Consider the following 56,411-nt stretch of genomic DNA (forward strand, 5'->3'; position numbering starts at 1 on the left):
CTCCGGCCCTCCGGGCCACCTCCCCCAGAGGGGGAGGATCTTGGCCGACGCCTCGCCACGCAGATGCTCCCCCTCTGGGGGAGCTGTCGCGGAGCGACTGAGGGGGCCCTTACGCCCGAGGCCGCCACCCCTCCGGCGCCAGCTCGAACCCTTCGAACCGGAACCCCGGCGCCACGGTGCAGCCGACCAGCGTCCAGGCCCCCAGCGACACCGCCGTCTGCCACCAGCCCACCGGCACCACCACCTGCGGCCGGCAGCCGGCCCGCAGGTCCGGACCCAGCGTATGAGGCGTCATGCCGACGCCGTCGGGGGGCGACAGGGTCAGCGAGATCGGGGCGCCGGCGTACCAGTGCCAGACCTCGACTGCGTCGATGCGGTGCCAGGCCGACATCTGCTCGGCCTCCAGCAGGTAGTAGATCGCCGTCGAGGCCGGGCGGCCCTCGGCGTTGGGGGCGTCCTCGAACACCCGCACGTACCAGCCGCCCTCGGGATGCGGCGCCATGCCGAGCAGGCGCACGATCTCCTTGGCGCCCAGATCACCCGAAAGGGCCGCGCCCGAAATCCCGGCGGCAATCATCATCGAACTCATCCCTTGAAACTGTCCTTGGCCGCGCGGATCTCGGCGAAGGCCTGGGCCGGCGGCAGGCCGGGCCGCAGCACCGGGGCGCGCAGGAAGGGGTTAGTGGCCTTTTCCAGGCCGATGGTGGTGGGCACGGTGGCCTCGCCGCGCTCGCGGGCGGCGAACACCGCGTCCGCCCGCGCCTTCAAGGCCGGGTCGGCGTCGACCGACAGGGCGAAGCGGGCGTTGGAGGCGGTGTATTCGTGGGCGCAGTAGACGGCGGTGTCGTCGGGCAGGTCGGCCAGCCGCGACAGCGAGGCCCACATCTGCTCGGGATCGCCCTCGAACATCCGCCCGCAGCCCAGGGCGAACAGGGTGTCGCCGACGAAGGCGATCTGGTCTCCGGCGTCGTGATAGGCCACGTGGCCGAGGGTGTGGCCGCCGCTGTCGATGACCGCGAACCTGGTCTCGCCCAGCTCGACGACATCGCCGCCGGCCACCGCACGGTCGAGCGGGGCGATGCGGGTCACCTCCTGCGGGCCGGCGATGGTTGCGCCGGTGGCGGCCTTGATCTTCTCGTTGCCGCCGGCGTGGTCGGGATGCCAGTGGGTGTTGAGGATCATATCCAGGCCCCAGCCCAGCTTTTCCAGCTGCGCGAGGATGGCGTCGGCGTCCGGCGTGTCGATGCAGGCGGTCTTGCCGGTGGCGACATCGCGCACGAGAAAGCCGTAATTGTCGGACAGGCAGGGAAACTGGTGGATTTCGAGCGACATGCGAACGGCCTCGGTCACGGACGGGGGTCGGCGGGCGTGACGTGGAGGATTCGCCCGCCTAAATAAGTGACGCCTGGGCCACGGAGATTCAATGCGCCGCGACGTGCTCGACCTCAGGGCCTTCTACGCCGCCCCGCTCGGCCGGGTGGCGCGGGAGATGCTCGGCCGCAAGGTGGCCGAAGCCTGGGGCGACGCCAACGGGCTGGACGTGCTGGGCCTGGGCTACGCCACGCCCTTCCTCGACGAGGCCCGCGCCAAGGCCCGCCGCGTCGTGGCCGCCATGCCCGCCACCCAAGGCGTGGAAGTCTGGCCCGGCGGCGAGCGCAACCAGGCCGCCCTGGTCGAAGAAACCGCCCTGCCCTTTCCCAACGCCATGTTCGACCGGATTCTGGCCGTCCACGCCCTTGAGGAGGCCGACGACCCGGCCGCCGTGCTGCGCGAGATCTGGCGGGTCATGGCCCCGTCCGGCCGGCTGATCGTCGCCGTTGCCTCGCGCGACGGGGTCTGGGCCGGCGCCGAGAGCACGCCTTTCGGGCACGGCCGCCCGTTCAGCCGCAGCCAGCTGGAAAGCCTGCTGCGCGAGGCCGACCTGGAGCCCGCCGGCTGGACGCGGGCGCTCTACGCGCCGCCGATGGCCTTCACCGCCGGCTGGGCCGAGGGTTTCGAGCAGGTCGGCGCGCGCCTTTGGCCGCGCTTCGCCGGCCTGATCCTGATGGAGGCGGTCAAGCAGACCTTCGCGGTCAAGCCGCGCGGCACGCGGGCCCGGGCGCGGGTGTTCGCGCCGGTCATGCCGCCCGTCCCGGCGGGCGCGGCGCCTGTTCGGAAGGCGCCGGGAACCGTAAGGACCGGAATACTATTGGAAGCTGTGGCGGCAGGGCCTAGCCTGGAGTCGCCGACACAGCCGTAACCGGCCGCGTATCAAGGGGAAGCCGCGCCATGAAGATGATCGTCGCCGTGATCAAGCCCAGCCGTCTGGACGCCGTGCTCGAAGCGGTCACAGAAGCCGGCGCCTCGGGCCTGACGGTGACCGAAGTGCGCGGCTACGGCCGCCAGAAGGGCAAGACCGAGGTCTATCGCGGCGCCGAATACGAGGTGAAGCTGCTGCCGAAGGTCAAGCTCGAGATCGCCGTGCCCACCGACGTGGCCGACGCGGTGATCGAGGCCCTGCAGCGCACCGCCAACACCGGCAAGATCGGCGACGGCAAGGTCTTCGTCATGGACCTGGAGCAGGCCCTGCGCATCCGCACCGGCGAGCGCGACGCCGCCGCCATCGCCGGCTGATCTTTCCGGCAAGCGGAGCCATATTCGTCGCCGCACGTTTTCGAGCGGAGTAGCGGCGTAGGGGCGTCATGGCAGAATCCGAATCCGTCTTCTGTCCGGGCTCGACCTGTTGGCGGGTCGAGACCGCCGACCGGCTGGCGCTGTTCATCGACAACGACGAGGCCTTCGACGCGCTGAAGGCCCTGCTGCTGTCGGCCAGGCACTCGATCTGGATCCTGGCCTGGGTGTTCGATCCGCTCACCCGGCTCGATCCCGACCGGGTCAAGAAGAGCCGCGATCCCGAGCACGCCGACCGCATCGGCCTTCTGCTGCGCCGGCAGGCGGCGCTGAACCCGGCGCTGGACGTGCGGGTGCTGGCCTGGGACATGCCGTTCCCGATCGCCGCCTCGCAGCTGTTCGGACCGCAGCGCGGCGCGGCCTTCTTCGCCGGCTCCAGGGTGCAGTACAGGCTCGACAACACCCTGCCGGCCAGCGCCTGCCATCACCAGAAGGTGGTGGTGGTCGACGGGGTCACGGCCCTGGTCAGCGGCGGCGACATCGGCGTCGACCGCTGGGACACCACCGCCCACCTCGACAACGATCCGCGCCGGCGCCTGCCCACGGGACGTCACTATCCGGCCCGCCACGAGGTCGCCGCCCTGGTCGACGGCCGCACGGCCGAGGCCCTGGGCGAGCTTTTCGCCGAGCGCTGGCGCAAGGCGACGGGTGAAACCGTCGAGCCGCCGCAGCGTCCGGCGATCACGCCCTGGCCCGAGGGCCTGACGCCGCTGCTGCGCCGCGTGCCCGTGGCCATCGCCCGCACCCAGCCGCACTGGCGCCACGACCCCGAGATCAACGAGTGCCTGCTGCTGCACCTGGAGATGATCCGCACGGCCCAGTGGCTGATCTATGTGGAGAACCAGTACCTGACCTCGCCGATCGTGGTCGAAGCCCTGGCCGAGCGCCTGGCCGAGCCCGACGGCCCCGAGGTGGTGACCATCGGCCCGGCCCGCAGCCCCAGCTATTTCGACCAGGTCACCATGGACAGCGCCCGCACCGCGGCGATCAACCGCCTGCGCGAGGTCGACGTCCACGGCCGTTTCTTCGCCTTCAGCGCCCGCACGCCCAAGGGCGCGCCGATCATCGTCCATTCGAAGGTGGCGGTGGCCGACGACCGGGTGCTGCGCCTGGGCTCGGCCAATCTCAACAACCGCTCGATCGGGCTCGACACCGAGTGCGACATCGGCTTCGAGGCCCGCGACGAGGACGAGCGCCTGGCCATCGCCGCCTTCCTCGGCCGGCTGGTCGGCCACTTCCTGGGTGTCGAGACCGAGGTGCTGCTGGAGGCCTTCCTGGACCATGGCGGCCTGGGCCCGGCGATCGAGGCGCTGGACGGCCAGGCCGGTCCGCGGCGGCTGGAGCCGGTGGGCGTCGTGCCGCTGAAGGGCCTCAAGAAGTTCGTCGCCGACTGGAGCCTGGGCGACGCCATCGCCCCCGACGACGCCTGGCGCCCCTGGGGCCGCCGCAAGCGGCTGCGACACGACCTGGCGCGCCTGACGGATCCGCCGCCCGCGCCGCCGGAGCATCTGCAGCTGTAGGACGGGCCGCGACTTTTCCTATCCTCCCGTCATTCCCGCCCTTGTGGCGGGAACCCCTGGTTCCGCTCGCAAGGGAAGCGCAAGCGGCGTGCTCAGCACGCCGCCCCATCCGCCCTTGCGGCTGACAGAGGGGTTCCCGCCACAAGGGCGGGAATGACGGGAGAAGGGGAAGCGCCCTACTCCTCGATCTCCAGATCCACCACCAGCGGCAGGTGATCCGAGGCCACCCGCGCCAGCGCGTCATACGGCGAGAAGACGTTCACCGTGCGCAGGCCCTTGGTCAGGAAGACGTGGTCGATGCGCATGAACGGGAAGTTCGAGGGAAAGGTCGCGGTCGGGGCCTTGCCCCAGCCCGAGGCCAGGGTCTGGGCGTCGCGGGCGGCGGCCTTCAGCAGGCGGTAGGTGGCCGAATAAGGCGTGGCGTTGAAGTCGCCCAGCAGCACGCCCGGCGCGGTCCAGCGGTCGGACGCCATCCAGGCCTCGCCGACCAGGGCGGCGGCCTGGCGCTTCTGCTCCTGGGGCACCAGACCCAGGTGCGTGTTGATGATCTGCACCGGCTTGCCGCCGACCATCACCTCGACCCACAGCGCACCGCGCGGTTCCAGCCCCGGCACGGCGCGATAGAACGGCAGCGGGCCGGACTTGATCAGCTTCTCGGGCAGATGGGTGAGGATGGCGTCGCCGTAGAGCTCCTCCTCCACCGTCATGGCCGGGTGGAAGTGGAAGCCCATCTTCAGCAATTCGGCCAAGCGGTGGGCCTGATCGACGTTGCCGGTGCGCAGCCGGCCGACGTCGAGTTCCTGCAGGGCCACGACGTCGGGCTCATGCGCCGAGATCACCTCGGCCACGCGTTCCACGTCGAGCCTGCGGTCGCCGCCCACGCAACGGTGGACGTTGTAGGTCATCAGCCGCAGCTTCATGGGATCAGAAGATCGCCTGAAACGCCGCCAGGTTCCACACGCTGCGCGGGCGCACCGCGACTGAGCAGAAAGAGGCAGCTCTCCGAGCGCCAGTTTTCGAGCGCCCTGGTCGGGTCGATGGGCCGCGCGGGGCCGTTTCCGGCGAAGGCGGCGCTGGAATCCACGCGCACGCCCAGGTCCTCCGTCAGGGCCATGAAGTCGGCCAGGGTGCACAGGTGAATGTTCGGCGTCGCCCACCAGGGCGTCGGCAGGGCCTTGGTCTCGGGCATCCGCCCCCGGCTGAGCAGCGACCAGCGCACGCTCCAGTGGCCGAAATTGGGGAACGACACGATGGCCCGGTCGGCGATGCGCAGCAGCTCGTCCAGCACGTGGCGCGGATTGCGGGTGGCCTGCAGGGTCTGGGACAGCACCGCGTAGTCGAAGGTCTTGTCGGGAAAGTGGTCGAGGTCCTGGTCGGCGTCGCCCTGCACCACCGACAGCCCCCGCGCCATGCAGGCCGCCACGCCGTGGGCGCTGATCTCCAGCCCCCGGCCATCGACCTCCTTCTCCCGGGTCAGCAGCTCCAGCAGCGCGCCCTCGCCGCAGCCGACGTCGAGCACCCGCGCGCCGGGGCGCACGAGACGGAGGATTTCCCGGAAGTCTTGGCGGATCATCAGCAAGATCCTCCCCCTCTGGGGGAGGTGGCCCGGAGGGCCGGAGGGGGGGCGTTTTCAGCTTCCGAGGCGACGGATCGTCCTTGCAACTCTCCCCCCACCGATCGCTGCGCGATCGCCTCCCCCACAGGGGGAGGTTCCCGAAGTACAGCCCTCATCGCCCGATCCCCCGTTCCCGCTCCACCGACCCCATGAACCCGGTCAGCGCCGCATCCATCACCGGCTCGTCCAGCAGGAAGGCGTCGTGGCCCTTGTCGCTGTCGATCTCGGCGAAGGCGGCGCGGCAGCCGGCGGCGGTCAGGGCGCGGACGATGTGGCGGCTCTCCGAGGTCGGATAGAGCCAGTCGCTGGTGAAGCTGAGCACGCAGAACCGCACGTCGCGCGCGGCCTTGAAGGCGTTGGCCAGCACCCCGCCATGCGGCGCGGCCAGGTCGAAATAGTCCATGGCCCGGGTGATGTAGAGGTAGGAGTTGGCGTCGAAGCGGTCGACGAAACTGGCGCCCTGGTGGCGCAGGTAGCTCTCGACCTGGAAGTCGGCGTCGAAGCCCCAGGACAGGCCGTCGCGCTGCAGCTCGCGCCCGAACTTGCGCTGCAAGGCGGGCTCGGAAAGGTAGGTGATGTGGGCGGCCATCCGCGCCACGGCCAGGCCCTTCTCGGGCCGCGCGCCCTGGGCGGCATAGGCCCCGCCGCGCCATTCGGGGTCGGCCATGATCGCCTGGCGTCCCACCTCGTGGAAGGCGATGTTCTGGGCCGAGTGCCGCGAGGCCGAGGCCACGATCACGGCGCTGAACAGCTTCTTCGGATAGTCGGCCGCCCACTGCTGCACCTGCATGCCGCCCATCGAGCCGCCGACCACCGCCAGCAGTGTGTCGACCCCCAGGGCGTCGATCAGCATGGCCTGGGCCCGCACCATGTCGGCGATGGTCAGGATCGGGAACGACAGGCCCCACGGCTCGCCCGTGGCCGGATTGATCGAGGCAGGGCCGGTCGAGCCCATGCAGCCGCCGATGACGTTGGAGCAGATGACGAAGTGCCGGGCCGGGTCGATCGGCTTGCCGGGACCGACCAGCCGCGTCCACCAGCCGGGCTTTCCCGTCGTCGGATTGGCCCCGGCCACGTACTGGTCGCCGGTCAGGGCGTGGCAGATCAGGATGGCGTTGGAACCGTCCCCGTTCAGCGCGCCATAGGTCTGGTAGGCGATCTCCAGGCCGGCGATCTTCGCGCCGGAATCGAGCACCAGCGGACGGTCGGCGGGGAAGCGCCAGACACCGCCGCCGAGCGGCGCGGAAACGTCCAGGTCGAGATCGGCCATGTCGCCTTGGACCGCCTGTCGGCGAAGGTGTCAACCATGCGCTTTGCGCCTGGCCCCCGGCCCCGTATGAGGAGATCGTCGAGACGGCGTTTCTCGCCATTTGCCCCGCTTCGAAACCGCTCTATGGAGAGCCGCATGGACCGGTTGATCCTGATGCGCCACGGCAAGGCCGAGCGGCACGCCGCCAAGGGCGGAGACTTCGAGCGCGCGCTGGCCGAGCGCGGCCGCCAGGACGTGGCGCTGATCGCGTCCGCGCTCGCCTCGGAAGGCCTCGCCCCCGACTTGGTGCTGGTCTCGGCCGCCCGTCGCACCCGCGAGACCTGGGACGCCGCCGCCGGCGCCTTTCCGGGCGCGACCGCCGAGGTCCAGAAGAGCCTCTATCACGCCGAGGCCCAGGAAGTGCTGGCCGCCGTGCGCGAGGCCGACGCCCCGGCCGGCACGGTGATGGTGGTCGGCCACAATCCGGGCCTGCACGACCTTTCGCTGCGACTGGCCCTGGGCAATCAGGCAGTGGGCGGTCCGGCCGACGCGGGCGAGCTTTCCAAGCTGCGCGGCCGCTTCCCCACCGCCACCGCGGCTGTCTTCGACATCGACGCGTCCGGCGCCCCGCGGCTGGCGCGCGTCTTCTACGCATCCGAACACGGCGGGCACGGCGGCGAATGACCCTGGTCTACAAGATCCTGCCCAAGGCCCTCTGGGACGAGGCCAAGGCGGGCGGCCGCTTTACCGGCGCCCCCATCGACCACGCCGACGGCTTCATCCACCTGTCGGCCGCCGGCCAGGCCCAGGAGACCGCCGCCCTCTATTTCCGCGGCCAGGAAGATCTTCTGCTGGTCGGTTTCGACGCCGACGCCCTGGGTCCCGAGCTGAAGTGGGAGGCCTCGCGCGGCGGGGCCCTGTTCCCGCACCTCTTCCGCAGCCTCTCTCCGACCGAAGCCGTTTCGGAAAAGCCGCTGTCCCTCGACGCCGACGGCGTCCCGCAACTGGGCGACCTTTCCGCATGAGCCTGCACGACATCGCTTCCCGCGCCCTGCACGTCCTGGATCCCGAGGACGCCCACGGCTGGGCGATCCGCGGCCTGAAGTGGGGCCTGGGCCCGCGCGACGGCGGCGTCGACGATCCGATCCTGGCGACCAGCGTCGCGGGCCTTCAACTGTCCAACTGCGTGGGCCTAGCCGCCGGCTTCGACAAGAACGCCGAGGTTCCCGACGCCATGCTGGCCGCCGGCTTCGGCTTCGTGGAGGCCGGCACGGTCACGCCGCTGGCCCAGGCCGGCAATCCGCGCCCGCGCCTGTTCCGCCTGACCGACGACCAGGCGGTGATCAACCGCATGGGCTTCAACAACGAGGGGCTGGAGCCCTTCGCCGCGCGTCTTGCGGCCCGCAAGCACGCCCATGCCGACCGACTGGGCGTGTTCGGCGCCAATATCGGGGCCAACAAGGACGCCGACGACCGCATCGGCGACTACGTCACGGGTCTCACCCGCCTGTGGGGCCTGTCGGACTACTTCACGGTCAACATCTCCTCGCCCAACACGCCGGGCCTGCGCGCCTTGCAGACCAAGGCGGCGCTGGAGGAACTGCTGGGCCGGATCGCGCAGGCTCGCGCCGGTCTCGCCAAGGGCGGCGCCGACTATCCGATCTTCCTGAAGGTCGCGCCCGACCTGGAGGACGGCGAGGTCGAGGCCATCGTCGAGACCGTGCTGGCCCAGGGCCTGAACGGGATCATCGTCTCCAACACCACCATCGCCCGCCCCGACAGCCTCAAGTCCGCGCAGAAGGGCGAGGGCGGCGGCCTGTCCGGCGCGCCGCTGCTGGGCGCCTCGACCGCGGTGCTGGCCCAGTTCCACGCCGCCGCCAAGGGCCGCCTGGCGCTGATCGGGGCCGGCGGCATCGCCAGCGGGGCCGACGCCCTGGCCAAGATCAAGGCCGGCGCCTGCGCGGTGCAGCTCTATTCGGCCCTGGTCTATGGCGGGCCGGGCCTGGTGGTCCGCATCAAGAAGGACCTGGCCGCCCGCCTGCGCGCCGAAGGCTTCGCCAGCGTCTCCGAGGCGATCGGGACCGCATGAATCCCGACCAGAGCCTGGCCTGGCTGAGACGCTTCGGACCGCTCGCGGTCCTGGCGATCCTGCTCGCCGTGGCTCTGGGCTCGGGCCTGGCCGGCAAGCTATCCCTGGAGACGCTCCAGGCCCAGGGCCAGGCCTTGCAGGCCTTCGCCCACCGGCATCCGGCCCGCTGCGCCGTGATCTTCGTGCTGGTCTATGTGGCAACCGTCTCGGTCTCGCTGCCCGGGGCCCTGATCCTGTCGCTGAGCAGCGGCTTTCTGTTCGGCCCGCTGGGCGGCGCCCTGGCCCTGACCGGCGTGACCGGCGGCTCGACCGTGGTCTATGCGGCCTGCCGCACCGCCTTCGGCGACTTCCTGCGCCGCAAGCCGGGCGCGCTGCTGACCCGCATCGAGGAGGGGTTCAAGGCCGACGCCTTCTCCTACCTGCTGACCCTGCGGCTGATCCCGGCCTTCCCGCTGCTGCTGGTCAATGTCGCCTCGGGCCTGATGCGCATCCCGTTCCGCACCTATCTGCTGGCCTCGGTGCTGGGCATGGCCCCCAGCTCGTTCATCTATGCCGGGATCGGTTCGGGCCTGGGCCACCTGTTCGCCACGGGAGAGCCGGTGACCCTGTCCACCCTGGCCTCGCCGCGCATCTATCTGCCGATCGTCGGCCTGGGCGTGCTGGCGCTGATCCCGCCGCTCTGGAAGACCGCGCGCAGGCGCCGCGTTGCCCCGGCCCCCGACGTGAAGTAACCCAGACACATGGCCGAACCGGTCACGCCGCCCGCCGCACCCGACAAGCCGCCCGGAAGACGCCTTCCGTGGCCCGGCGGCCTGTCGGCGCGCCTGCTGCTCTTGACCGCCCTCTTCGTGTTCCTGGCCGGCGCCTGCATCCTGCCGCCGGCCCTGGCCGACCTGGAAAAGCAGTGGCTGCTCGACCGGGTGCGGGCCGCCGAACTGGCCTCGACCATCGCCGACGCCGATCCCGAGCGCCGGGTCACCGACCAGGTCTCGCAGCGCCTGCTCGACCAGGCCGGCGTGGTCATCGTGGCCCTGCAGGTCGATGGCGCCCGGCGTCTCGTCCTGCCGACCGAGCCGCGCAGCATCGAGCAGCCCTATCTCGTCGACCTGCGCCGCCAGAACTCCGGCTCGTGGCTGGCCGCCCCGTTCTTCACCCTGAAGAGCAAGCCCGGCAGCCTGGTGCGCGTCATGGCCGAGCCGCGCTTCCGCCAGGAGGCCGAGTTCGTCGAGATCGTGCTGCCCGACACCCCTCTGAAGGCCTATCTGATCGCCAACTTCTGGCGCCTGGCGGGCGTGACCCTGTTCGCCGCGGGCCTGGCCGGGGGCCTGATCTATCTGTCGCTGAACTTCCTGCTGGTGCGGCCCATGCAGCGCATCACCAAGGCCATGGAGCGGTTCCGCGCCGACCCTGAGGATCCCGAGGCCCGCGTCGTCGTCTCGCGCCGCCGCGACGAGATCGGCCGCGCCGAGGCCGAGCTCGACGCCATGCAGACCGACCTGCGCACCGCCCTCCAGGCCAAGGCCCGCCTCGCGGCCCTGGGCGAGGCGGTGGCCAAGATCAATCACGATCTGCGCAACATGCTGACCAGCGCCCAGATGGCGTCGGACCGCCTGGCCGCCCTGGGCGACCCCAAGGTGGCCCAGGCCCTGCCGCGACTTGAGAGGGCTTTGGACCGCGCCATCACCCTGGCCAGCGACGTCATGGCCTACGGCAAGTCCAAGGAGCCGGCCCCGGTGTCGCGCACCGTGGCCCTGCGCGCGGCGCTGGAGATGGCGGCCGAGGACTCGGGGCTGTCGCCCAAGGGCGTGGCCTTGGAGACGGTGATCGACCCGCGCGAGCTGGTGATCGCCGACCCCGACCAGCTGCACCGCATCCTCACCAACCTGCTGCGCAACGCCCGCGAAGCCATCGAGGGCGCGCCCGATCGCGGCGGCAAGGGCCGGGTGTTCGTGGAACTGCGCCGGGTGGACGGCATGAGCCACCTGCGGCTGTCGGACGATGGCCCAGGCGTGCCCGAGCGGGCGCGGGCCAACCTGTTCCAGCCGTTCGTGGGATCGGTGCGTCGCGGCGGCACGGGCCTGGGCCTGGCCATCGCCCGCGAACTGGCCCAGGGCCATGGCGGCGACCTGGCGCTGGTGGAGACCGGCCCGGGCGGCTCGGTGTTCGACCTGACCCTGGCGGGGGTTCCGGAGCCCGCGCCGGCCGAGGAAACGGAAGCGGCGAAGTCGAAGCCTTAAACTTCGCCCTCTTCTCCCGTCATTCCCGCCCTTGTGGCGGGAACCCCTCTGTCAGCCGCAAGGGCGGATGAGGCGACGTGCCGAGCACGTCGCTAGCCCCTCACGTGCAAGCGGAACCAGGGGTTCCCGCCACAAGGGCGGGAATGACGGGAGGTTGGGGAGCGGCTTAAACCACGTACTGCTTGGGCAGGGGCGCGCCCTGCTCGGCGGGCGCCAGGGGCGCGCGGAGCTCGACCGGTTCGCTGGTCGGATGGTCCGAAACCGGCGGCGGGCTGAACGTCCCGGTCGCCAGCACGGCGGCGACGACAAGGCTGCAGGTTCCCAGGCCAAGGCCCAGGGCGATGGTCTTCTTCAAGGTCATGGTCAAAAATGTATCCGCGTCGGGGAGGGCGCTTTTACGTACTGAAACCAAGTCGCAGACATGCCCGTCGGTTCCCGGGCGCGCCATGCGGCACGTGGTCCGCCTGTGAGGCGGACGCGCTTTTGCCTCTAAACCGTCCACAGGTCCAGCCTGGGGCACCTTAAGGGCGATCTCGCCTTATTTGGGCGAACGCTGGTTGCAAAGCGTTACCATGCGGTCCTCGCCAAGGCGGTTTCCGATGGGCTCCCGGCCCCTTATGTTCGGCGCCATGACCGACGTCGCCGCGCCCGATTCCGCCCAGACCCGCCCCCTCACCCAGGACGGTCCCGCCCTGCGCCTCTTCCTGGTGGACGGCTCGGCCTATCTGTTCCGCGCCTACCACGCGCTGCCGCCCCTGACCCGCAAGAGCGACGGCCTGCCCGTCGGCGCGGTGCAGGGCTTCTGCAACATGCTGTGGAAGCTGATGCGCGACATGCAGGGCGACGCCCCCACGCACCTGGCGGTGATCTGGGACCACTCGGAAAAGACGTTCCGCAACAAGCTGTACGACCAGTACAAGGCCCACCGCCCGCCGCCGCCGGAAGACCTGATCCCGCAGTTCCCGCTGGTGCGCGACGCCACCCGGGCCTTCGGCGTGCCGGCCATCGAGCTGCCCGGCTACGAGGCCGACGACCTGATCGCGGCCTATGCCTGCGCCGCGCGCGACGCCGGCGGCGAGGCCGTCATCGTCTCGTCCGACAAGGACCTGATGCAGCTGGTCGGCGACAGCGTCTCGATGTTCGACCCCATGAAGGGCGTGCGCATCGGCCGCAACGAGGTGTTCGAGAAGTTCGGCGTCTATCCCGAGCACGTCGTCGACGTGCAGTCGCTGTGCGGCGACAGCGTCGACAACGTTCCGGGCGCGCCGGGCATCGGCGTCAAGACCGCCGCCCAGCTGATCACCGAATACGGCGACCTCGACACGCTGCTGGCCCGGGCCGGCGAGATCAAGCAGCCCAAGCGCCGCGAGACCCTGATCAACTTCGCCGACCAGATCCGCCTGTCGCGGGCCCTGGTCACCCTGGACTGCAACACCCCCCTGCCCGAGCCTCTGGACGACCTGGTGGTGCGCGAGCCCGACAAGGCCGTGCTGGCCGACTTCCTCGAGCAGATGGAGTTCCGCACGCTGGCCAGACGCGTAGGCGACGGCAACGCCGCGGCCGCGCCTCGCACCCTTGAGGCCCGCCCGTCGGAGAAGGCCGTGACCGCGCCGGTCACCACCGTCTCCTACGCCTCGGCCGCCGCCCGCGCCGCGGCCAGCCCGGTCGCCGAACCCGTCGCCATCGACACCGCGGCCTACGTCTGCGTGCGCGACCTGGCGACGCTGCAGGTCTGGATCGACAAGGCCCGCGCCAAGGGCGTGGTCGCCTTCGACACCGAGACCGACGCCCTGTCGTCGGCCAACGCCGGCCTGTGCGGCGTGTCGCTGGCCATCGCCCCCGGCGAGGCCTGCTACATCCCCGTCAGCCACGAGGAGAAGGCCCAGGACGGCGGCCTGGTCTTCGAAGCTCCCGCCAAGCTGGAGCAGATCTCCGAGGAAGACGCCCTGGCCGCCCTCAAGCCGCTGCTGGAAGACCCGGCCGTGCTGAAGGTCGCCCAGAACGCCAAGTACGACATCGCCGTGATGCTGCGCCGGGGGATCAAGGTCGCCCCGATCGAAGACACCATGCTGATCAGCTACGTGCTGGAGGCGGGACTGCACGGCCACGGCATGGACGAGCTGTCGGAGCTGTGGCTGGGCCACAAGCCCATCCCCTTCAAGGAAGTGGCGGGCTCCGGAAAGAGCCAGATCAGCTTCAAGCACGTCGCCCTCGACAAGGCGACGGCCTACGCCGCCGAGGACGCCGACGTCACCCTGCGGCTCTACAACGTGCTGCGCCCGCGCCTGGCGGCCGAGGGCCTGCTGACCGTCTACGAGACCCTCGAGCGTCCCCTCCCCGCCGTGCTGGCGACCATGGAGAACGACGGCATCCGCGTCGATCCCGAGACCCTGCGCCGGCTCTCCAACGAGTTCTCGCTGCGCATGGCCGAGTTCGAGGAGCAGGCCCAGAAGCTGGCCGGCCGCCCGTTCAACCTGGGCAGCCCCAAGCAGATCGGCGACGTGCTGTTCGGCGAAATGTCGATGAAGGGCGGCAAGAAGACCGCCACCGGCCAGTGGTCGACCGACAGCGACGTGCTGGAAAGCCTGGCCAATGAGCACGAGCTGCCGCGCGTGCTGCTCGACTGGCGTCAGCTCTCCAAGCTGAAGGGCACCTATACCGAGAACCTGATCGCCGCGATGAGCGAGCGCACGGGCCGGGTGCACACCTCCTACGCCCTGGCGGCGACCACCACGGGCCGCCTGTCGTCGTCGGACCCCAACCTGCAGAACATCCCGGTGCGCACGGAAGAGGGCCGCAAGATCCGCAAGGCCTTCGTGGCCGCGCCGGGCAAGGTGCTGATCAGCGCCGACTACAGCCAGATCGAGCTGCGGCTACTCGCCCACATTGGCGACATCCCGCAGCTGCAGAAGGCCTTCCGCGACGGCCTCGACATCCACGCCATGACGGCGTCGGAAATGTTCGACACCCCGATCGAGGGCATGGACCCGCTGATCCGCCGCCGGGCCAAGGCCATCAACTTCGGCATCGTCTACGGCATCAGCGCCTTCGGCCTGGCCAACCAGCTGGGCATCGGCCAGGGCGAGGCCGGGGCCTATATCAAGACCTATTTCGAGCGCTTCCCCGGCATCCAGGCCTATATGGACGCCACCCGCGCCTTCGTGCGCGAGCACGGCTACGTCACAACGATCTTCGGCCGCAGGATCAACATCCCCGACATCCACGCCAAGTCGGTGGGCCAGCGGCAGTTCTCCGAGCGCGCCGCCATCAACGCCCCGATCCAGGGCGCGGCCGCCGACGTCATGCGCCGGGCCATGGTGCGCATGCCGGGCGCGCTGGAAGAGGCGGGGCTCGAGGCGCGCATGCTGCTGCAGGTGCACGACGAACTGGTGTTCGAGGCGCCGGAAGCCGAGGCCGAGGCCGTCTGCGCGCTCGCCCGCCGGGTGATGGAGGGCGCGGCCGAGCCGGCCGTCGCGCTTTCCATTCCCCTCACGGTGGAAGCCCGGGCCGCGAGCAACTGGGACGAAGCCCACTAAATCAACGTCGCAGGCAAAAAACTTCACTGCGCCTTTGTCGCACGCCCGCTCCGCTCCAGGTGGAGCGGGCGTCGCCTTATCAATGGTAACCCTTTACGCAGCGCAATCCTGAGTATCCGCAGGTCGAGCCAGCTGCGAATGGCTGACATTTTCAGTCACCAGGGTGCGACGTTCCGCCACAGTACGGTTAATGTCGTGGAAACCGCGAACTCGCCAGAGCTTCCGTCGTGACATGTGCTCGTGGGCACAGATGTCGGGAATAAACTTTGGAGGCGGGCTGTGCGGTTTGGCGACTTGAAGATTCCCCAGAAGCTGATGATCGTGTTCGGCGTGATGCTGGCCGCGATCCTGGCCATGGGCGTCACCCTCTACGTCAACCAGGAGGTCTATGAGGCCTCGGTGAAGCAGTCGACGCTGGCCCAGCAGAGCCTGCGCGCCGCCGATACGGCCGCCTTCCGCCTGACCCGCCAGGAAAACTCGCTGCGGGGCTTCCTGCTCTCGGGCGACGACTACTACGTCAAGCGCCTGGAAGAGGCCCACAAGCCGAAGTTCCTCGGCGCGCTGGAGGACCTGCGCAAGCTGGCCGGCGGCGACGAGGCCGACCTGAACCGCATCGCCGCCGTCGAGGCCGCCTACGCCAACTACCGCAAGATGGCCATCGAGCCGGCCGAGCAGCTGGGCGCCGATCCGGCGACCCGCGCCCAGGCCATCGATCTGGTCAAGCATGACGGCGTCGCCGACAAGGCCGTCGAGCCGGTGGAAGACGCCATCCAGGCCATCACCGACGACGCCGAAGCCGTGGTCACCGCCCAGACCGAAGCCCAGGCCGCCGCCTCGCTGCGCAACACCCTGGTGCTGGCTGTCGGCATCGCCATCGTCCTGGCCGTCGCCGTCGCCGGCGGACTGCTGCTGACGGGCGGCATCGCCGCTCCGGTCGCCGCCATGACCACCGCCATGCGCCGCCTGGCCTCCGGCGACAACACGGTCGCCGTGCCCGCCGCCGGCCGCAAGGACGAGATCGGCGAGATGGCCGGCGCCGTCGCCACCTTCAAGGACGCCGCCATCCACAAGCTGCGCCTGGAAGAGGAAGCCGCCGCCGCCGCCGCCCGCACCGAGCGCGAGCGCGCCGAACGCGAAGCCGAGAAGGCCGCCGAGGCCGAGACCGACCGCATCGCCATCCAGGCCCTGGGCTCGGCCCTGGGCGCCATGGCCGACGGCGACCTGACCTACCGCATCGACGCCCACTTCGCGCCCAAGGCCCAGCAGCTGAAGTCCGACTTCAACGCCGCCGCCGGCCGCCTGCAGGACGCCATGCGCGGCATCAACGGCGCCACCGGCGGCATCCGCGCCGGCTCCGAAGAGATCGCCCAGGCCTCCGACGACCTGTCGCGCCGCACCGAGCAGCAGGCCGCCAGCCTGGAAGAGACCGCCGCCGCCCTCGACGAGATCACCGCCACGGTCCGCAAGACCGCCGCCGGCGCCAAGGAAGCCTCCAGCGTGGTCGCCGCCGCCCGCGCCGACGCCGAACGCTCGGGCCAGATCGTCAGCCAGGCCGTCAGCGCCATGGCCGGCATCGAGCAGTCCTCGGGCCAGATCGGCAACATCATCGGCGTGATCGACGAGATCGCCTTCCAGACCAACCTGCTGGCCCTGAACGCAGGCGTCGAAGCCGCCCGCGCCGGCGACGCCGGCAAGGGTTTCGCGGTCGTCGCCCAGGAAGTCCGTGCGCTGGCTCAGCGCTCGGCCGAGGCCGCCAAGGAGATCAAGACCCTGATCTCGACCTCGACCCAGCAGGTCGGCTCGGGCGTGTCGCTGGTCGGCCAGACCGGCGAGGCCCTGCAGCGCATCGTCGACCAGGTCGCCACCATCGACAGCCTGGTCAACGAGATCGCCGCCTCGGCCACCGAGCAGTCGACCGGCCTGCACCAGGTCAACAGCGCCGTGAACCAGATGGACCAGGTCGTTCAGCAGAACGCCGCCATGGTCGAGGAAGCCACCGCCGCCACCCACTCGCTGAAGGGCGAGACCGGCGAGCTGGCCGCCCTGGTCGGCCGTTTCCGGGTCGGCGGCGAAAGCGCCATCCGCGCGCCAGCCGCCGCGCCCAGCCCGGTGCACGCCGCCCAGGCCCGCGCCCAGACCTTCGTCCGCCCGGGCCGCTCCGGCGGCGCGGCCACCGCCGCCGCGACCAAGGTCGACGAGTGGGAAGAGTTCTGAGCCGACGGGTTCAGCTGAAAACGGAAAGGGCGGCTCGCGAGGGCCGCCTTTTTTGTTTCTGGCCCCTCGCCTCCAGCCTTGGTGATCGTGCAGCGACGACTCCGCTCGTCGGCGCTCGCGACGCCCGGCGCCGCTCTACTGTCGCAGCTGAAGAATCGGACGGAGCGCCCCGTGATCCCCATCGTGTTCTGGTTGCTGGCCGCCGGCATGCTGGCCGCCGCCGCTTTCGCCGGTTCGCTGCGCATATGGCTGCTGGCCCTGATCGCCGCGACGCTGTGCTGGGACAACCTGATCATCGCCGCCGGATCCTCGATCGGCGCCGGCGACCTGCTGCGCAACCTGTCGATCCCGCGCTACGTCGCCCACGCGGTGCTGACGCCGATGCTGATCCTGGTGGTGTTCGGCGTCGCCGGCCTGCGCCGCCGGCTGTGGGTGTGGGTGCTGACCGCCGCGCTGATCGCCGTCGGCGTCTGGACCGACCTGATGCACATGAGCCTGGAGCTGCGCGAATACGCCGGCACCCTGCGCTACGCCTACGCCCACGCCAGCCCGCCCATCCCCTCGATCGTGACGGTGGTGGTGCTGATCGGGGTCGGGGCGATCCTCTGGCGGCGCGAGAAGCTGCCGTGGCTGTGCCTGGGCGCCCTGGCGATGTTCGGCGCCGCCGGCAGCGGGATCTTCTGGCTGGGCAACGCCGGCGAACTGGCGCTGATCTCCTCGATCGTCTTCACGGCCGCGCGGCTCAAGCAACGCTAGAACCAGCCGGCCTCGCGCAGGGCCTTGGCGTAGGCGCGGCTGACCGGGACCTCGGCGCCCGAGGCCAGGGTCAGGGTCGCGCGGCCGTCGCCGCGCCTGGCCTCGACCACCGCCTCGCGCGCCACCCACCACGAGCGGTGGGTCTGGGCGCCCTCGATGCCTTCCAGCTCGGCCACCGCGTCGGACAGGCGCATCAGGATCAGGTCCTCGCCCTTGGAGGTGTGCAGGCGCAGATAGTGGTCCTCGGCGGCGACGGCGTAGAGGGTCGCGCCGCGCAGCTTGGCGGGCAGGCGCTCCAGGAAGCGCGGCGGCGGGGCCTCGGGCGCGGCGGCGTGGGTCTCGAGCGGCCGGCGGGCGGTCAGGAAGTTCAGCGCCGTGATCGCCGCGGTGATGACCAGCACCGGCAGGAAGAAGCGCGGCAGGGTCGCCGCGTGCGGGACCTGGCCGAACAGCAGGCTCGACACCGCCCAGACATAGACCGTGCCCGGCAGGGCCACGCCCAGGGTGATGACCACCCCGCCGACGAACGGTCGCCGCTCGGTCAGGCCGCTGTTCTGGACCAGAGCGCTGACGCCCGCTCCCGCCGCCGCGCCCGACCAGCACAGCACCAGCCAGTAGGCGATGCGGACGCCCAGCGGCGCGTCGCCGGTGCCGAAGGCCCCGACCAGGGCCAGGAACACCCCCGCGATCCCCGCCACCACGAAGCCGCGCCCGTGCCGGGCGACCAGGGCCGCCGTTCGCGAAGCGTGAACGGCGCCCGGCGGCGATTGGCGAAGCGGGGCCGTCGGCTGGCGTAACGTCGATTGAGGCACGGGCCGGCTGGCTCCTAAAGCGGTCTTCGAAAGCGGCGACGCAAGCCCGCCGCCCACGGAGATCAAGATGTCCGAGACCGCCCTGTCAATGCATGACGCCGACGCCCGCCGCATCCGCCGCCGCGGTGTGGCCGGGGTGCTCGTCGCCACGGCGCTGGCCGCCGCGCCCGTGCTGCTGGCGAGCCGGAGCGGAGCGCACCTGCCCGACCTGTCGCTGGTGCTGGTCGCCCCGACCAGGATCCAGGTCCACCTGACCGCGGCCATCAGCGCCCTGGCCATCGGCGTGGTGCTGATGATCGGGGTCAAGGGCTCGGCCCTGCACCGCACGCTCGGCTGGGCCTGGGTGATCGCCATGGCGACCACCGCGATCAGCTCGCTGTTCATCCGCGAGATGAACCACGGCGCCATGAGCTGGATCCACCTGCTGTCGGGCTGGACGATCATCGCCCTGCCGATCGCCGTCTACGCCGCCCGCCGCCACAAGGTCAGCCTGCACCGCCGGTTCATGACCGGCCTGTTCGTCGGCGGACTGATCGTCGCCGGCGGCTTCGCCTTCCTGCCCGGCCGCCTGCTGTGGCGCATGTTCTTCGGCTGAGCGTTGTCGCTCTGACGCCCCCTTCATCACCCCTCCGACCAAGGATCCTTCCGATGCGCCTTCTCCCGCTGCTGGCCTGCGCCGCCCTGCTGACCGTTCCCGCCGCCGGCCTGTGCCAGACCGCTGTTCCGGACGCCGGCCTCGCCACCTCCGCTCCCGCCCCCGTCTCCGGCGACGCCAGCCTGGCCGTGACCTTCCCCGACCTGAAGTCGCACGAGGGCGTGCTGATGGTCGCCGTGTTCGACAGCCAGGAGGCCTGGGCCGGCGGCAAGCCGGTGCGGGTCGCCTTCACCCCGGCCGCGGGGACCGAACCCGTCGCCAAGCTGGAAGGCCTGACCGCCGGGACCTACGCCGTGCGGGTGTTCCAGGACCTCGACGGCGACCAGCGCCTGAGCATGAACCCCTTCGGCCTGCCGGTGGAGCCCTACGGCTTCTCGGGCGGCGCCAAGGCCAACATGGGTCCGCCGGCCTTCGCCGCGGCCGCCTTCACCGTCACGCCGGGCGACAACGCCCAGCCCGTCACCCTGCGCTGAGAGACGACAGACCCATGGATCGCCGCGCCTTCCTCCGCGCCGCCGGCCTGACCGGCGCCGCCGCCCTGCTGAGCCCCGAAGTCGTCTTCGCCGCCGGGGCCGCCGACTGGACCCTGGGCTTTCGCGACGTCGAGGCCGACATCGCCCCGACCCGCCTGGCCCGGGTGCGCGGCAAGGCGCCGGAGGGGCTTACCGGCGCCCTGATCCGCAACGGCCCGGCCCGCTTCCGCCGTCCCGGTCGCATGGCCGAGCACTGGTTTGACGGCGACGGCCTTGTGCGGCGCTTCTCGATCCAGGACGGCGAGGCCAGCCTGGCCGCCCGCTTCGTCGATACCCCCAAGCGCCGCGCCGACACCACCGCCAACGCGGTGATCACCCCGGGCTTCGGCACTACCCCAGGGCCTGGGGCGGCCCTGGGCGGTCCCGACGACGCCAACGCCGCCAACACCTCGGTGATGATGGCCGGCGGCGAGCTGTGGGCGCTGTGGGAGCCGGGCTCGCCCTGCGTGCTCGATCCGGTCACTCTGGAGACCAGGGGCTTCAAGACCCTGCGGCCCGACCTCAAGGCCATGCCGTTCCTGGCCCATCCGCGTCGCGAGCCGAACGGCCGGACCTGGAACCTGGGCGTGGCCGGCCGGCGCGCCATCGTCTGGCGCCTGGCGGCCGACGGAAGCCTGGAGGACGCCCAGCTGATCGCCCTGCCCCGCGCCAGCTACATCCACGACTTCACCGCCACCGAGCGCCACCTGGTGATCGTGCTGCAGCCGTGGGTGCAGGAACGGGCCGGCGTGCCCTACATCGCCGGCATGGCCTGGAAGCCCGAACTGGGGACCCAGGTGCTGGTGCTCGACAAGGCCGACCTCACGCAGCGCCGGGTTTTCGACCTGCCGCCGTTCTTCTTCTTCCACCTGGGCGACGCCTGGGAGGACAAGGACGGAACCATCCGCTTCGACGCCTGCATCGACGACGATCCGCGCGGCACGGCCGCGGCCGGCGAACAGCTGCTGCGCGGCGTGCCGTTCAAGGGCGTGGCCCCGCCGAAGCTGGGCTTCGTCACCCTGCACGCCGACGGCAAGGCCGACCTCCAGCGGTTCGAGACCGTGGCCGAGTTCCCGCGCTCGGACGAGCGCTTCGCCGGCCAGGGCCGCCGCTTCAGCGTCCACGCGGCGGTCGGCGAGGTCGGCAAGCCGGCCTTCCACGGCCTGGCCGTGCGCGACTGGAAGACCGGCCGCGAGACCGCCTTCGACTTCGGTCGCCGGCATCTGGTCGAGGAGATGGTGTTCGTCCCCCGCCCCGGATCGTCGGAAGAGTTCGACGGCTGGCTGGTCGGCACGAGCCTCGATCTCGACGCCCAGGCCACCGAGTTGCACGCCTTCGACGCCCGCCGCGTCGCCGACGGGCCGCTGGTCACCTGGCGGGCGAACACGGCCTTGCCGCTGGGATTCCACGGGATTTTCACGGCCTGACGTGACGTCCACGGAATGGCGGCGCTCTTGCCACGGCAGCGGAAGCAGGCCTATCCGGGGACAGCGAAGTTCTCGGAGAGGCCTCCCCGACATGACCGCCGCCAAGCCCCGCGCCCGTTCCGGCGGGCGGGGCCGTCCTTCCAAGGCCACGGGCCTGGACCTGAAGGAGACCATCCTCGACTCCGCCGAGGGGCTGTTCGCGCGCCACGGCTTCCACGGGGTGACCACCCGCCAGGTGGCCGCCGAGGCCGGCGTCGACACCGCCCTGATCCACTACTATTTCGGCGCCAAGCGCGAGCTGTTCGACGCGGTGTTCGTGCGCCGCGCCGAGATCCTCAACCAGGCCCGCAGCGTCTCGATGAACGCCTATGTCGAGACCCACGGCGACGCGATGACGGTGGAAGGCGTGATCGAGGCCTTCATCGACCCGCTGCTGCGCATCTCGCAGGACGGCGGCCAGGGCTGGAAGAGCTACTTCGCCCTGGTGGCCCAGGTGAACAACACCCCGGCCTGGGGCGGCGAGACCATGGCCCGGTTCTTCGACCCCGTCGTCCACCAGCTGGTCGACACGCTGAAGGTCGTCCGTCCCGACGCGGAATATCGCGACCTCTACTGGTGCTACCAGTTCCTGACCGGCTCGATGATGCTGGCCCTGTCGGAGACCGGCCGCATCGACTCCCTGTCGGAAGGCCTGTGCCACTCCAGCGACCTGGAGGCCGTCCGCGCGCGGCTGTTCGCCTATTGCGCGGCGGGCTTCGAAGCCGTGGTGGCCAAGGGCAAGGCCTAGGCGCTCTCCCCTCTCCAGCCCGACCATCCGCCCCCGGATTACACTTTTCATCACCTGATGAAAAAACGCTGGCGCATTCCCTCAACCTAGGTGACAGTGCCGTCGAATTCCTGCGGCGGTGAAATCGTGCGGGAAACGTCGGATACGAGGCTGCGTGAGATGGCTCGATCGGCGGAAGGGATGAAACGCATCTAGGGAAGAGGGGCTTGCCTATGAAAACGATGTGGAAGGCTGCGCTGCTGGCTGGCGCGGCGTGGGGTGCGACCTGCAACCTGGCGGCGGCCCAGGAAAAGCCGGCGACGGAACAGAGCCTGGGCGTCGAGGAGGTGGTGGTCACCGCCCGCCGGCGCGAGGAAACCCTGAAGGACGTGCCGGTGGCCGTCTCGGCCTTCAGCGCCGACAAGCTGGAAAAGCAGGGCGCGTCCGACATCACCACCCTGCAGCAGACGACCCCCAACATCACCGTCCAGGTGGCCCGGGGCTCGAACTCGACCCTGATCAGCTACATCCGCGGCGTCGGCCAGCAGGACCCGCTGTGGGGCTTCGAGCCGGGCGTCGGCCTCTATATCGACGACGTCTACGTGGCCCGCCCGCAGGGCGCGGTGCTCGACATCTTCGACATCGAGCGCATCGAGGTGCTGCGCGGCCCGCAGGGCACGCTGTACGGCCGCAACACCATCGGCGGCGCCATCAAGTACGTCACCAAGAAGCACGACGACGAGACGGCGCTGAAGCTCAAGGGCACGGTCGGCTCGTACAACCAGCGTGACGGCCTGATCGCCGCCTCCACCCCGCTGGGCGGCGGCCTGTCGATCGGCGGCGCCTACGCCGTCTACAAGCGCGACGGCTACGGCAAGAACCTGACCACCGGCGCCGAGCAGTACAACAAGGACGTCCAGGCCGGCCGCCTGAGCGTCGAGTACGCGCCCAACGACGACCTGTTCTTCCGCATCGCCTACGACAAGGTGGTCGACGACAGCAACGCCCGCCACGGCCACCGCGAGCTGCCCACCCTGACCGGCGGCTACCAGGTGCTCGACACCTACGACACGCAGGCGGGCCTCGGCGACGCCAACCACGTCGAGACCGAGGGCGTCTCGGCGCTGGCCACGTGGAAGGCCAGCCAGCACCTGACCTTCAAGTCGATCACGGCCAACCGCAAGGGCCACACCCAGACCAACATCGACTTCGACGGCACGCCGCTGCCGACGCTGGACGTGCCGGCCACCTACGGCGACCGCCAGTTCTCGCAGGAACTGCAGGCGGTCTACGCCGACGAGACCTTCCAGGGCGTGTTCGGCGTCTACTACATGAACAGCCAGGCCTCGGGCGAGTTCGACACCATCGCCGGCAACCTGGGCGTGGCCATCGCCGCGGCCGGCAAGGTCAGCACCCGCAGCTTCGCGGTGTTCACCGACGTCTCGGCCAACTTCACCGACCGCTTCAAGGTCTCGCTGGGCGGCCGCGCCACCCGCGACCACAAGACCGGCACGGTGGTGCGCCTGTTCTATCTGGGCGCCACCAAGACCCCGTGGCAGGGCGGGACGGCCCGGCCGGTGCTGCAGACCCGCACCAACTACACCGCCACCAAGACCTTCGAGGAGTTCACCCCGCGGGTCAGCGCCTCCTACGACTTCACCGACGACCTGACCGGCTACGTCTCCTATTCCAAGGGCTTCAAGTCGGGCGGCTGGGACATGCGCGGCGACGCCTTCCTGACCCCGCAGACGACGTCGGGCTACGATCCCGAGACGGTCGACGCCTACGAGGCCGGCCTGAAGGGCTATCTCTTCGATCGTCGCCTGTCGTTCGCCTCGGCGGCCTTCCGCTCGAAGTACAAGAACCAGCAGGTGACCACCCAGGTGGCCGTGCCCAGCGGCATCGCCAGCTCGGTCGACAACGCCGGCGCCTCGACGATCTGGGGCCTGGAGTTCGAAGGCACGGCGCGCTTCACGCCCAACCTGTCGAGCACCCTGGCGCTGGGCTACATCAAGGCCGAGTACGACGAGTTCGAGCGCTTCGACGCCGTCACCGGCACGATCGTCAACGTCGCCAACCTCTACGGCTTCCAGAACACGCCGGAAAAGACCGCCAACCTCAGCGTCACCTGGACCGGTGAAGTGCTGGGCGGCCGCCTGGCCGTCACCCCGATGGTCAGCTATCGCGACAAGTACCAACAGTTCGAGCAGCCGCTGCCGACCCTCGACCAGAAGGCCTTCACCCTGGTCGACCTCAGCGCCGTGTGGAACGCGCCGGGCGGCCGCTACAAGGTCTCGCTGGTCGGCAAGAACCTGACCGACGAAACCTATCGCATCGGCGGCTACAACTTCGGCGTCGCGACCTATAACAACTCGGTCATCGGCTTCTACGGCCCGCCGCGCAGCGTCATGGCGAGCCTGGAGTTCAATTTCTGAAGCATTTTCGAGCGAGGCGGACTCCGGTTCGCGTGAAGAAAATGCGTTAGACCAAAGGCTTCTCGGTCGAGATCTGGCGGGGTCCGCTGCAACGGGCCCCGTCGTTCTTTTCCGAAAGGCGCATGCGTACAGTTCTAGGGGGCGGGGCGATGAGCGAAGCGAACGGCGAAGGCGCCGCGACGGGCGGCAGCCGCTACCGCTATCTGGTGCTGGCGACGCTGATCCTCGTCTACACCCTGAACTTCCTCGACCGGCAGATCCTCGGGATCCTGGCCAAGCCGATAAAGGACGAGTTCGGCCTCACCGACAGCCAGTTCGGCCTGATGGGCGGCCTGGCCTTCGCCCTGCTCTACACCACCCTGGCCATCCCGATCGCCTGGCTGGCCGACCGCTTCAGCCGCGTCTGGATCATGACCGCCGCCCTCACCGTGTGGAGCGGCTTCACCGCCCTGTGCGGGTTCGCCGGCGGCTTCGGCCAACTGTTTCTCGCCCGCATGGGCGTGGGCATCGGCGAGGCCGGCGGCGTCGCCCCGGCCTATTCGCTGATCGCCGACTACTTCCCCAAGAGCCAGCGCGCCCGGGCGCTGGCGGCCTACGCCTTCGGCATCCCTCTGGGCTCGGGCCTGGGCACGCTGGTCGGCGGCCTGCTGGCGGCGACCTACGGCTGGCGCACGGCCTTCATCGTCGTCGGGTGCCTCGGCGTGGTGCTGGCCCCGATCTTCCGCGCTGTCGTTCGCGATCCGGTGCGCGGCGGGGCCGACCGGGTGGAAGGCGCGCCGCCGGCGCCGCCCGCCCCGGCCATGCCGCTGGGCCAGGCCGCGCGCCTGCTGGCCGCCAAGCCGTCGTTCTGGCTGCTGGCGTTCGGCGCGGCCTCCTCGTCGGTGTGCGGCTACGGCGTCGCCGCCTGGCTGCCCAGCTTCTTCATGCGCAGCCTGGGCCTGACCCTGTCGCAGACCGCCTGGTACTATTCAGGCATCGCCCTGTTCGGCGGCCTGCTGGGCATCTGGCTGGGCGGGGCGGTGGCCGACAGGCTGGGGGCCAAGTCCAAGGCCGGCTATCCGATCACGCCCGCCATCGCCTTCCTGATCTCGGTGCCCTGCTTCCTGCTGGCCATGAACAGCGGCAGCCTGATGGGCGGCCTGGGCGGCAAGGCGTCGCTGGCCGTGGCCTTCGTGATCTTCCTGATCCCCACCGGCCTGAACCTGGCGTGGCTGGGCCCCATCACCGCCGCCGTCCAGCACCTGGGCCCGGCCCCGATGCGCACCACCGCCTCGGCCCTGTTCCTGCTGATCAACAACCTCTTGGGCATCGCCGTCGGCATCTACTATTTCGGCCTGGTCTCCGACCTGCTGAAGCCGACCTTCGGGGCGGAGTCGCTGCGCTGGTCGATCTACAGCGGCATGGGCTTCTACCTCGTCGCCGCCCTGCTGTTCTCCCTGGCCAGCAAGCGGCTGGAGAAAGACTGGGTGGACTAGGCTCACCGCCTCTCCTCCCGTCATTCCCGCCCTTGTGGCGGGAAACCCTCTGCCAGCCGCAAGGGCGGGTGGGGCGGATCGCCGGCGATCCGCTTGCGCCTCACGTGTGAGCGGAACCAGGGGTTCCCGCCACAAGGGCGGGAATGACGGGAGTTAGGGGAGCGTGCACAGCCAAAAAGTCGCAGGCGCGTAACGACGGTCCTAGCGCCACCGTTCGGACATGATCCAGTATCATTGCGCGCTCGAAACGGACGGGACAACGGCGCGATGAGCGGCGACGATCGGCATATCTTCCACGACCCCACCGGCAAGCGCCGGCGCAGGTTCACCCTGACGGCGGGGATCGCCCTGTCCGGGGTGGCGGCCGTCGTGGCCGGCTTCCTGGCGACCCTGGCCTTCGCGCCGCGCCTGCCGGCGGTGACGCTGAAGGACCCGCACGTGCTGTCGGCCCTGCACGAGGAGACCGTGCACCGCCTCAAGCCGGGCAAGCCGCCGGCCTGGCGCCGCCTGCCCGGCCCCAAGACCCCCGCCGCGATCGGCGCGGCCAAGCCGCTCAGCGTCGGCTTCTACGTGCCCTGGGACGAGGACAGCCGCGAGTCCCTGCGCCGCCACATCGCGCAGCTGGACGTGGTCTCGCCGCAGTGGGTGGCGCTGAAGGGCCGCAACGGAGACATCACGGCCGACGACGATCCGATCGGCACGGCCCGCATCGCCGCCGCCCCCAACCACCCCACCGTCCTGCCGCTGGTCCACAACTCGGCCGACGCCAAGTTCGACGGCCCGATGGCCGACGCCCTGCTGGCCGATCCCGTCGCCCGCAAGGCCCTGATCAACAACCTGACCGCCCTGGCCCAGCGCCGCGGCTTCGGCGGCTACATCTTCGACCTCGAGAACCTGTCGCCCAAGGGTCTGGCCAACTATCCGCTGCTGCTGGACGAAGCCCGCGCGGCCTTCAAGGCCTCGGGCCGCGAGGTCTGGGTCACCGCGCCCTTCGACGAACAGGGCTGGCCGCTCAAGCGCCTGCAGCAGTCGGTCGACACCATCGTGCTGATGGCCTACGACCAGCACTACGGCGGCGGCGATCCCGGCCCCAACGCAGGGCAGGACTGGTACGAGAGCGAGCTCGACAAGCGCTTCGCCTCCCTCGACCCGGCCCGCACGGTGCTGGCGCTGGGCGCCTACGGCTACGACTGGACGCTGAAGGCCGACGGCTCGGCGGCCAGCGGCGATGCAGCCACCTTCCACGAGGCGATCCGCAACGCCCAGGACGCCGGCGCCGACATCCGCATGGACGACGACGCCCTCAACCCGACCTACGGCTACCAGGCCGACAACGGCGACAAGCACGTGGTCTGGTTCCTGGACGCCCCCACCCTGTTCAACCAGATCAAGGCCAGCGACCCGTTCCGGCCGCGCGGCTATGGCCTGTGGCGGATGGGCGGCGAAGACCCGGGCGTGTGGAGCGTGCTGGGCCAGCCCTACGGCAAGGGGACGGCTTCGGGTCTCACCCGCATCCCGTCCGGCCAGAGCGTCGACTTCGACGGCGGCGGCGAGGTGCTGCGCGTCTCGTCCCTGCCCACGCCCGGCAAGCGCAGCCTCGAGACTGATCCCGACACCGGCCTGATCTCGGGCGAGACCTATGACGTCCTGCCCAGCTCCTACGTCATCGAGCGCTACGGCCAGCGGCCGGGCCTGGTGGCCCTGACCTTCGACGACGGCCCCGACCCGCGCTGGACGCCGAAGATCCTCGACATCCTGAAGGCCAAGAACGCGCCCGCGACCTTCTTCGTCATCGGCCAGAACATGCAGAAGCATCCGGGCCTGGTGGCGCGCGAGCTGCGCGAGGGCCACGACGTCGGCGGCCACACCTGGACCCACCCCAACATCGGCGAGACGCCGCTGCCCCAGACCCAGGTCGAGCTGAACGCCACCCAGCGCCTGTTCGAGGTGGTCACCGGCCGCTCGATGCGCCTGTTCCGGCCGCCGTTCTTCGGCGACGCCGAGCCCTCGACCCCGCGCGAGGTCGATCCTCTCGTCATCGCCCAGACCCTGGGCTACCTGATCGTCGGCCTGCGGATCGACACCGACGACTGGCAGAAGCCGCCGCCCCAGACGATCATCGACCGCGCCCTCGACCGTCTCGACAATCCGGGTCCCAACCCCGGCCAGGTGGTGCTGCTGCACGACGCCGGCGGCAACCGCGAGAACACCATCAAGGCCCTGCCCGGCCTGATCGACGGCATCCGCGCCCGCGGCTACCGGCTGGTCACGGTGGGCGAACTGGCCGGCATGACGCCCGACCAGGTGATGCCGCCGACCACCCGCGACCCGGTCGGCCTGGCGCTGGACCGCCTGGGCTTCGGCTTCTTCCGGGGACTGAACACCCTGCTGACCTGGCTGTTCATCACCGCCATCGCCCTGGGTGTCGCGCGGCTGGTGTTCCTGGCGGCCCTGGCCCTGGTGCACAAGGCGACCGAGCGCACGCCGCCGGACCTGGATCCCGCGACCGGCCCGCTGGTCAGCGTGCTGATCCCCTGCTTCAACGAGGAGAAGGTGATCGCCGCCTCGATCGCCCGGATCCTGGAGTCTGACTGGACGAACATCGAGGTGCTGGTCCTCGACGACGGCTCCAAGGACCGCACGGCCCAGGAGGTGCGCGACCACTTCGCCGGCGACCCGCGCGTGACGCTGCTGTCGTTCGAGAACGGCGGCAAGGCGCGGGCCGTGAACCGCGGCCTGGCCGTGGCCAGGGGCGAGTTCGTGGTGGCGCTGGACGCCGACACCCTGTTCCCGAAATCGACGATCGGCCGCCTGGTGCGCTGGTTCCAGGACCCGAAGATCGGCGCGGTGGCCGGCAACGCCATCGTCGGCAATCGCCTCAACATCGTCACCCGCTGGCAGGCCCTGGAATACGTCACCGCCCAGAACCTGGAGCGGCGGGCGCTGGCGGCGCTGGGCGCGGTCACCGTGGTGCCGGGCGCGGTCGGGGCCTGGCGCAAGAGCGTGCTCGACGCCCTGGGCGGCTATCCGTCAGACACCCTGGCCGAGGACCAGGACCTGACCATCGCCTGCCAGCGCGCCGGCTGGAAGGTGGCCTTCGACCCGGCCGCCCGCGCCTATACCGAGGCACCCGACACGGTGGGCGGCCTGCTCAAGCAGCGCTTCCGCTGGTCTTTCGGCACCCTGCAGTGCGTGTGGAAGCATCGCTCGGCGATGTTCAACCCCAAGACCCCGGTGCTGGGCTTCGTGGCCCTGCCGCAGATCTGGCTGTTCCAGATCCTGCTGGCCGTGGCCGCGCCGCTGGTGGACCTGGCCGTGGTCTGGAGCCTGGTCTCGGGCCTCTACGGCGCGGTGGCCCACCCAGTGGAATGGCGTCCCGACGACACGATCCGCGGCCTGCTCTACTGGGCGGTATTCATCCTGGTGGACCTGTCGGCCGGCGCCCTGGGCATGGCCCTGGAGAAGCGCGCCCCGTGGGCCGACCTCCCCTACCTGCCGGTGCAGCGCTTCGGCTATCGCCAGCTGATGTACTACGTGGTGGTCAAGTCGGTGCTGACCGCCGTGCGCGGCGGACGCGTCGGCTGGGGCAAGCTGGAACGCCGGGCGACGGCCGCGGTGAAGTAGGCCGAGAACCTCCCCCCATTCCCAATTCCACCTCTCCCAGAGGGAGAGGGAGGGGCCCATGCGCAGCATGGGAGGGTGAGGGGTTAGGGACGGTTCAGGTCGTTCCGAGGTCAAATACAGGGGCCATAGAGATGGGACCGCCGACGGCGTACCCCCTCACCCTCCCACGCCTTCGGCGCGGGCCCCTCCCTCTCCCCATGGGAGAGGTTTCAATTACGCCGGACGTCGGATCGGCTGGCGGCGGATCTCGGACGGGGCGACCTGGCCGCCGCCGCTGGTGCTGAAGCGCGAGATCAGCTGGGCCAGTTCGGCGGCTTCCATCTTCAGGCTGGCCGAGGCCACCGTGGCCTCCTCGACCATGGCCGTGTTGCGCTGGGTCACCTCGTCCATGCGGTTGACGGCGGTGTTGACCTCCGAGAGGCCGGTGGCCTGCTCGCGCGAGGACTCGGCGATCTCCAGGATCAGGCCGTCGATGCGGCCGACCTTCTCGACGATGGTCGACAGGGCCTCGCCGGTCTCGCCGACCAGCCGCACGCCGCGGCCGACCTGGGAGGTGCTCTTGGCGATCAGGGCCTTGATCTCCTTGGCCGCTTCGGCCGAGCGCTGGGCCAGGGCCCGCACTTCCGAGGCCACGACCGCGAAGCCCTTGCCCGCGTCGCCCGCCCGCGCGGCTTCGACGCCCGCGTTCAGGGCCAGCAGGTTGGTCTGGAAGGCGATCTCGTCGATGACGCCGATGATGCTGGTGATCTTGCCCGAGCTTTCCTCGATCTCGCCCATGGCCGCGACCGCCTCGCCGACGATCTCGCCCGAGCGGGTGGCGTCGACGCGGGCGGCCGACGCAACCTGCGAGACCTCGCGCGCGCCCTCGGCGCTGCGGTTGACGGTGGCGGTGATCTGGTCGAGGGCGGCGGCGGCCTCCTCGAGGTTGGCGGCCTGGATCTCGGTGCGGCGCGACAGGTCGTCGGCGGCGATCGAGATCTCCTGCGCCCCGGCCCCGACGCTGCGGGTGGCCGACGACACCACGCCCATGGCCCCGTCCAGGGCCGACATGGCGCTGTTGAAGTCGCTGCGCACCTTGTCGAACTGCGGATCGACCGGCTTGTCGATGCGATAGGTCAGGTCGTTGCGGGCCAGATGGTCGAGGCCCTGGGCGATCTCGTTGACCGCGTGCACGCGGCCGGTGACCACGGTGGCGAACTTCACGACCTTGGCGATGCGGCGCTTGTGGTCGAAGATCGGGTTGTACGAGGCCTGGATCCACACCTCGCGGCCGCCCTTGCCCACGCGCTTGAACTCGGCGGCGACGAACTCGCCGCTGTTCAGGCGATCCCAGAAGGCGGCGTAGTCCGGCGAGTTGGCATAGGCGCCCTCGACGAACATCCGGTGATGGCGGCCCTGGATCTCGCTGAGCGTATAGCCCAGGGCGTCGAGGAAGTTCTGGTTGGCGGTGACGATCTCGCCGGCCGGGGTGAACTCGATCACCGCCTGGGCGCGGCTGACGGCTTCCATCTTGCCGTGCTGCTCGGCGGCCTTGCGCTTCTGCTCGGTGATGTCGGTGGCGACCTTGACGATGCGGGTCACGCCTCCGCGCGCGTTGCGGATCGGATTGTAGGAGGCCTGGATCCAGACCTCGCGGCCGCCCTTGCCGACGCGCAGGTACTCGCGGGCGTCGAACTCGCCGCGCCCGAGCTTGGCCCAGAAGGCGGCGTAGTCGGGGCTGGCGGCGTAGTCCGGCTCGACGAACAGGCTGTGGTGGCGGCCGACGATCTCCGACAGCGCATAACCCATCGCCGCGCAGAAGTTCTCGTTGGCGGTGAGGATCCGGCCCTTGGGATCGAACTCGATGGTCGCCAGCGACCGGTCCAGCGCGGCCAGGGTCTCGACGGCCTGGACTTGCGAGCGATTGAACATGGAAGTCTTCCATTGCAGGCCGGCACAAAGGGGGTCGCCGGGCGCGTGTCGGGCTAGCAAGAACTTCGATGCGGTAAACAGATTATTTATACTACGAGGGCGTCTCGAAACCCCAAGTAGAGCCGGACTCCCGCCACGCTATTGCGCACGAAGGGCATCGTATTTAAGTCGTTGTTTCTTCGAGAAGCTTCAGCACTGAATGGCTAAGCTTGATTGAAAAATCACGGTTCCGCGACAAAAGCGCCCCGCCCAGCCTGGAGCCGCCGACGCTCCCCTACGGGCTCCGCGGCGCCCATTTCGCAGGCGCCGCACGCACGAAAAAGAGACCGGTGTCAGCGCACGCCAGAGATCGCCATTCCAGATAACCGGAGTCTGTGGGCGCTTTCGTAAAAGTGCAGGTTTTTCCTGCCTCTCGCCTTTCTCGATGGGGCGCAGGCGTTCTTTCTGCCGATCGATCCGCAGAAGGGGGCGCCTTATCGTCCCCATGCGGTTGCGCCTGCGAAATCACGCTCCTATAACGCCGCCACATTCAAGAACCGTCGCGGAAGACCGGTCCCTCATGAACATTCACGAGCATCAAGCCAAAGCCGTCCTCGCGGAGTTCGGCGCCCCCGTCCCGCGTGGCTTCGCGGCGTTCACTGCCGACGAAGCCGTCGCCGCCGCTGAGAAGCTGGGCGGTCCGGTCTTCGTCGTGAAGAGCCAGATCCACGCCGGCGGCCGCGGCAAGGGCAAGTTCGAGGGCCTGGCCCCCGACGCCAAGGGCGGCGTCCGCGTCGTCAAGTCGGTCGAGGACGTCAAGGCGTCGGCCGAGGAAATGCTCGGTCGCGTGCTGGTCACGCACCAGACCGGCCCCAAGGGCAAGCAGGTGAACCGCCTCTACATCGAGGAAGGCGCCGCCATCGCCAAGGAATTCTACCTGTCGCTGCTGGTCGACCGCGAAACCTCGATGGTTTCGGTGGTCGCCTCGACCGAAGGCGGCATGGACATCGAGGACGTGGCCCACGCCACGCCCGAGAAGATCCACTCGTTCTCGATCGACCCCGCCACCGGCGTGTGGCCGACCCACCAGCGCGCGCTGGCCAAGGCCCTGGGCCTGACCGGCGGCCTGGCCAAGGAAGCCGCCGTGCTGCTGACGCAGCTCTATACGGCGTTCCTGGCCAAGGACATGGCCATGCTGGAGATCAACCCGCTGATCGTCACGGCCGACGACCACCTGCGCGTCCTGGACGCCAAGCTGTCGTTCGACGGCAACTCGCTGTTCCGTCACCCGGACATCCGCGCCCTGCGCGACGAGACCGAAGAAGACCCCAAGGAAATCGAAGCCAGCAAGTACGACCTGGCCTACATCGCCCTCGACGGCGAAATCGGCTGCATGGTCAACGGCGCGGGCTTGGCCATGGCCACCATGGACATCATCAAGCTGTACGGCGCCGAGCCGGCCAACTTCCTCGATGTCGGCGGCGGCGCCAACAAGGAGAAGGTCACCGCGGCCTTCAAGATCATCACCGCCGATCCGGCCGTGAAGGGCATCCTGGTCAACATCTTCGGCGGCATCATGCGCTGCGACATCATCGCGGAAGGCGTCATCGCCGCCGTGAAGGAAGTCGGCCTGCAGGTTCCGCTCGTCGTTCGCCTGGAAGGCACCAACGTCGAGCTGGGTAAGAAAATCATCTCGGAAAGCGGCCTGAACGTCATCGCCGCCAACGATCTGTCTGACGGCGCCGAAAAGATCGTCGCGGCCGTGAAGGGTGCTCGCTAATCATGTCGATCCTCATCGGTTCTGAAACCAAGGTCATCACCCAGGGCTTCACCGGCGCCCAGGGCACGTTCCACTCGGAACAGGCCATCGCCTACGGCACCAAGATGGTCGGCGGCGTCACCCCGGGCAAAGGCGGCCAGACCCACATCGGCCTGCCGGTGTTCGACACGGTCGGCGAAGCCAAGGAAGCCACCAACGCCGACGCCTCGGTGATCTACGTCCCGCCGCCCTTCGCGGCCGACTCGATCCTGGAAGCCATCGACGCCGAAATCCCGCTGATCATCTGCATCACCGAAGGCATCCCGGTGCTGGACATGGTGCGCGTGAAGAAGGCCCTGAAGGGTTCGCGTTCGCGCCTGATCGGCCCGAACTGCCCGGGCGTCCTGACCCCGAACCAGTGCAAGATCGGCATCATGCCGGGCGGCATCTTCTCGGAAGGCTCGGTCGGCGTCGTGTCGCGTTCGGGCACCCTGACCTATGAAGCGGTCTTCCAAACCACGAATGCTGGCCTCGGCCAAACCACCGCCGTCGGCATCGGCGGCGACCCGGTCAAGGGCACCGAGTTCATCGACGTGCTCGAACTCTTCCTGGCCGACGAAGCCACCAAGTCGATCGTCATGATCGGCGAGATCGGCGGCTCGGCCGAAGAAGAAGCGGCCCAGTTCCTGAAGGACGAAGCCAAGCGCGGCCGCAAGAAGCCCATGGTCGGCTTCATCGCCGGCCGCACGGCGCCTCCGGGCCGTCACATGGGTCACGCCGGCGCCATCATCTCGGGCGGCAAGGGCGGCGCCGAGGACAAGATCGCTGCGATGGAAGAAGCGGGCATCCGCGTCTCGCCGTCGCCGGCGAAGCTGGGCGAGACCCTGCTCGAAGTCCTCAAGGGCTAAGAACTACACCGAAACCCCGCCCTGTGCGGGGCCCAGGTTTTTTGCGACCGCCAGTCGACGATCCGAAAAAATCACCTGGGCTTCGCCATCCGGCGCGGGCGACGGGAGATTGACAGACTATATTTACGGGACCGGTCTAACCACCGGTCCCGTAAACGGATCCGAAGCGTGGCGGCCGAAAATGGATAGCGGCCAACCGGTCGTCGCGCTTCATGTTTCAAACGAGCTCGTGATCCCGCCGGTTGGCCTCGGCGGGCGAGCATCGAGGCGAAGACGATGGCGGACGACGCAGGCATCATCAATCAGGTCTTGACCGAGACCTCCTTCCTCTACGGCGCGAACGCCGCCTTCGTAGAGGACCTCTACGCCCAGTGGGCGGAGAACCCCGGGTCGGTCGAGCCCTCTTGGAACGCCTTCTTCGCCTCGCTCGCCGAGCAGGCCGACCAGGTCAAGCGGGCCGCCCAGGACCCGGCCTGGACCCCCAAGAAGGTCCCCAGCGTCCGTCCCGACTGGCTTTCGGCCCTCGACGGCCAGTGGGCCACCGTCGCCCCCGCCGTCGAAGCCAAGATCGCCAAGGCCGTCGAGGCCAAGGCGCCGGGCGCCTCGTCCGAAGCCGTCCGCGCCGCCACGCTGGACAGCCTGCGCGCCATCATGATGATCCGGGCCTACCGGATGCGCGGCCACCTCGCCGCCAACCTCGACCCGCTGGGCCTGGAGCCGCCGAAGGCCGCGCCCGAGCTCGACCCGGCCACCTACGGCTTCACCGAAGCCGACTATGACCGTCCGATCTTCCTCGACTTCGTGCTGGGTCTGGAGACCGCCACGATCCGCGAGATCCTGGCGATCGTCCGTCGCACCTATTGCGACAACGTCGGCGTGCAGTACATGCACATCTCGAACCCCGACGAGAAGGCCTGGCTGCAGGAGCGGATCGAGGGCCGCGACAAGGAGATCGTGTTCTCGAAGGAGGGCAAGGTCGCCATCCTCAAGAAGCTGATCGAGGCCGAAGGCTTCGAGCGCTTCCTGCACAAGCGCTTCCCCGGCACCAAGCGCTTCGGCCTCGACGGCGGCGAAGCCATGGTCCCGGCCATGGAGCAGATCATCAAGCGCGGCGGCGCGCTGGGCGTGAAGGACATCGTCCTGGGCATGCCGCACCGCGGCCGCCTGAACGTGCTGGCCGCCGTGATGGGCAAGCCCTACCACGTGATCTTCCACGAATTCCAAGGCGGCTCGTCGGTGCCCTCGGACGTCGAGGGTTCGGGCGACGTGAAGTACCACATGGGCGCCTCGTCGGACCGTGAGTTCGACGACAACAAGGTCCACCTGTCGCTGACCGCCAACCCGTCGCACCTGGAAATCGTCAACCCGGTCGTCATCGGCAAGGCCCGCGCCAAGCAGGCCTTCCTGCTGCGCGAGACCCCGGACGCCGGCCGCGGCCACGTGCTGCCGCTGCTGCTGCACGGCGACGCGGCCTTCGCCGGCCAGGGCGTGGTGGCCGAGTGCTTCACCCTGTCGGGCCTGAAGGGCTACCGCACGGGCGGCACCATCCACTTCATCGTCAACAACCAGATCGGCTTCACCACCAGCCCGCGCTACTCGCGCAGCTCGCCGTACCCCAGCGACATGGCCCTGATGGTCGAGGCCCCGATCTTCCACGTGAACGGCGACGACCCGGAAGCGGTCGTGTTCGCCTCGAAGGTGGCCACCGAATACCGCCAGAAGTTCGGTAAGGACGTGGTCATCGACATGGTCTGCTACCGTCGCTTCGGTCACAACGAAGGCGACGATCCGACCATGACGTCGCCGCTGATGTACGCGAAGATCAAGGGCCACCCGCCGACCCGCGAACTCTACGCCAACCGCCTGATCGGCGAAGGCCTGATCACCCAGGGCGAGTCCGACGGCTGGGTTTCGGAGTTCGAGACCTTCCTCGACAACGAATTCGAGAGCGGCAAGAGCTACAAGGCCAACAAGGCCGACTGGCTGGACGGCAAGTGGAAGGGCCTGGCCCAGCCCGGCGACGAAGAGCGCCGCGGCAAGACCGACGTGCCGCTCGCCAAGCTGCAGGAACTGGCCGCCAAGATCACGGCCATCCCCGAGCGCATCGACGCCCACAAGACCGTGCGCCGCGCCATCGAGAACCGTCGCGACGCCTTCACCAAGGGCGAAGGCCTCGACTGGGGCGCCGCCGAGCACATGGCCTTCGCCACCCTGCTCGACGAAGGCTTCCCGGTCCGCCTGTCGGGCCAGGACTCGGTCCGCGGCACCTTCACCCAACGCCACTCCGACGTCATCGACCAGAAGACCGAAGAGCACTACACGCCGCTGAACAACATCCGCCCGGGCCAGGCCAACTACGAAGTCATCGACTCGGCCCTGTCGGAAGAGGCGGTGCTGGGCTTCGAGTACGGCTTCTCGCTGGCCGACCCGAACACCCTGACCCTGTGGGAAGGCCAGTTCGGCGACTTCGTGAACGGCGCCCAGGTGGTGATCGACCAGTTCATCAGCTCGGGCGAGCGCAAGTGGCTGCGGATGAGCGGTCTCGTCATGCTGCTGCCGCACGGCTACGAAGGCCAGGGCCCCGAGCACAGCTCGGCCCGCCTCGAGCGCTTCCTGCAGTCGTGCGCGGAAGACAACATGCAGGTGGTCAACTGCACCACCCCGGCCAACTACTTCCACGCCCTGCGTCGCCAGATGCACCGTGAGTACCGCAAGCCGCTGATCGTGATGTCGCCCAAGAGCCTGCTGCGCCACAAGCGCGCCGTCTCGAACCTCTCCGACCTGGCCGAAGGCACCGCCTTCCACCGCGTGATGGTGGATGGCGCCGAAGCCGGCTGCGACGTCGGCGGGATCACGCTGAAGAGCGACGATCAGATCAAGCGCGTCATCATGTGCTCGGGCAAGGTCTACTTCGACCTGATCGACCAGCGCGCCAAGACCGGCCGCGACGACGTCTACATCCTGCGTCTGGAGCAGTTCTATCCGTGGCCGCTGAAGTCGGTCATGGGCGTGCTGAACCGCTTCAAGAACGCCGAGCTGCTGTGGGTTCAGGAAGAGCCGAAGAACATGGGCGGCTGGACCTTCGTCGACCCGTGGATCGAGCTCACCCTCGACAAGATGGACATCAAGGCCAAGCGCGCCCGCTACGTCGGCCGCCCGGCCAGCGCCTCCACCGCGGCCGGCCTGATGAGCCGCCACCTCAAGGAGCTCGAAGCCTTCCTCACCGAAGCCTTCGCCTAAGAGCTCAAACCTTCAAGCCGCCGCGCCCTTCGACTTGTTCGATGGGCGCGGCGGTTTAAGTTCGCACCCGACCCTGACCGCCAGATCAAAAAGAGACATCGGAACCTAACCATGGCCGACATCATGACCCCCGCCCTGGGCGAATCCGTCACCGAAGCGACGGTCGCCCGCTGGACCAAGAAGGCCGGGGAGGCCGTGAAGAAGGACGAGCTGCTCGTCGAGCTGGAAACCGACAAGGTCAGCCTCGAAGTCGTGGCTCCGGCCGACGGCGTCCTGGTCGCCATCAGCGCCGAGGAAGGCGCCACCGTGGTTCCGGGCACGGTCCTGGGCGTGGTGACCGAAGGCGCGACCGCCTCGGCCGCTCCCGCCGCCGCCCCGGCCCCGGCCGCTGCTCCGGCCCCCGCTCCTGCTCCGGCGCCCGTCGCCGCCGCGGCTCCCGCCGCCCCGACGGCCGCTCCGGTCAGCCCGGCCCCGGCCCGCATCGCCGCCGAGAACAACCTCGACCTGTCGAAGGTCGCCGGCACCGGCAAGGACGGCCGCGTGACCAAGGGCGACGCCCTGGCCGCCCTCGAAGCCCGCGCCTCGGCTCCGGCTCCCGCCGCCGCCCCGGCCGCGCCGCGTCCGATCCACGAGCGCGAAGAGCGCGTGAAGATGACGCGCCTGCGTCAGACGATCGCCCGTCGCCTGAAGGAAGCCCAGAACAACGCCGCCATGCTGACGACCTTCAACGAGGTCGACATGAGCGCGGTGATGGCCCTGCGCGCCCAGTACAAGGACGTCTTCGAAAAGCGCCACGGCGTGAAGCTGGGCTTCATGTCCTTCTTCACCAAGGCCGTCGTCGCCGCCCTGAAGGCCGTGCCGGACGTCAACGCCGAGATCGACGGCACGGACATCGTCTACAAGAACCACTACGACATCGGCGTCGCCGTCGGCACCGACAAGGGCCTGGTGGTTCCGGTCGTCCGTGACGCCGACGCCCTGAACCTGGCGGAAATCGAAAAGGCCATCGGCGACCTCGGCAAGAAGGCCCGCTCGGGCGGTCTCGCCATCGAGGACATGCAGGGCGGCACCTTCACGATCACCAACGGCGGCATCTACGGCTCGCTGATGTCGACCCCGATCCTCAACGCGCCGCAGTCGGGCATCCTCGGCATGCACGCGATCAAGGAACGCGCCATGGTCGTCAACGGCAAGATCGAGATCCGCCCGATGATGTACCTGGCTTTGTCCTACGACCACCGCGTGGTCGACGGCCAAGGCGCCGTGACCTTCCTCGTGAAGGTCAAGGAAGCCCTGGAAGACCCGCAGCGCCTGCTGCTGGACCTGTAATAGTCAGTCAGCACTGACTTTTATTGGAAGGGGCCGCGAAAGCGGCCCCTTTTTCGTTGCCCCTCTCCCCTTGCGGGAGAGGGTGGCCCCGCGGAGCGGGGTCGGGTGAGGGGTCGCACCGACGCTAAACGCCGCGACAGCCGTTGGGCCGGTCGCGGCGTTTCAGGTCTGAGAGACCCCTCATCCGTCGGCTTTCGCCGACACCTTCTCCCGCAAGGGGAGAAGGAGACTATTCCGCATCCCAGCGGAACGCCGCGTCGATCCAGTCGCCGATCCGGCCGTCGGGACGCGCCAGCGCGAACACCTGCGCCATCTCCTCGTCGGTCAGCGTGAAGTCGAAGATCGCGAAGTTCTCTTCCAGCCGCGCCGGGTGCTTCGTGCGGGGAATGGTCACCACGCCCTGCTGCACCTGCCAGCGCAGCGTCACCTGCCCCGGCGTCTTGCCGTATTTCTCGCCGATCGCCTTCAGCACCGGGTCGTCGCCGACCTTGCCCTGGGCCAGCGGCGACCAGGCGGTGATAGAGGCGCCCAGCGCCTCAGCCGTGGCCCGAAGGGTCTTCTGCGACAGGTAGGGGTGGTACTCGACCTGGTTGGTGGCCAGCGGGGCTTCCGACAGCGCCGCCGCCTCCTGCCACAGCGCCGAGGGGAAGTTCGACAGGCCGATGCCCCGCGTGCGGCCGTCGGCCTTCACCGCGTTCAGCGCCGCGATGGTCTCGGCCAGAGCCGGCTTGGGCTTGGGCCAGTGCAGCAGCAAGAGGTCCACGTGGTCGACCCGCAGCTTCTTCAGGCTCTCGTCGACCGAGCGCTGGAGGTCGCCGTCGGTGAACTTGTCGATCCACACCTTGGTGGTGACGAAGATCTCGCTCCGCGGCACGCCGGTGGCCGCCAGGGCCGCGCCGACGTCCTGCTCGTTGCCGTAAATCTGGGCGGTGTCGACATGGCGATAGCCGACCTCCAGCGCCTTCTCGGTCATCGTCTGAGCGACGCCGTTCTCCAGCTGGTAGGTGCCCAGGCCGATGGCCGGGATGTCGATGTCGCCGGAGCGAACGGTAGGCTGGGCCATGGGAAACTCCTGGGAAAACGCTCAGGCGGATATAGGCGTCCCGCCCCGCTTCGCCAGCCGAAGTTGCAGATGCTGCACGCCCGTGAGCACCAGGGTCAGGGCGAAGAACCCGGCCGCCATCACCACCATGGTCACCAGCACCGACGGATAGCCCCGCTTGGCGACGTTGAGGAACGGATAGGGGTACCAGCCCGACAGCGCCCCGTGGACCAGGGTCCAGACCCCGAAGGCCAGCGGCAGGGCCAGCGCCTTCCAGGCCTGGCCCCAGCGGGCCGCCTCGCGCGGCGGCAAAGCGAGCAGGTCGGCCAGGAACAGCAGCGGCGTCACGGTATGCAGCAGGGTGTCGGCCAGCAGCTGCCAGCCCTTCGGGTCCCACAGCCCGGCCAGCAGCACGTGATAGACGAGCGCCGTCACCCCGATATAGACGCCGACCGCCACCCGCGTGCCCGCCCGCCGCGCCCAGACCCCGAGCCGGCTCGAAGGCGCCAGGGCCGCCGCGACCAGCGCCGTCCCGACCAGGATGTTGCTGAGCACGGTGAAGTAGCTGAAGAACTTCACGGTCTGGACGCCGAGGTCCCGGCCCGCGATCGTCAGGCCGTATTGCAGCACGACGCCGAACCAGACGATCGCCGCCGCGACCAGGCGCCAGGCGCGCTCAGCCCTGTTGGTCATTGGGCTGGTCATGAGCCTTGCTCACCTTCTTGGGGACGCTGGCGCGCCATTGCCGTTCGAGAATGCGCTTCACCGTCCCCGGCTCCACCGCCGACAGCCGGGCCAGCACCATCGGATAGTTGCGATAGTGGTCGGTGAAATAGAACACCTCGGGCGCGGCCTCGATCAGCATCTCGCGCTCGTCGAACGGCACGCCGGGCAGCACCAGGCTGTCGCCGTCCTCCTTCAGCCTCGTCAGGAACTTGCCGTTCGCCTTGAGGCAGGCATAGCCATAGGACGTCCCATCCGCGACCAGCGGCAGGGAAAAGGCGAAGGCGCGAACCTCTTCATAGGTCATGGGCATGGGCGAACCTCCCGTAGCGCGACTATAGAAGGAGGATGAGCGCGGAAAACACCCTGAAGACGCCGATCCTGGTGCTGGGCGCCACCAGCCTGATCGGGACCTTCCTGATGGCGCGGCTGCAGGCCGCCGGCCACGAGCCCATGGGCCTGTCGCGCCGTCCTCCGGGAGGAGACGCCTGCTGGATCGACGCCGACCTGCGCGGCGACGACCTGGCCGAGCAGCTGCCCGGCGCGGCCACGGTCTTCGCCCTGTCGCCGATCTGGCTGCTGCCCGAGGTGCTGCCGCTGCTGAAGGCGCGCGGCATGACCCGCCTGGTGGCCTTCTCCTCGACCAGCCGCTTCACCAAGGAAGCCTCGCCCGAGCCCGCCGAGCGCGCCGTGGCCAAGGCCCTGGCCGACGCGGAAACCGCCGTCGAGGCCTTCTGTTCGGAGCACGGCGTGGCCTGGACCATCCTGCGCCCGACCCTGATCTACGCCGAGGGCCGCGACGGCAACGTCAGCCGCCTGGCCGGCCTGATCCGCCGCTTCAAGGTGCTGCCGCTATCGGGTTCGGGCGAGGGCCTGCGCCAGCCGGTCCATGCTGACGACCTGGCCGCCGGCGCCATCGCGGCGGCGACCGCCCCGGCGGCGGCGGGCCGCGCCTACGCCCTGGTCGGCGGCGAGACCCTGGCCTATCGCGACATGGTGCGCCGGATCTACAAGGGCCTGGGGAGACGGCCGCTGATCGCGCCGCTGCCGCCGTGGCTGTTCAGCCTGCTGCTGACCCTGGCGCGGCCGTTCTTCCCCGGGGCGACGGCGGCCATGGGCGCGCGGATGAGCCAGGACCTGACGTTCGACGCGGCCGATGCGGTGAGGGATTTCGGGTGGGCGCCGAGGGATTTCCGGCCGAAGTTCTGAGCAAAGGAACCTCCCCCTGTGGGGGAGGCGATCGCGCAGCGATCGGTGGGGGGCGTATCTTCCACAACCTCGAAAGCTGAAAACGTCCCCCCTCCGGCCCTCCGGGCCACCTCCCCCAGAGGGGGAGGATCTTCGCTTCAGATGCTCCCCCTCTGGGGGAGCTGTCGCGGAGCGACTAAGGGGGCCCGCGCGGCGTCTAGGCCAACCCCGCCCGTCCGTAATACAGCGTCCCCGCCGTCGGCTGGGCGAGCCCACGCGCGATCCGCGGGCCGAACTTCGTAGCCGACAGCAGACGCTGAACCATCCCCTCGTCCCCCGCCCGGCGGAACGCCCGGGCGGACGCCGACCAAAGCGCCGTGGTCGCCGGATGCGGAACGACGACGCCGGCGGCGAGACCGAGGGCCAGCAGGCTCCAGCCGGCGGCGCGGGCGGTGATGTGGCCAATGGGGCGGTCAGGACGGGTCATGGTCGTGCTCCTTTCATGAGGTCGAGGAGGACCGCCGGGCTGGGCGGGTGGCGGCCCTCCTCGGGCCGCCGGATAGTCCTTTCCAGGCTATTCGGCGGCGATGGCGATCTCGTCGATCGAGATCCCCAGGCGGTAGGCGACGCCGGCCCCGTAGGCCGGATCGGCGCGATGGAAGTGCACCAGCTGGCGCTTCTGGATCTCGACCGGCACGCCGTGCATGGCCGCGGCGATGTTGTCGAACAGCTGGCGCTGCTGGTCGGGGCTCATCAGCCGGAAGAGATCCCCCGGCTGGGTGTAGTCGTCGTTCCCGTCGCGGTGGCTGTAGCGGTCGGCGTCGCCGTGGATCGGCAGCGGCGGCTCGGCGACGGACGGATCCTCCACCGGCCCGCCGAAGCTGTTGGGCTCGTACCAGGCGTCGGTGCGCGGCGGGCTGTCGAACCGCATGGCGCCGTCGGCGTGGTAGTGATGCACCGGGCAGCGCGGACGGTTCACGGGCAGCGCCTCGTAGTGCGTGCCGATCCGATAGCGGTGCGCGTCGGCGTAGGCGAAGATCCGCGCCTGCAGCATCTTGTCGGGCGAGAAGCCGATGCCCGGCACGATGTTGGACGGCGAGAACGAGCTCTGCTCAACCTCGGCGTGGTAGTTGTCCGGATTGCGGTTCAGCTCCAGCACCCCGACCTCGATCAGCGGATAGTCCGCATGCGGCCACACCTTGGTCAGGTCGAACGGGTTCCAGCGGAAGCTGGCGGCCTGCTCTTCGGTCATGATCTGCACGTAGAAGGTCCAGCGCGGGAAATCGCCCTTCTCGATCGACTCGAACAGGTCGCGCTGGGCGCTCTCGCGGTCATTGGCGATGACCGCATTGCCCTCGGCGTTCGTCCAGTTCTTGATGCCCTGCTGGGTCTTGAAGTGGAACTTCACCCACACGCGCTCATTGGCGGCGTTGAGGAAGCTGTAGGTGTGGCTGCCGAAGCCGTGGACGTGGCGATAGCTCTGCGGCAGGCCCCGGTCCGAGAACAGGGTCGTCACCTGGTGCAGGCTTTCCGGCGACAGGCTCCAGAAGTCCCACATCGCCGTCGGCGAGCGCAGGTTCGACACCGGGTGGCGCTTCTGGGTGCGGATGAAGTCGGGGAACTTCAGCGGGTCGCGCAGGAAGAACACCGGGGTGTTGTTGCCCACCAGGTCCCAGTTGCCCTGCTGGGTATAGACCTTCAAAGCAAAGCCGCGCACGTCGCGCTCGGCGTCGGCCGCGCCGCGCTCGCCGGCCACGGTCGAGAAACGCAGCAGCACCTCGCTTTCGGCGCCCGGTTGCAGGGCGGCGGCCTTGGTCCAGCCGCTGATGTCGTGGGTGATCTTCAGCACGCCATAGGCGGCCGAGCCCTTGGCGTGGACGGCGCGCTCGGGAACCCGCTCGCGGTTCTGGTGGGCCAGCTTTTCCATCAGCTGGTAGTCCTGCATCAGCAGGGGCCCGCGCGGGCCGGCCGACAGGCTGTTCTGGTTGTCCGCGATCGGCGCCCCGGCGCTCGTGGTCATGATCGTCTTGGTCATCTGGCCCTCGTCATCTCGTAGCGCCACTGTCCCAGGCGGCGTTCGATAAATCCAATTGATCGTTTTTGCCGACAGGATCGGCTCGATCTATCAAAGCCTAGGACAGGGGCGTCGCGCGGGTCTTGAACGGCCACGCCTCGACCCGGAGCGTCCGGCGGTCTAATCCAGGGCCATGACCGCCATCCTGCCCGACGCCGCCGCCGCCAACTGGGTCGACCGCTACGCCCCGGCCGCCTTGCGCCCCTGGCTGAAGCTGGGACGGTTCGACCGCCCGGCCGGCATCTGGCTCTTGATGCTGCCCGGCTGGCAGGGCATCGCCCTGGCCGGGGCCGAGAAGGGCCAGCTGCCCAATCCCTGGCTGCTGATCGCCTTCTTCGTCGGCGCGGCCCTGATGCGGGCGGCCGGCTGCGCCTTCAACGACATCGTCGATCGCGACTTCGACGCCCAGGTGGCCCGCACGGCCCTGCGCCCGATCCCGGCTGGCCTGATCACCGTCAAGCAGGCCTGGCTGTTCCTGGTGGGATGCAGCCTGACCAGTTTCCTGATCCTGATCTGCCTTGGCTGGCTGGCCATCGGCCTCGGCGTGGCCTCGCTGCTGCTGGTGGCCGGCTATCCGTTCATGAAGCGGATCACCTGGTGGCCGCAGGCGTGGCTGGGCCTGACCTTCAACTGGGGCGCGCTGCTCGGCTACGCCGCCGCCACCCATTCGCTGAGCTGGTCGGCCGCCCTGCTCTACGCCTCGGGCCTCTTCTGGACCCTGGGCTACGACACCATCTACGCCATCCAGGACATCGAGGACGACGCCCTGGCCGGGGTGAAGTCGTCGACCCGCCGCCTGGGGTCGAAAGTCCGCCAGGGCGTGGCGATCTTCTACGTCCTGGCCTTCGTGCTGGCCCTGGCCGCCGCCTGGGTCGGGGGGCTTGGACCGCTGTTCCTGCCGCTGCTGGGCCTCTTTGGCCTGCACCTGTCGCGCCAGGCCGTCGCCGTGCGGCTGGACGACGGGGCCGGCGCACTGAAGCTCTTCAAGTCCAACGCCCAGGCCGGCGCGATCCTGGTGCTGGCGCTGGTGGCGGGGGCGTGGACGCCGGCGGGGTTCTGAGGCCGCAAGACCCCCTCCGGCCCTCCGGGCCACCTCCCCCAGAGGGGGAGGATCTGGTCGGCGCGGCGCTCTTCAAGATGCTCCCCCTCTGGGGGAGCTGTCGCGGGGCGACTGAGGGGGCCCGCCGCAGGCGGGTCAGAACGGCCCCGCGCGGTAGATTCGCTCCATCGACCGCTCCAGCTCGCCCAGCCGCCGGTCATAGGCCCGCGCCAGGCACGCCCGGTTGGCCTTGCAGCCCGCGCGGGCGTTCAGCCAGGCCTGCTGCTCGTCCATCAGCGCCCCGCGCGCGCCCATGCCCATGGTGCGCTTGTTGACGTCGTAGAGCACGGCCATCCGCACGTCCTTGTTGTCCAGGCCGCGGTCGGCGCAGATCGCCTTTTCGTCGGGCCGCCTGGCCTTGTCGCAGTCGAAGCTGGCGGCGTGGGACGCGCCGGCGAAGCCAAGCACGGCAAGGGCGACGACAACAGGCAAGCGCATGAAAAACCTCCGGAAACGGGCATGACCTAACGGCATTCTGTCGGCCAGAACCTGAATGTGCGATGATCCGTTCCATGGCCGTCGCCGCTCGCATCAAGCCGCAGGAGCTGTTCCGCCCGGAAGATTGGGCCCTTCTCTCGCGCCGCTCGTCCTGGCGCGGGATCGCCATGGTCGCCCACGCCTGGGGCGTGATCCTGCTGGCCGGCGCCGTCTTCGTGATCTGGCCCACCCCGCTGACCTACCTCGTCGCCGTGATGCTAATCGGCGCCCGGCAACTGGGTCTGGCGATCCTGATGCACGAGGCGGCCCACGGCGGGCTGCATCCCAACCTCAAGGTCAACGACTGGCTGGGCGAGTGGCTGTGCGCAGCCCCGCTGGGGGCGTCGCTGAACGCCTACCGCCCCTATCACCTGACCCACCACAAGTTCGCCCAGCAGGCCGAGGACCCGGACCTCGTGCTGTCGGCCCCGTTCCCGACCACGCGAGCGTCCCTGCGCCGCAAGATCGTCCGCGACCTGACGGGCCAGACCTTCTTCAAGCAGCGGTTCGGACCGATCATCGCGGGGCTGAAGAAGCGTGGGCACGGCCAGGCCCCGGGCGCGATCTTCGCCCGAGCGGCGGCGGGCCAGAAGCGGTTCCTGCTGATCAACCTGGCCATGCTGGTCGCGCTGTCGGCCGCCGGCCTGTGGTGGGCGTGGCTGGCCCTGTGGATCGTGCCGATGGCCACCTGGTTCCCGCTGGTCACCCGCCTGCGCAACATCGCCGAGCACGCCCTGGTCGCCAAGGACGAGCCCGACCCGTTCCGCCACGCCCGCACGACGAAGGCCAACTGGCTGGAGCGCGCCCTGGTCGCGCCCTACCACGTCAACTTCCACGCCGAGCACCACCTGTTCATGCACGTGCCCTGCTGGAACCTGCCCCGGGCGCACCGGCTGCTGGCCGAGAAGGGGCTGACCGAGGGCATGCTGAACGCGCCGGGATACCTGACGGTGCTGAAAGCGGCGTCGGGGAAGGTCGCAGCCTGACCCCATTTCCTCCCGTCATTCCCGCCCTTGTGGCGGGAACCCCTGGTTCCGCTTCCACGTGAGGCGCAAGCGACGTGCTCAGCACGTCGCCCCCTCCGCCCTTGCGGCTGACAGAGGGGTTCCCGCCACAAGGGCGGGAATGACGGGCGTTATGGATTGGCGTTGGCTGGACGCCAATGCTCTAACCCGCCCATGATCGTCCAGACCCTGGAAGGCCGCCGGGCCTTCATCGCCGACAACACCCGCCTGCTGCCCACGCCGCACGCGCCCGAACTGGTGCTGCACCTGGCCGACGAAATCACGCCGCTGTGGCGGCTGACGGAAGAAGCGCTGGAGGAAATCGGCCTGCCGCCGCCGTTCTGGGCCTTCGCCTGGGCCGGCGGCCAGGCCCTGGCGCGCTATGTGCTCGACCATCCGGAGATCGTGCGCGGCAAGCACGTGATCGACTTCGCCACCGGCTCGGGCATCGTCGCCGTCGCGGCCATGAAGGCGGGCGCGGCGAGCGTGCTGGCGGCCGACATCGACGTCTTCTGCGAAGCCGCCGTCGCCATGAACGCGCAGGCCAACGGGGTCGAGATCGGCTTCACCGACCAGAACCTGCTGGACGCCCCGCCGCCGGCCGCCGACGTGCTGCTGGCCGGCGACATCTGCTACGAGGGCCCGATGGCCAAGGCGGTCATGGCCTGGCTGGCGCAGGGCCGCGCGGCCGGGGCCAGCGTGCTGGTCGGCGATCCGGGCCGCACCTACTTCCCCAAGGAGGGCCTGGTGAAGCTGGCCGAATACCAGGTGCCCACCACCCGCGAGCTGGAAGACCTGGCGGTGAAGCGCACCAGCGTCTGGACTCTGCCGTGACGCCAAACTAGAACATTTGCGGAACACTCTGAGGAGCCCGCCCATGCGCGAAGACGGCAAGATCGACTATATCGAGTGGGCGGGCGGCGAGCTGCCGGCCACCAAGGCCTTCTATTCGGCCGCCTTCGGCTGGACCTTCACCGACTACGGCCCCGACTACGCGGCCTTCGAGGGCCAGGGCGCCGACGGCGGCTTCGTCGGCGACGTCACCGAGGAACCGGCCAAGCCGCTGGTGGTGCTCTATGCCGTCGACCTGGAAGCCATGGAAGCCAAGGTCGCGGCGGCCGGCGGCGTGGTCGTGAAGCCGATCTTCGAATTCCCGGGCGGCCGGCGGTTCCACTTCCTGGATCCGGCGGGGAACGAACTGGCCGTGTGGAGCGCGACGGGGTTCGAGTGATCCTTCTCCCCTTGCGGGAGAAGGTGGCGGCGAAGCCGACGGATGAGGGGTCTCTCAGATAGGAGACGCCTCACCCAGCCTAACCGCTGCACGAAGCTTTGAGGTTGAGAGACCCCTCACCCGACCTCCCTCCGGGAGGCCACCCTCTCCCGCAAGGGGAGAGGGAACCTGAAAAACCGTCACAAACCCCCGCTAAGTTCCGCACCCTGACGATCGGGGGAACAACGTGGGCCAGCGGAGCTGCGGCGACTGCGGGATGTGCTGCAAGCTGATGGGCGTCGAGGCCATCGGCAAGGCGCCGCACGCCTGGTGCGGCCACTTCCGCAAAGGGGCCGGCTGCGCGATCTACGCCGACCGCCCCAAGGCCTGCGCCGACTTCTCCTGCTACTGGCTGAACGCCGAGGGCCTGTCGGACGAGTGGCGGCCCGACCGCGCCCGCTTCGTCCTGCACCGCGAGGACGGCGGCCGGCGGCTGATCGTCGAGGTCGATCCGGCCCAGCCCCAGGCCTGGCGCAAGGCCCCCTACCACGCGACCTTTCGCGACTGGGCCAGGCGCGGCGCGGCCGGCGGCCTGACCCTCAACGTGCTGGTCGGCCCCCGCGCCTTCGAGATCCGCGCCGACGGCGACGTCGACCTCGGCATCGTCCGCGACATGGCCGCCAAGCCCTTCGCGGGAGCCGCCCAATGACCGACGTCGTCGCAAGTCCCGCGCCCGGCCCCGCCCCCGGAAAAGCCTGCGGCTCCTGCGGCATGTGCTGCAAGGTGCTGGCCATCGACGAGCTGAACAAGCCCGACGGCGTCTGGTGCGGCCACTTCAGGAAGGGCGGCGGCTGCGGCTCGTACGAGACCCGTCCGGGTGCCTGCCGGGGCTTCCACTGCCTGTGGCTGACCTCGGAGAAGCTCGACGAGACCTGGCGGCCCGACAAGGCCGGCTTCCTGATGTATTCCGACCGCGACGGCAAGCGACTGAACGTGGTGGTCGACCCCGGCAAGCCGGCGGCCTGGAAGCGCGAGCCCTACTACCGCCGCATCAAGGCGATGTCGCAGCGGGCCTATGACGGCTACGAGCTGGTGGTCTGCGTCGGCGACCGCCGCACCGTGGTCTTCCCCACCGAGGACGTCGAGCTGGGCGTGCTGAACCCCGGCCACAAGCTGGTCAGCGGCTATGTGAACCGCGACGGCGCGCAGGTTCCCTTCGCCATGGTGCTGAGCGACGCGGAGGGGTGAGGGACGCTGGCGCCTATGGCTCCAGAGTCCTAGCCACCTCACAGCCGCCTCCCTCGCCCTTGTGGCGAGGGCCCATGCCGGCGACCGCTCAGACCTCGGCCAGTCGCTAAAGGTCTGAGCGGCTGAACGATGGGTCCTGGGCACAAGGCCCAGGAAGGCAAGAGGGGGAGGCGGCGAGGCCCTTGCCGCAGAACGCGTGGGAGCCGACCCGATGAGCCCCCGCGCCGATTCTTGGCAGCAGCCTGTCCGCCGCAAGTTCCCTATCCGCCTCAACCGGCCTATCTAGCCGCCCATGAGCGACTTCGACGACGAGGACGAGACCCAGGGCCGCCGCCGGGCGCTGTCCAACATCCAGGTGCTGGGCTTCCTGGCGCGCTTCTGGCTGCGCCGGAAGCTGATCTTCACCGCCGGGGTGGTGCTGACCCTGGTCGCGGTGGGCTTCGACGTCGCCCTGCCGACCGCCGCCGAGCACCTGGTCAATGTGGTCGTGGCCGGCGAGAAGTCGCGCGCCTGGGGCGCCTGGGCCGTCTTCGTCGGCGTCTACCTGGCCTTCTCGCTGATCCGCAACATCGCCCATCGGTTCTGGATCCCGCTGGCCGCCCGCAACATGGAGGAGATGACCAACGAGGGCTTCGCCCGCGTCCAGGCCTTCTCGTCCGACTGGCACGCCGACAGCTTCGCCGGGGCCACGGTGCGCAAGCTGACCCGCGCCATGTGGGGATACGACAGCGTCACCGACGCCTTCACCATCTGGCTCGTGCCCAGCATGATCGTGCTCTTGGGCCTGTCGGGCGTGATGCTGGTCAAGCAGCCCCTGGCCGGCGCGATCTCGCTGGTCGTGGTGCTGCTGTACCTGTCGGTGAACCTGTGGATCACCGAGCGCTATGTCCGCCCCGCCAACCTGAAGTCCAACGCCCTGGACTCCGCCATCGGCGGGGCCCTGGCCGACGCCGTGACCTCCAACCCGACCGTGAAGGCCTTCGGGGCCGAGGACCGCGAGACCCAGCGCCTGGCCCAGGTCACCGCCGCCTGGCGCGACGCGGTGATGGTCACCTGGAACCGCTTCACCGACGTCTGGCTGGGCCAGAACCTGCTGCTGGTCGTGCTGCAGGCGGGCCTGACCGGGGCCATGGTCTGGTCCTGGATGCGCGGCCAGGCCAACGCCGGCGACATCGTCGCGGCCATGACCTCGTTCCTGCTGATGAGCGGCTACCTGCGCAACATGGGCGAGAACATCCGCATGCTGCAGAAGGGCATCGACGACAGCGAGGACGTCGCGGCCTGGTCGACGCTGCCACCGCAGATCGCCGACGCCCCCGGCGCGCCCGACGTCGTGACCGGCCCCGGCGCGATCGCCTTCCAGGGCGTGACCTTCGCCTACCGCAACGCCGGCGCGCCGCTCTACGACCGCTTCTCGCTGGACATCGCGCCGGGCGAGAAGGTGGCCCTGGTCGGCCCCACGGGCTCGGGCAAGTCGACCTTCGTCAAGCTGATCCAGCGCCTGCACGACCTGCAGGGCGGGCGGATCCTGGTCGACGGCCAGGACGTCGCCAAGGTCACCCAGGGCAGCCTGCGCCGCGCCATCGCCGTGGTGCCGCAGGACCCGGCCCTGTTCCACCGCTCCCTGCTCGACAACATCGCCTACGGCCGCCCCGACGCGACCTTCGACCAGGTGGTGGAGGCGGCGAAGAAGGCCCGGGCTCACGACTTCATCCTGAAGCTGCCGCACGGCTACGACACCCTGGTCGGCGAGCGCGGCATCAAGCTGTCGGGCGGCGAGCGCCAGCGCGTGGCCATCGCCCGCGCCTTCCTGACCAACGCCCCGATCCTGGTTCTGGACGAGGCCACCTCGTCGCTCGACGTCGAGACCGAGGCCCTGGTGCAGGAGGCCGCCGAGGCCCTGATGCAGGGCCGCACGACGATCGTCATCGCCCACCGCCTGTCGACCGTGCGCGGCGCCGACCGGATCCTCGTCTTCCAGAACGGCCGCGTCGTCGAGGAAGGCCGCCACGCTGAGCTGAAGGCGAAGGGCGGGGTCTATGCGCGGCTGAACGCGGTCAGCGAGGGGGCGGTTTAGGCCGCGAGGCCAGGGCCTCCTCCGCCGTCACGTTGCAGGCGTCGCCCTGCGGCCGAAGCTCCATCCGGATATCCCCCAGCACCACGTCGCGCTGGGTCGAGGGCGCGACGGTCGCGGTCTCGCCCGAGCGCGCCAGCACCCCGGCGATATCGGCCACCCGGCCGCAGACGCTCGACGCATAGCCGATCTTCGTCCATCGGCCCTCGCGCATCCCGAAGACGTCGAGCATCGCCCCGCTCGACAGCAGCACCTCCTCGGCGCCGTCCCCGTCGATGTCCAGCAGCAGGGCCGAGCACGGCTTGGCGGCGAAGCGGCACGGCGAGTCGCTGAGGTCGGCCAGGCGTTCGAAGCCGTTCGGCAGGGTCCGCCCCTTGGGATAGACGATCACCTCGGCCATCGGCTCGGCCTTCCCCGGCTGGGGCCCCGCCGCCAGGCGGGCGAGGCTGGCCTTGGCCGCCTTGGCGACGAGGGCGTCGGGACCGGCCGCCAGGCGCTTCAGGGCGTCCAGGCCGAACCGGCCGCTGCGGAAGCGCAGGAAGTCGTAGTCGAACGCCTCGGCCTTGACCTTGCCGGCCTGCAGCCGCGCGACCTGGTCGCCGACCGACAGCCGTCGGGGATCCGCGATCGGCGTCACCAGGGCCAGCAGCACGACGATGACCACGAAGGCCATGGCGATGTTGGTCGCCTCCAGGGTCTTCAGCCAGGGCCCCGGCCGCACGGCGGCGACCGCGTAGCCGATCGCGTAACCGGCCGCGACCAGCACGCAGGCGGCGGCGATGATCCGGTCGGTGCTGAGGCCGTACTGGCCGATGCGCAAGGAAAGGCCATAGGCGGCCAGCACGGTGATCGGAACCAGCAGCAGCCCGGCCAGCCGCGCCGCCCATTTCAGGACCAGGGCGGTCGTCTCGGTGCCGTCCTGATAGGCGGCGTTGGTCAGCAAAACGAGGAAGGCGGCGGCGGTCAGCAGGCTGGCGGTGGCGCTGCGGGTCTTCCACAGCGGCTCCAGCCCCGTGAACGGCAGGGTCAGCAGGAAGGCGCCCGCGATCAGCACCATCAGCGGCAGCAGCCAGGCCAGCAGGGTCAGGGCCACGGTCCGCACCCCGCGCACCAGGCCGGCCCGCACGTCGGTCAACTGGACGGCGGCGGCGAAGATCGTGGTGGTGGCCGGAATGGCGAACAGCTTGGTCTGGATGACCGTCTCGATGATCCCGACGCCGATCAGCTTGAACAGCACGGCCGCCAGCCACAGCAGCAGCCAGAAGGCCCCGGTGAAGCCCGCCGCCAGCGCCAGCTGCACCCCGTGCTTCCAGGTGATGTCGAAATAGCTGGCGAAGCGGGCGATCGGCCGCCGCTCGATGTCGGCCGGCTCGACCAGGTGGTGGCCGATGAAGATCAGCGCCGCCACGCCCAGTATGCTCAGCGGACCCAGGCCGTTGACGCCCGAGGCCGACGGATCGCCGCTCCACACGCCATAGGCCCCGACCCCGGCGGCGAGCACGACGACCACGCCCTTCCAGGCCGCCAGCGCCGGCCAGCGCATGGTCGAAAGCCCGGCCAGCACCACGAACGGCGCGAACAGGAAGGCCAGCAGGAACGCCGCATAGACCATCGGCTGGCCGTCGGGCCAGGACTTGAACTGGTCGGCCTGGTACAGCCAGTACAGCAGCAGGCCCTGGGCCAGCCCCGTGACCAGCCGCAGGATCGCCGCCCGGCGGACGGCGCGCGGATCGGCTTCGACGGCTTGATCGGTCATCGACGGGCTCCTGCAACCTTTGGAGCAGCAGAGATCACGCCCCGCGTGCGGCGCCTAGGACCAAGCTTGGCCTCCATCCTTTCTCCACACGCTCTCGACGCCCGCTCGACACCCCCTCCACACCTTGCCCTCTCGCCTTGCCCTGGCGCGCCCCCGCTTCTAGGTTCCGCCGCGTTCCAGGAGTCTCCCCGCCCATGGCCTATCGCTCGCTTCGCGAATTCATCGACGTGCTGGAGGCCCAGGGCGAGCTGGTGCGGGTCAAGGAGCCGGTCTCTTCGGTCCTGGAGATGACCGAGATCCAGACCCGCCTGCTGGCGACCGGCGGTCCGGCCGTGCTGTTCGAGCACGTGCTGCTGCCCGACGGAACGCGCTCGTCGATGCCTGCCCTGGCCAACCTGTTCGGCACGGTCAAGCGGGTGGCCATGGGCGTGACGCTGGGCGGCGAGCCGCGGACCACCGCGGGCGAACTGCGCGAAGTGGGCGAGCTGCTGGCCTTCCTGCGCCAGCCCCAGCCCCCCAAGGGCCTGAAGGACGCCATCGACATGCTGCCGCTGGCCAAGACGGTGCTGTCGATGCGCCCGGGCACGGTGAAGAAGGCGCCGGTGCAGGAAGTGGTGCTGAAGGGCGACCAGATCGATCTGTCCAAGCTGCCGGTGCAGACCTGCTGGCCGGGCGAGCCCGCGCCGCTGATCACCTGGGGCCTGGTGGTCACCAAGGGCCCCAGCGACGACCGCGAGGACGACTTCAACCTCGGCATCTACCGCATGCAGGTGTTGGGCAAGGACCGGGCGATCATGCGCTGGCTGGCCCATCGCGGCGGGGCCCAGCACTACGCCCGCCACAAGAAGGCCGGCAAGAAGGAGCCCCTGCCCTGCGCCGTCGTGCTGGGGGCCGATCCCGGCACGATCCTGGCCGCCGTGACGCCGGTCCCCGACACCCTGTCGGAATACCAGTTCGCCGGCCTGCTGCGCGGCGCCAAGCTCGACCTCGTGCCGGCCAAGACCGTGCCGCTGATGGTGCCGGCCCAGGCCGAGATCGTCATCGAGGGCCACGTCCTGCTCGACGAGCACGCCGAGGAAGGCCCCTACGGCGACCACACCGGCTACTACAACAGCGTCGAGACCTTCCCGGTCTTCCAGGTGACCGCCATCACCATGCGCAAGGACCCGATCTACCTGACCACCTTCACCGGCCGGCCGCCGGACGAGCCCTCGGTGCTGGGCGAGGCGCTGAACGAGGTGTTCATTCCGCTGATCCGCCAGCAGTTCCCCGAGATCGTCGACTTCTGGCTGCCGCCCGAGGGCTGCTCCTACCGCATCGCGGTGGTGTCGATGAAGAAGGCCTATCCGGGCCACGCCAAGCGGGTGATGCTGGGCGTCTGGAGCTATCTGCGCCAGTTCATGTACACCAAGTGGGTGATCGTCGTGGACCACGACATCAACGCCCGCGACTGGAAGGACGTGATGTGGGCGATCAGCACCAAGATGGATCCGGCCCGGGACATCACGGTGATCGAGCACACCCCGATCGACTACCTCGACTTCGCCAGCCCGGTCAGCGGCCTCGGCTCCAAGATCGGCCTCGACGCCACCGACAAGTGGGAGCCCGAGACGACACGGGAATGGGGCGAGGAGATCCGCATGGACCAGACGGTGGTCGACGCGGTCAGCGAGAAGTGGTCGCGGCTCGGCCTGCCGGGCGAAGGCAAGCCGATCTGGAAGACGAAGTAGACGGGAGAAGAACCCCCTCCGGCCCTCTGGGCCACCTCCCCAATAGGGGGAGGATCTGGTCAGCAAGATGCTCCCCCTCTGGGGGAGCTGTCGCGGAGCGACTGAGGGGGTCTCCCACGAGGGGGACCGAATGCGAACTCTAACCCTGGCGGCCCTGGCCGTCGCACTGATGGCGAGCACGGCGATGGCAGAGATCCCCTCCCCCAAGAAGCCCTGGGACGACGCCTTCCTACCGCCCGCGCCGCACTGGCAGGGCGCGAGCCAGGCGCTGATCCGCGACAAGGCCGATCCGTGGGTGACGCCGTTCGAGGCCGATCCGGGCCACGACTTCAGCCCGACCTACGCCGACACCCGCGCCTGGTTCGACCGGCTCGACAAGGCGACCAAGCTGGTCCGCGTCGAGGACTTCGGGGTCTCGCCCGAAGGCCGGCCGATCTTCGCCGTCATCGCCAGCAAGGACGGCGACAAGCTGGATCCGAAGAAGCCGCTGCTGCTGGTGCAATGCGGCATCCATCCGGGCGAGATCGACGGCAAGGACGCGGGCATGATGCTGCTGCGCGACATGGCGTTTCACGGAAAGGACGGCCTGCTCGACAAGGTCAACCTCGTCTTGATCCCGATCCTGTCGGTCGACGGCCACGAGCGCTCGGGCCCCTATTCGCGGCCCAACCAGCGCGGGCCGCGTATCCAGGGCTGGCGCAACACGGCGACCAACCAGAACCTCAACCGCGACTTCATGAAGCTCGACCAGCCCGAGATGCAGGCGCTGAAGCGGCTTCAGGCCAAGTACCAAGCAGACCTTTACGTCGACGTCCACGTCACCGACGGCATGGATTACCAGTACGACGTCACCTACGGCTACAACGGCGAGGACGGCGTCTGGTCGCGCTCGCCGGCCACCGCCAAGTGGCTGGACGAGGCCTTCAAGCCGGCGATGAACCAGAGCCTGGAGGCCGAGGGCCACATCCCGGGCGAGCTGGTGTTCGGCGTCGACGAGCGCGATCCCAAGGCCGGGCTGTCGGACGGCGGGCTGGGCGAGCGGTTCTCCAACGGCTGGGGCTCGGCCGCCCACGTGCCGACCATCCTGATCGAGAACCATAGCCTCAAGCCCCACGCCCAGCGGGTGCTGGGGACCTACGTCTTCATCGAGACGGCGCTGAAGCTGCTGGCGCAGAAGGGCGATGCGCTGCGCGCCGCCGCCGTCGCCGACAGCGCCCTGCGGCCGGCGACCATCCCGGCCAACTTCGTCGCCGACGACAAGCCGACCACGACCCGGGCCTTCAAGGGCATCCGTTACGAGACCTATGACAGCGTCGCCTCGGGCAAGACCGAGATCCGCTGGCTGGGGCAGCCCGACCCCGACCTCTGGCAGTTGCCGTTCTACGGCTCGCACCCGACGCTGCAACTGGCCCGCCCCAAGGCCTATTGGGTGCCCAGCTACCGCGCCGACATCATCGAGCGGCTGAAGCTGCACGGCGTGAAGGTCGAGACGCTGGAGGCGTCCAGGACCGTGCCGGTCGAGATGCTGCGCCTCGTGGACCCCAAGCTCGCGCCCCGCGCCAACGAGGGCCACGTGCAGATGAGCGTCGAGCAGGTGACCACGCAGGCGCGCGACTGGACCTTCCCCAAGGGCTCGGTGCGGGTTTCGACCGACCAGCCGCTGGGCGACCTCGTCGTGCTGCTGCTCGAGCCGCAGTCGAGCGAGAGCGTCTTCGCCTGGGGCCTGGTCCCCGAGGTGCTGAGCCGCGTCGAATATATCGAGCCCTACGCCATCGCCCCGCTGGCCGAGAAGATGCTGGCCGCCGATCCGGCGCTCAAGGCCGAGTTCGAGGCCAAGCTGGCCGCCGACCCCAAGTTCGCCGCCGACGCCGACGCGCGGCTGGCCTGGTTCTACAAGCGCACGCCCTTCTACGACGACCGCCACCTGCTCTACCCGATCGCCCGGGAGAGGTAGGTTTTCCCCCTACCTCCCGTCATTCCCGCCCTTGTGGCGGGAAACCCTGGTTCCGCTCGCACGGGCGGGGCAAGCGGCGTGCCGAGCACGCCGCCCCATCCTCACCTGCGGCTG

Annotated in this window: 47 protein-coding genes; 32 read left to right on the top strand and 15 right to left on the bottom strand. The window is 69.6% G+C overall.

Annotated elements, in window-relative coordinates; translation table 11 throughout:
* Nucleotides 1–109: 109 nt before the first annotated feature.
* Both AC07N1_RS00995 and gloB read right to left on the bottom strand, forming a co-directional pair.
* Complete coding sequence (locus AC07N1_RS00995; RefSeq protein ID WP_494670319.1) at nucleotides 110–577, bottom strand: cupin domain-containing protein; 468 nt, start codon at nucleotides 575–577, stop codon at nucleotides 110–112.
* An 8-nt stretch (nucleotides 578–585) separates the two neighbouring features.
* Entirely contained in the window at nucleotides 586–1,332 is a 747-nt protein-coding gene (gene gloB / locus AC07N1_RS01000) for a hydroxyacylglutathione hydrolase (RefSeq protein WP_494670069.1), read from the bottom strand.
* Between the two features lie 91 nt (nucleotides 1,333–1,423).
* Here gloB and AC07N1_RS01005 point away from each other — a divergent pair, with 91 nt between their 5' ends.
* The 3 genes from AC07N1_RS01005 (at nucleotide 1,424) to AC07N1_RS01015 (ending at nucleotide 4,190) form a co-directional block, all read left to right on the top strand.
* Nucleotides 1,424–2,239 carry a class I SAM-dependent methyltransferase gene (locus AC07N1_RS01005; RefSeq protein WP_110132827.1) on the top strand — a complete coding sequence of 272 codons (816 nt, stop codon included), beginning with the start codon at nucleotides 1,424–1,426 and terminating at the stop codon, nucleotides 2,237–2,239.
* Between the two features lie 29 nt (nucleotides 2,240–2,268).
* Nucleotides 2,269–2,613 (top strand): P-II family nitrogen regulator, encoded by a 345-nt coding sequence (locus AC07N1_RS01010; protein WP_110120108.1) that lies wholly within the window; start codon nucleotides 2,269–2,271, stop codon nucleotides 2,611–2,613.
* Between the two features lie 68 nt (nucleotides 2,614–2,681).
* Nucleotides 2,682–4,190: a phospholipase D-like domain-containing protein gene (locus AC07N1_RS01015; RefSeq protein ID WP_494670070.1), complete on the top strand. Its 1,509-nt coding sequence runs from the start codon at nucleotides 2,682–2,684 to the stop codon at nucleotides 4,188–4,190.
* 176 nt (nucleotides 4,191–4,366) lie between these two features.
* On the opposite strand, the gene AC07N1_RS01020 is transcribed toward AC07N1_RS01015, so the two are convergent.
* From AC07N1_RS01020 to metX, 3 genes are all read right to left on the bottom strand, one after another.
* Nucleotides 4,367–5,110, bottom strand: a complete 744-nt coding sequence (locus tag AC07N1_RS01020) for an endonuclease/exonuclease/phosphatase family protein (RefSeq protein WP_494670071.1) — start codon at nucleotides 5,108–5,110, stop codon at nucleotides 4,367–4,369.
* Complete coding sequence (gene metW / locus AC07N1_RS01025; protein ID WP_494670320.1) at nucleotides 5,107–5,772, bottom strand: methionine biosynthesis protein MetW; 666 nt, start codon at nucleotides 5,770–5,772, stop codon at nucleotides 5,107–5,109. The genes AC07N1_RS01020 and metW overlap by 4 nt, the downstream gene beginning before the upstream one ends.
* A 145-nt stretch (nucleotides 5,773–5,917) precedes the next feature.
* Nucleotides 5,918–7,075 (bottom strand): homoserine O-acetyltransferase MetX, encoded by a 1,158-nt coding sequence (metX, locus tag AC07N1_RS01030; RefSeq protein WP_494670072.1) that lies wholly within the window; start codon nucleotides 7,073–7,075, stop codon nucleotides 5,918–5,920.
* Nucleotides 7,076–7,210: 135 nt separating this feature from the next.
* Between metX and AC07N1_RS01035 the strand changes: the two genes are divergently transcribed.
* The 5 genes from AC07N1_RS01035 to AC07N1_RS01055 are packed head-to-tail and all read left to right on the top strand — an operon-like array spanning nucleotide 7,211 to nucleotide 11,380.
* On the top strand, nucleotides 7,211–7,738 hold the full coding sequence (locus AC07N1_RS01035) for a SixA phosphatase family protein (protein WP_494670073.1): 528 nt from the start codon (nucleotides 7,211–7,213) through the stop codon (nucleotides 7,736–7,738).
* Nucleotides 7,735–8,079: a DUF952 domain-containing protein gene (locus AC07N1_RS01040; RefSeq protein ID WP_494670074.1), complete on the top strand. Its 345-nt coding sequence runs from the start codon at nucleotides 7,735–7,737 to the stop codon at nucleotides 8,077–8,079. Before AC07N1_RS01035 ends, AC07N1_RS01040 begins: the two co-directional genes overlap by 4 nt.
* Nucleotides 8,076–9,143 (top strand): quinone-dependent dihydroorotate dehydrogenase, encoded by a 1,068-nt coding sequence (locus AC07N1_RS01045; protein WP_494670075.1) that lies wholly within the window; start codon nucleotides 8,076–8,078, stop codon nucleotides 9,141–9,143. Before AC07N1_RS01040 ends, AC07N1_RS01045 begins: the two co-directional genes overlap by 4 nt.
* Entirely contained in the window at nucleotides 9,140–9,874 is a 735-nt protein-coding gene (locus AC07N1_RS01050) for a TVP38/TMEM64 family protein (RefSeq protein ID WP_492854358.1), read from the top strand. The genes AC07N1_RS01045 and AC07N1_RS01050 overlap by 4 nt, the downstream gene beginning before the upstream one ends.
* A gap of 9 nt (nucleotides 9,875–9,883) precedes the next feature.
* Entirely contained in the window at nucleotides 9,884–11,380 is a 1,497-nt protein-coding gene (locus tag AC07N1_RS01055) for a sensor histidine kinase (protein ID WP_494670076.1), read from the top strand.
* 166 nt (nucleotides 11,381–11,546) lie between these two features.
* Here AC07N1_RS01055 and AC07N1_RS01060 read toward each other — a convergent pair whose 3' ends face one another.
* On the bottom strand, nucleotides 11,547–11,741 hold the full coding sequence (locus tag AC07N1_RS01060; RefSeq protein WP_487290005.1) for a hypothetical protein: 195 nt from the start codon (nucleotides 11,739–11,741) through the stop codon (nucleotides 11,547–11,549).
* Nucleotides 11,742–12,009: 268 nt separating this feature from the next.
* On the opposite strand from AC07N1_RS01060, the gene polA reads away from it, so the two are divergent.
* The 3 genes from polA (at nucleotide 12,010) to AC07N1_RS01075 (ending at nucleotide 17,886) form a co-directional block, all read left to right on the top strand.
* On the top strand, nucleotides 12,010–14,916 hold the full coding sequence (gene polA / locus AC07N1_RS01065) for a DNA polymerase I (RefSeq protein ID WP_494670321.1): 2,907 nt from the start codon (nucleotides 12,010–12,012) through the stop codon (nucleotides 14,914–14,916).
* 279 nt (nucleotides 14,917–15,195) lie between these two features.
* Entirely contained in the window at nucleotides 15,196–17,130 is a 1,935-nt protein-coding gene (locus AC07N1_RS01070) for a methyl-accepting chemotaxis protein (RefSeq protein ID WP_494670077.1), read from the top strand.
* Nucleotides 17,131–17,301: 171 nt separating this feature from the next.
* Nucleotides 17,302–17,886 carry a hypothetical protein gene (locus AC07N1_RS01075; RefSeq protein WP_494670078.1) on the top strand — a complete coding sequence of 195 codons (585 nt, stop codon included), beginning with the start codon at nucleotides 17,302–17,304 and terminating at the stop codon, nucleotides 17,884–17,886.
* Here AC07N1_RS01075 and AC07N1_RS01080 read toward each other — a convergent pair.
* The gene (locus AC07N1_RS01080; protein ID WP_494670079.1) at nucleotides 17,883–18,698 is read right to left on the bottom strand and encodes a LytTR family DNA-binding domain-containing protein; all 816 of its coding nucleotides are present in this window, start codon (nucleotides 18,696–18,698) and stop codon (nucleotides 17,883–17,885) included. The genes AC07N1_RS01075 and AC07N1_RS01080 overlap by 4 nt on opposite strands.
* Before the next feature lie 67 nt (nucleotides 18,699–18,765).
* On the opposite strand from AC07N1_RS01080, the gene AC07N1_RS01085 reads away from it, so the two are divergent.
* From AC07N1_RS01085 to AC07N1_RS01115, 7 genes are all read left to right on the top strand, one after another.
* Nucleotides 18,766–19,293: a DUF2306 domain-containing protein gene (locus AC07N1_RS01085; protein ID WP_494670080.1), complete on the top strand. Its 528-nt coding sequence runs from the start codon at nucleotides 18,766–18,768 to the stop codon at nucleotides 19,291–19,293.
* A gap of 53 nt (nucleotides 19,294–19,346) precedes the next feature.
* Nucleotides 19,347–19,826 carry a DUF2141 domain-containing protein gene (locus tag AC07N1_RS01090; RefSeq protein ID WP_494670081.1) on the top strand — a complete coding sequence of 160 codons (480 nt, stop codon included), beginning with the start codon at nucleotides 19,347–19,349 and terminating at the stop codon, nucleotides 19,824–19,826.
* Between the two features lie 14 nt (nucleotides 19,827–19,840).
* Complete coding sequence (locus tag AC07N1_RS01095; protein ID WP_494670082.1) at nucleotides 19,841–21,292, top strand: carotenoid oxygenase family protein; 1,452 nt, start codon at nucleotides 19,841–19,843, stop codon at nucleotides 21,290–21,292.
* 91 nt (nucleotides 21,293–21,383) lie between these two features.
* Nucleotides 21,384–22,079: a TetR/AcrR family transcriptional regulator gene (locus AC07N1_RS01100; RefSeq protein WP_494670083.1), complete on the top strand. Its 696-nt coding sequence runs from the start codon at nucleotides 21,384–21,386 to the stop codon at nucleotides 22,077–22,079.
* 212 nt (nucleotides 22,080–22,291) lie between these two features.
* Nucleotides 22,292–24,493 (top strand): TonB-dependent receptor, encoded by a 2,202-nt coding sequence (locus tag AC07N1_RS01105; RefSeq protein WP_494670322.1) that lies wholly within the window; start codon nucleotides 22,292–22,294, stop codon nucleotides 24,491–24,493.
* 149 nt (nucleotides 24,494–24,642) lie between these two features.
* A complete protein-coding gene (locus tag AC07N1_RS01110) occupies nucleotides 24,643–25,968 on the top strand; it encodes a spinster family MFS transporter (RefSeq protein ID WP_494670084.1) in 1,326 nt (441 codons plus the stop codon).
* Between the two features lie 267 nt (nucleotides 25,969–26,235).
* On the top strand, nucleotides 26,236–29,592 hold the full coding sequence (locus tag AC07N1_RS01115; RefSeq protein WP_494670085.1) for a glycosyltransferase: 3,357 nt from the start codon (nucleotides 26,236–26,238) through the stop codon (nucleotides 29,590–29,592).
* A gap of 213 nt (nucleotides 29,593–29,805) precedes the next feature.
* Here the strand turns inward: AC07N1_RS01115 and AC07N1_RS01120 are convergent, their stop codons facing one another.
* Nucleotides 29,806–31,503, bottom strand: a complete 1,698-nt coding sequence (locus AC07N1_RS01120; RefSeq protein WP_494670086.1) for a methyl-accepting chemotaxis protein — start codon at nucleotides 31,501–31,503, stop codon at nucleotides 29,806–29,808.
* Between the two features lie 559 nt (nucleotides 31,504–32,062).
* Between AC07N1_RS01120 and sucC the strand changes: the two genes are divergently transcribed.
* The 4 genes from sucC (at nucleotide 32,063) to odhB (ending at nucleotide 38,718) form a co-directional block, all read left to right on the top strand.
* Nucleotides 32,063–33,262 (top strand): ADP-forming succinate--CoA ligase subunit beta, encoded by a 1,200-nt coding sequence (gene sucC / locus AC07N1_RS01125; protein ID WP_494670087.1) that lies wholly within the window; start codon nucleotides 32,063–32,065, stop codon nucleotides 33,260–33,262.
* A 2-nt stretch (nucleotides 33,263–33,264) separates the two neighbouring features.
* Entirely contained in the window at nucleotides 33,265–34,149 is an 885-nt protein-coding gene (gene sucD / locus AC07N1_RS01130) for a succinate--CoA ligase subunit alpha (protein ID WP_110120085.1), read from the top strand.
* 276 nt (nucleotides 34,150–34,425) lie between these two features.
* The gene (locus AC07N1_RS01135) at nucleotides 34,426–37,389 is read left to right on the top strand and encodes a 2-oxoglutarate dehydrogenase E1 component (RefSeq protein WP_494670088.1); all 2,964 of its coding nucleotides are present in this window, start codon (nucleotides 34,426–34,428) and stop codon (nucleotides 37,387–37,389) included.
* 111 nt (nucleotides 37,390–37,500) lie between these two features.
* A complete protein-coding gene (gene odhB / locus AC07N1_RS01140) occupies nucleotides 37,501–38,718 on the top strand; it encodes a 2-oxoglutarate dehydrogenase complex dihydrolipoyllysine-residue succinyltransferase (protein WP_494670089.1) in 1,218 nt (405 codons plus the stop codon).
* Between the two features lie 229 nt (nucleotides 38,719–38,947).
* Here odhB and AC07N1_RS01145 read toward each other — a convergent pair whose 3' ends face one another.
* From AC07N1_RS01145 to AC07N1_RS01155, 3 genes are read right to left on the bottom strand one after another with little or no spacing between them, the layout of a single operon-like run.
* Complete coding sequence (locus AC07N1_RS01145; protein WP_494670090.1) at nucleotides 38,948–39,781, bottom strand: aldo/keto reductase; 834 nt, start codon at nucleotides 39,779–39,781, stop codon at nucleotides 38,948–38,950.
* 21 nt (nucleotides 39,782–39,802) lie between these two features.
* Nucleotides 39,803–40,453 (bottom strand): Pr6Pr family membrane protein, encoded by a 651-nt coding sequence (locus tag AC07N1_RS01150; protein WP_494670091.1) that lies wholly within the window; start codon nucleotides 40,451–40,453, stop codon nucleotides 39,803–39,805.
* Nucleotides 40,437–40,796, bottom strand: a complete 360-nt coding sequence (locus AC07N1_RS01155) for an MmcQ/YjbR family DNA-binding protein (RefSeq protein ID WP_494670092.1) — start codon at nucleotides 40,794–40,796, stop codon at nucleotides 40,437–40,439. The genes AC07N1_RS01150 and AC07N1_RS01155 overlap by 17 nt, the downstream gene beginning before the upstream one ends.
* A 35-nt stretch (nucleotides 40,797–40,831) precedes the next feature.
* On the opposite strand from AC07N1_RS01155, the gene AC07N1_RS01160 reads away from it, so the two are divergent.
* A complete protein-coding gene (locus tag AC07N1_RS01160) occupies nucleotides 40,832–41,692 on the top strand; it encodes an NAD-dependent epimerase/dehydratase family protein (RefSeq protein WP_494670093.1) in 861 nt (286 codons plus the stop codon).
* Nucleotides 41,693–41,888: 196 nt separating this feature from the next.
* Here the strand turns inward: AC07N1_RS01160 and AC07N1_RS01165 are convergent, their stop codons facing one another.
* Nucleotides 41,889–42,158 (bottom strand): hypothetical protein, encoded by a 270-nt coding sequence (locus AC07N1_RS01165; RefSeq protein ID WP_494670094.1) that lies wholly within the window; start codon nucleotides 42,156–42,158, stop codon nucleotides 41,889–41,891.
* A gap of 87 nt (nucleotides 42,159–42,245) precedes the next feature.
* Nucleotides 42,246–43,706, bottom strand: a complete 1,461-nt coding sequence (locus AC07N1_RS01170; protein WP_494670095.1) for a catalase — start codon at nucleotides 43,704–43,706, stop codon at nucleotides 42,246–42,248.
* A 172-nt stretch (nucleotides 43,707–43,878) separates the two neighbouring features.
* Here AC07N1_RS01170 and ubiA point away from each other — a divergent pair, with 172 nt between their 5' ends.
* Nucleotides 43,879–44,805, top strand: a complete 927-nt coding sequence (gene ubiA, locus AC07N1_RS01175) for a 4-hydroxybenzoate octaprenyltransferase (RefSeq protein ID WP_494670096.1) — start codon at nucleotides 43,879–43,881, stop codon at nucleotides 44,803–44,805.
* Between the two features lie 135 nt (nucleotides 44,806–44,940).
* Here the strand turns inward: ubiA and AC07N1_RS01180 are convergent, their stop codons facing one another.
* Entirely contained in the window at nucleotides 44,941–45,282 is a 342-nt protein-coding gene (locus AC07N1_RS01180; RefSeq protein ID WP_494670097.1) for a lysozyme inhibitor LprI family protein, read from the bottom strand.
* 74 nt (nucleotides 45,283–45,356) lie between these two features.
* Between AC07N1_RS01180 and AC07N1_RS01185 the strand changes: the two genes are divergently transcribed.
* The 6 genes from AC07N1_RS01185 (at nucleotide 45,357) to AC07N1_RS01210 (ending at nucleotide 50,860) form a co-directional block, all read left to right on the top strand.
* Entirely contained in the window at nucleotides 45,357–46,307 is a 951-nt protein-coding gene (locus AC07N1_RS01185; protein ID WP_494670323.1) for a fatty acid desaturase family protein, read from the top strand.
* Nucleotides 46,308–46,499: 192 nt separating this feature from the next.
* The gene (locus AC07N1_RS01190; RefSeq protein ID WP_494670098.1) at nucleotides 46,500–47,159 is read left to right on the top strand and encodes a class I SAM-dependent methyltransferase; all 660 of its coding nucleotides are present in this window, start codon (nucleotides 46,500–46,502) and stop codon (nucleotides 47,157–47,159) included.
* Between the two features lie 43 nt (nucleotides 47,160–47,202).
* Nucleotides 47,203–47,556: a VOC family protein gene (locus tag AC07N1_RS01195; RefSeq protein ID WP_494670099.1), complete on the top strand. Its 354-nt coding sequence runs from the start codon at nucleotides 47,203–47,205 to the stop codon at nucleotides 47,554–47,556.
* A 226-nt stretch (nucleotides 47,557–47,782) separates the two neighbouring features.
* Complete coding sequence (locus tag AC07N1_RS01200) at nucleotides 47,783–48,244, top strand: YkgJ family cysteine cluster protein (RefSeq protein WP_494670100.1); 462 nt, start codon at nucleotides 47,783–47,785, stop codon at nucleotides 48,242–48,244.
* Complete coding sequence (locus AC07N1_RS01205) at nucleotides 48,241–48,783, top strand: YkgJ family cysteine cluster protein (protein ID WP_494670101.1); 543 nt, start codon at nucleotides 48,241–48,243, stop codon at nucleotides 48,781–48,783. The genes AC07N1_RS01200 and AC07N1_RS01205 overlap by 4 nt, the downstream gene beginning before the upstream one ends.
* A 292-nt stretch (nucleotides 48,784–49,075) precedes the next feature.
* A complete protein-coding gene (locus AC07N1_RS01210; RefSeq protein WP_494670102.1) occupies nucleotides 49,076–50,860 on the top strand; it encodes an ABC transporter ATP-binding protein in 1,785 nt (594 codons plus the stop codon).
* Here AC07N1_RS01210 and AC07N1_RS01215 read toward each other — a convergent pair.
* Entirely contained in the window at nucleotides 50,841–52,613 is a 1,773-nt protein-coding gene (locus tag AC07N1_RS01215) for a DUF4153 domain-containing protein (protein WP_494670103.1), read from the bottom strand. The genes AC07N1_RS01210 and AC07N1_RS01215 overlap by 20 nt on opposite strands.
* A gap of 194 nt (nucleotides 52,614–52,807) precedes the next feature.
* Between AC07N1_RS01215 and AC07N1_RS01220 the strand changes: the two genes are divergently transcribed.
* Nucleotides 52,808–54,343 carry a UbiD family decarboxylase gene (locus tag AC07N1_RS01220; RefSeq protein ID WP_494670104.1) on the top strand — a complete coding sequence of 512 codons (1,536 nt, stop codon included), beginning with the start codon at nucleotides 52,808–52,810 and terminating at the stop codon, nucleotides 54,341–54,343.
* Nucleotides 54,344–54,473: 130 nt separating this feature from the next.
* The gene (locus AC07N1_RS01225) at nucleotides 54,474–56,297 is read left to right on the top strand and encodes a M14 family metallopeptidase (protein ID WP_494670105.1); all 1,824 of its coding nucleotides are present in this window, start codon (nucleotides 54,474–54,476) and stop codon (nucleotides 56,295–56,297) included.
* The last annotated feature ends 114 nt before the right edge of the window (nucleotides 56,298–56,411 follow it).

The organism is Caulobacter sp. GW821-FHT09B11 (assembly GCF_059418205.1).

Excerpts from the sequence above, each read along its gene's own strand:
- AC07N1_RS00995 (WP_494670319.1), bottom strand. The coding sequence starts at position 577 with ATGATTGCCGCCGGGATTTCGGGCGCGGCCCTTTCGGGTGATCTGGGC.
- gloB (WP_494670069.1), bottom strand. The coding sequence starts at position 1,332 with ATGTCGCTCGAAATCCACCAGTTTCCCTGCCTGTCCGACAATTACGGC.
- AC07N1_RS01005 (WP_110132827.1), top strand. The coding sequence starts at position 1,424 with ATGCGCCGCGACGTGCTCGACCTCAGGGCCTTCTACGCCGCCCCGCTC.
- AC07N1_RS01010 (WP_110120108.1), top strand. The coding sequence starts at position 2,269 with ATGAAGATGATCGTCGCCGTGATCAAGCCCAGCCGTCTGGACGCCGTG.
- AC07N1_RS01015 (WP_494670070.1), top strand. The coding sequence starts at position 2,682 with ATGGCAGAATCCGAATCCGTCTTCTGTCCGGGCTCGACCTGTTGGCGG.
- AC07N1_RS01020 (WP_494670071.1), bottom strand. The coding sequence starts at position 5,110 with ATGAAGCTGCGGCTGATGACCTACAACGTCCACCGTTGCGTGGGCGGC.
- metX (WP_494670072.1), bottom strand. The coding sequence starts at position 7,075 with ATGGCCGATCTCGACCTGGACGTTTCCGCGCCGCTCGGCGGCGGTGTC.
- AC07N1_RS01035 (WP_494670073.1), top strand. The coding sequence starts at position 7,211 with ATGGACCGGTTGATCCTGATGCGCCACGGCAAGGCCGAGCGGCACGCC.
- AC07N1_RS01040 (WP_494670074.1), top strand. The coding sequence starts at position 7,735 with ATGACCCTGGTCTACAAGATCCTGCCCAAGGCCCTCTGGGACGAGGCC.
- AC07N1_RS01045 (WP_494670075.1), top strand. The coding sequence starts at position 8,076 with ATGAGCCTGCACGACATCGCTTCCCGCGCCCTGCACGTCCTGGATCCC.
- AC07N1_RS01050 (WP_492854358.1), top strand. The coding sequence starts at position 9,140 with ATGAATCCCGACCAGAGCCTGGCCTGGCTGAGACGCTTCGGACCGCTC.
- AC07N1_RS01055 (WP_494670076.1), top strand. The coding sequence starts at position 9,884 with ATGGCCGAACCGGTCACGCCGCCCGCCGCACCCGACAAGCCGCCCGGA.
- AC07N1_RS01060 (WP_487290005.1), bottom strand. The coding sequence starts at position 11,741 with ATGACCTTGAAGAAGACCATCGCCCTGGGCCTTGGCCTGGGAACCTGC.
- polA (WP_494670321.1), top strand. The coding sequence starts at position 12,010 with ATGACCGACGTCGCCGCGCCCGATTCCGCCCAGACCCGCCCCCTCACC.
- AC07N1_RS01085 (WP_494670080.1), top strand. The coding sequence starts at position 18,766 with ATGTCCGAGACCGCCCTGTCAATGCATGACGCCGACGCCCGCCGCATC.
- AC07N1_RS01090 (WP_494670081.1), top strand. The coding sequence starts at position 19,347 with ATGCGCCTTCTCCCGCTGCTGGCCTGCGCCGCCCTGCTGACCGTTCCC.
- AC07N1_RS01095 (WP_494670082.1), top strand. The coding sequence starts at position 19,841 with ATGGATCGCCGCGCCTTCCTCCGCGCCGCCGGCCTGACCGGCGCCGCC.
- AC07N1_RS01100 (WP_494670083.1), top strand. The coding sequence starts at position 21,384 with ATGACCGCCGCCAAGCCCCGCGCCCGTTCCGGCGGGCGGGGCCGTCCT.
- AC07N1_RS01105 (WP_494670322.1), top strand. The coding sequence starts at position 22,292 with ATGAAAACGATGTGGAAGGCTGCGCTGCTGGCTGGCGCGGCGTGGGGT.
- AC07N1_RS01110 (WP_494670084.1), top strand. The coding sequence starts at position 24,643 with ATGAGCGAAGCGAACGGCGAAGGCGCCGCGACGGGCGGCAGCCGCTAC.
- AC07N1_RS01115 (WP_494670085.1), top strand. The coding sequence starts at position 26,236 with ATGAGCGGCGACGATCGGCATATCTTCCACGACCCCACCGGCAAGCGC.
- AC07N1_RS01120 (WP_494670086.1), bottom strand. The coding sequence starts at position 31,503 with ATGTTCAATCGCTCGCAAGTCCAGGCCGTCGAGACCCTGGCCGCGCTG.
- sucC (WP_494670087.1), top strand. The coding sequence starts at position 32,063 with ATGAACATTCACGAGCATCAAGCCAAAGCCGTCCTCGCGGAGTTCGGC.
- sucD (WP_110120085.1), top strand. The coding sequence starts at position 33,265 with ATGTCGATCCTCATCGGTTCTGAAACCAAGGTCATCACCCAGGGCTTC.
- AC07N1_RS01135 (WP_494670088.1), top strand. The coding sequence starts at position 34,426 with ATGGCGGACGACGCAGGCATCATCAATCAGGTCTTGACCGAGACCTCC.
- odhB (WP_494670089.1), top strand. The coding sequence starts at position 37,501 with ATGGCCGACATCATGACCCCCGCCCTGGGCGAATCCGTCACCGAAGCG.
- AC07N1_RS01145 (WP_494670090.1), bottom strand. The coding sequence starts at position 39,781 with ATGGCCCAGCCTACCGTTCGCTCCGGCGACATCGACATCCCGGCCATC.
- AC07N1_RS01150 (WP_494670091.1), bottom strand. The coding sequence starts at position 40,453 with ATGACCAACAGGGCTGAGCGCGCCTGGCGCCTGGTCGCGGCGGCGATC.
- AC07N1_RS01155 (WP_494670092.1), bottom strand. The coding sequence starts at position 40,796 with ATGCCCATGACCTATGAAGAGGTTCGCGCCTTCGCCTTTTCCCTGCCG.
- AC07N1_RS01160 (WP_494670093.1), top strand. The coding sequence starts at position 40,832 with ATGAGCGCGGAAAACACCCTGAAGACGCCGATCCTGGTGCTGGGCGCC.
- AC07N1_RS01165 (WP_494670094.1), bottom strand. The coding sequence starts at position 42,158 with ATGACCCGTCCTGACCGCCCCATTGGCCACATCACCGCCCGCGCCGCC.
- AC07N1_RS01170 (WP_494670095.1), bottom strand. The coding sequence starts at position 43,706 with ATGACCAAGACGATCATGACCACGAGCGCCGGGGCGCCGATCGCGGAC.
- ubiA (WP_494670096.1), top strand. The coding sequence starts at position 43,879 with ATGACCGCCATCCTGCCCGACGCCGCCGCCGCCAACTGGGTCGACCGC.
- AC07N1_RS01180 (WP_494670097.1), bottom strand. The coding sequence starts at position 45,282 with ATGCGCTTGCCTGTTGTCGTCGCCCTTGCCGTGCTTGGCTTCGCCGGC.
- AC07N1_RS01185 (WP_494670323.1), top strand. The coding sequence starts at position 45,357 with ATGGCCGTCGCCGCTCGCATCAAGCCGCAGGAGCTGTTCCGCCCGGAA.
- AC07N1_RS01190 (WP_494670098.1), top strand. The coding sequence starts at position 46,500 with ATGATCGTCCAGACCCTGGAAGGCCGCCGGGCCTTCATCGCCGACAAC.
- AC07N1_RS01195 (WP_494670099.1), top strand. The coding sequence starts at position 47,203 with ATGCGCGAAGACGGCAAGATCGACTATATCGAGTGGGCGGGCGGCGAG.
- AC07N1_RS01205 (WP_494670101.1), top strand. The coding sequence starts at position 48,241 with ATGACCGACGTCGTCGCAAGTCCCGCGCCCGGCCCCGCCCCCGGAAAA.
- AC07N1_RS01210 (WP_494670102.1), top strand. The coding sequence starts at position 49,076 with ATGAGCGACTTCGACGACGAGGACGAGACCCAGGGCCGCCGCCGGGCG.
- AC07N1_RS01215 (WP_494670103.1), bottom strand. The coding sequence starts at position 52,613 with ATGACCGATCAAGCCGTCGAAGCCGATCCGCGCGCCGTCCGCCGGGCG.
- AC07N1_RS01220 (WP_494670104.1), top strand. The coding sequence starts at position 52,808 with ATGGCCTATCGCTCGCTTCGCGAATTCATCGACGTGCTGGAGGCCCAG.
- AC07N1_RS01225 (WP_494670105.1), top strand. The coding sequence starts at position 54,474 with ATGCGAACTCTAACCCTGGCGGCCCTGGCCGTCGCACTGATGGCGAGC.